General features: G+C 40.3%; 49 protein-coding genes and 1 pseudogene (2 of these 50 only partly in view). 30 read left to right on the top strand and 20 right to left on the bottom strand.

Annotated elements, in window-relative coordinates; translation table 11 throughout:
- Both H589_RS0108985 and H589_RS0108980 read left to right on the top strand, forming a co-directional pair.
- Positions 1 to 612, top strand: the 3' end of a protein-coding gene (locus H589_RS0108985; protein WP_027721712.1) for an FAD-dependent oxidoreductase. 1083 nt of this gene lie to the left of the window's left edge; the window shows 612 of its 1695 coding nt (coding positions 1084–1695); the start codon falls outside the window, past its left edge; it ends in the stop codon at positions 610 to 612.
- Positions 613 to 685: 73 nt separating this feature from the next.
- Positions 686 to 1204 (top strand): transglutaminase-like domain-containing protein, encoded by a 519-nt coding sequence (locus tag H589_RS0108980; protein WP_211225338.1) that lies wholly within the window; start codon positions 686 to 688, stop codon positions 1202 to 1204.
- 139 nt (positions 1205 to 1343) lie between these two features.
- Here H589_RS0108980 and H589_RS20395 read toward each other — a convergent pair whose 3' ends face one another.
- The 3 genes from H589_RS20395 to H589_RS19495 are packed head-to-tail and all read right to left on the bottom strand — an operon-like array spanning position 1344 to position 4783.
- Positions 1344 to 3656, bottom strand: a complete 2313-nt coding sequence (locus tag H589_RS20395) for a PocR ligand-binding domain-containing protein (RefSeq protein WP_051249685.1) — start codon at positions 3654 to 3656, stop codon at positions 1344 to 1346.
- A gap of 9 nt (positions 3657 to 3665) precedes the next feature.
- Positions 3666 to 4292, bottom strand: a complete 627-nt coding sequence (locus H589_RS0108970; protein WP_027721710.1) for a sulfite exporter TauE/SafE family protein — start codon at positions 4290 to 4292, stop codon at positions 3666 to 3668.
- Positions 4289 to 4783 (bottom strand): metal-sulfur cluster assembly factor, encoded by a 495-nt coding sequence (locus H589_RS19495; protein ID WP_035075550.1) that lies wholly within the window; start codon positions 4781 to 4783, stop codon positions 4289 to 4291. Before H589_RS19495 ends, H589_RS0108970 begins: the two co-directional genes overlap by 4 nt.
- A 450-nt stretch (positions 4784 to 5233) precedes the next feature.
- Between H589_RS19495 and H589_RS0108960 the strand changes: the two genes are divergently transcribed.
- Complete coding sequence (locus H589_RS0108960; protein ID WP_027721709.1) at positions 5234 to 5743, top strand: DUF6653 family protein; 510 nt, start codon at positions 5234 to 5236, stop codon at positions 5741 to 5743.
- A 98-nt stretch (positions 5744 to 5841) separates the two neighbouring features.
- Here H589_RS0108960 and H589_RS0108955 read toward each other — a convergent pair whose 3' ends face one another.
- From H589_RS0108955 to H589_RS0108945, 3 genes are all read right to left on the bottom strand, one after another.
- A complete protein-coding gene (locus H589_RS0108955) occupies positions 5842 to 6726 on the bottom strand; it encodes a mechanosensitive ion channel family protein (protein ID WP_027721708.1) in 885 nt (294 codons plus the stop codon).
- A gap of 277 nt (positions 6727 to 7003) precedes the next feature.
- Entirely contained in the window at positions 7004 to 9199 is a 2196-nt protein-coding gene (locus H589_RS20390; protein WP_051249684.1) for a sensor histidine kinase, read from the bottom strand.
- The gene (locus H589_RS0108945; protein ID WP_035075546.1) at positions 9196 to 10338 is read right to left on the bottom strand and encodes an ABC transporter substrate-binding protein; all 1143 of its coding nucleotides are present in this window, start codon (positions 10336 to 10338) and stop codon (positions 9196 to 9198) included. The genes H589_RS20390 and H589_RS0108945 overlap by 4 nt, the downstream gene beginning before the upstream one ends.
- 178 nt (positions 10339 to 10516) lie before the next feature.
- Between H589_RS0108945 and H589_RS0108940 the strand changes: the two genes are divergently transcribed.
- From H589_RS0108940 to H589_RS0108930, 3 genes are all read left to right on the top strand, one after another.
- Positions 10517 to 10882: a Spx/MgsR family RNA polymerase-binding regulatory protein gene (locus tag H589_RS0108940; RefSeq protein WP_027721706.1), complete on the top strand. Its 366-nt coding sequence runs from the start codon at positions 10517 to 10519 to the stop codon at positions 10880 to 10882.
- A gap of 143 nt (positions 10883 to 11025) precedes the next feature.
- Positions 11026 to 11496, top strand: a complete 471-nt coding sequence (locus tag H589_RS0108935; RefSeq protein ID WP_027721705.1) for a methylglyoxal synthase — start codon at positions 11026 to 11028, stop codon at positions 11494 to 11496.
- Positions 11497 to 11676: 180 nt separating this feature from the next.
- Complete coding sequence (locus H589_RS0108930) at positions 11677 to 11952, top strand: hypothetical protein (protein ID WP_027721704.1); 276 nt, start codon at positions 11677 to 11679, stop codon at positions 11950 to 11952.
- 168 nt (positions 11953 to 12120) lie between these two features.
- Here the strand turns inward: H589_RS0108930 and H589_RS0108925 are convergent, their stop codons facing one another.
- On the bottom strand, positions 12121 to 13542 hold the full coding sequence (locus H589_RS0108925; RefSeq protein WP_027721703.1) for a transferase: 1422 nt from the start codon (positions 13540 to 13542) through the stop codon (positions 12121 to 12123).
- Positions 13543 to 13865: 323 nt separating this feature from the next.
- On the opposite strand from H589_RS0108925, the gene H589_RS0108920 reads away from it, so the two are divergent.
- Together H589_RS0108920 and H589_RS0108915 are read left to right on the top strand one after the other, a co-directional pair.
- Positions 13866 to 15062 carry a putative sulfate/molybdate transporter gene (locus tag H589_RS0108920; RefSeq protein WP_027721702.1) on the top strand — a complete coding sequence of 399 codons (1197 nt, stop codon included), beginning with the start codon at positions 13866 to 13868 and terminating at the stop codon, positions 15060 to 15062.
- Positions 15063 to 15206: 144 nt separating this feature from the next.
- On the top strand, positions 15207 to 16055 hold the full coding sequence (locus H589_RS0108915; protein ID WP_027721701.1) for an amino acid kinase family protein: 849 nt from the start codon (positions 15207 to 15209) through the stop codon (positions 16053 to 16055).
- An 82-nt stretch (positions 16056 to 16137) separates the two neighbouring features.
- Here H589_RS0108915 and H589_RS0108910 read toward each other — a convergent pair whose 3' ends face one another.
- Positions 16138 to 16359 (bottom strand): hypothetical protein, encoded by a 222-nt coding sequence (locus H589_RS0108910; RefSeq protein ID WP_027721700.1) that lies wholly within the window; start codon positions 16357 to 16359, stop codon positions 16138 to 16140.
- 96 nt (positions 16360 to 16455) lie between these two features.
- Between H589_RS0108910 and H589_RS0108905 the strand changes: the two genes are divergently transcribed.
- Positions 16456 to 16800, top strand: a complete 345-nt coding sequence (locus H589_RS0108905) for a helix-turn-helix transcriptional regulator (RefSeq protein WP_027721699.1) — start codon at positions 16456 to 16458, stop codon at positions 16798 to 16800.
- Here the strand turns inward: H589_RS0108905 and H589_RS19485 are convergent.
- On the bottom strand, positions 16775 to 17548 hold the full coding sequence (locus H589_RS19485; RefSeq protein ID WP_035075542.1) for a hypothetical protein: 774 nt from the start codon (positions 17546 to 17548) through the stop codon (positions 16775 to 16777). The genes H589_RS0108905 and H589_RS19485 overlap by 26 nt on opposite strands.
- A 242-nt stretch (positions 17549 to 17790) precedes the next feature.
- Positions 17791 to 18555 carry a substrate-binding periplasmic protein gene (locus tag H589_RS19480; protein WP_035075533.1) on the bottom strand — a complete coding sequence of 255 codons (765 nt, stop codon included), beginning with the start codon at positions 18553 to 18555 and terminating at the stop codon, positions 17791 to 17793.
- Between the two features lie 342 nt (positions 18556 to 18897).
- Between H589_RS19480 and H589_RS0108890 the strand changes: the two genes are divergently transcribed.
- The 3 genes from H589_RS0108890 to H589_RS0108880 all read left to right on the top strand — a co-directional run bounded on the left by H589_RS0108890 (position 18898) and on the right by H589_RS0108880 (position 22077).
- Positions 18898 to 19554 carry a nitrite/sulfite reductase domain-containing protein gene (locus tag H589_RS0108890; protein WP_027721698.1) on the top strand — a complete coding sequence of 219 codons (657 nt, stop codon included), beginning with the start codon at positions 18898 to 18900 and terminating at the stop codon, positions 19552 to 19554.
- Between the two features lie 159 nt (positions 19555 to 19713).
- The gene (locus tag H589_RS0108885; RefSeq protein WP_027721697.1) at positions 19714 to 20943 is read left to right on the top strand and encodes an NAD(P)-dependent oxidoreductase; all 1230 of its coding nucleotides are present in this window, start codon (positions 19714 to 19716) and stop codon (positions 20941 to 20943) included.
- Positions 20944 to 21225: 282 nt separating this feature from the next.
- On the top strand, positions 21226 to 22077 hold the full coding sequence (locus H589_RS0108880) for a hypothetical protein (protein ID WP_027721696.1): 852 nt from the start codon (positions 21226 to 21228) through the stop codon (positions 22075 to 22077).
- Positions 22078 to 22152: 75 nt separating this feature from the next.
- On the opposite strand, the gene H589_RS19475 is transcribed toward H589_RS0108880, so the two are convergent.
- From H589_RS19475 to H589_RS0108860, 4 genes are all read right to left on the bottom strand, one after another.
- A complete protein-coding gene (locus tag H589_RS19475) occupies positions 22153 to 23697 on the bottom strand; it encodes an Lcl C-terminal domain-containing protein (protein WP_035075532.1) in 1545 nt (514 codons plus the stop codon).
- Positions 23698 to 23872: 175 nt separating this feature from the next.
- Positions 23873 to 25276, bottom strand: a complete 1404-nt coding sequence (locus tag H589_RS0108870; protein ID WP_027721695.1) for an anion permease — start codon at positions 25274 to 25276, stop codon at positions 23873 to 23875.
- 441 nt (positions 25277 to 25717) lie between these two features.
- On the bottom strand, positions 25718 to 28153 hold the full coding sequence (locus tag H589_RS20385) for a methyl-accepting chemotaxis protein (protein ID WP_051249683.1): 2436 nt from the start codon (positions 28151 to 28153) through the stop codon (positions 25718 to 25720).
- A gap of 472 nt (positions 28154 to 28625) precedes the next feature.
- Complete coding sequence (locus tag H589_RS0108860; RefSeq protein ID WP_027721694.1) at positions 28626 to 28970, bottom strand: antibiotic biosynthesis monooxygenase family protein; 345 nt, start codon at positions 28968 to 28970, stop codon at positions 28626 to 28628.
- 837 nt (positions 28971 to 29807) lie between these two features.
- Between H589_RS0108860 and H589_RS0108855 the strand changes: the two genes are divergently transcribed.
- The 9 genes and pseudogenes from H589_RS0108855 to H589_RS21245 all read left to right on the top strand — a co-directional run.
- Complete coding sequence (locus tag H589_RS0108855; RefSeq protein ID WP_027721693.1) at positions 29808 to 30284, top strand: cytochrome c3 family protein; 477 nt, start codon at positions 29808 to 29810, stop codon at positions 30282 to 30284.
- Positions 30285 to 30289: 5 nt separating this feature from the next.
- The gene (locus tag H589_RS0108850; RefSeq protein ID WP_027721692.1) at positions 30290 to 31435 is read left to right on the top strand and encodes a 4Fe-4S dicluster domain-containing protein; all 1146 of its coding nucleotides are present in this window, start codon (positions 30290 to 30292) and stop codon (positions 31433 to 31435) included.
- A 165-nt stretch (positions 31436 to 31600) separates the two neighbouring features.
- Positions 31601 to 32572: an RnfABCDGE type electron transport complex subunit D gene (locus tag H589_RS0108845; RefSeq protein ID WP_027721691.1), complete on the top strand. Its 972-nt coding sequence runs from the start codon at positions 31601 to 31603 to the stop codon at positions 32570 to 32572.
- 3 nt (positions 32573 to 32575) lie between these two features.
- Positions 32576 to 33145, top strand: coding sequence for an RnfABCDGE type electron transport complex subunit G (gene rnfG, locus H589_RS0108840; RefSeq protein ID WP_027721690.1), 570 nt, complete (start codon positions 32576 to 32578; stop codon positions 33143 to 33145).
- A gap of 9 nt (positions 33146 to 33154) precedes the next feature.
- Positions 33155 to 33841: an electron transport complex subunit RsxE gene (rsxE, locus tag H589_RS0108835; protein WP_027721689.1), complete on the top strand. Its 687-nt coding sequence runs from the start codon at positions 33155 to 33157 to the stop codon at positions 33839 to 33841.
- Positions 33842 to 33855: 14 nt separating this feature from the next.
- Positions 33856 to 34431, top strand: coding sequence for an electron transport complex protein RnfA (locus H589_RS0108830; RefSeq protein WP_027721688.1), 576 nt, complete (start codon positions 33856 to 33858; stop codon positions 34429 to 34431).
- A 26-nt stretch (positions 34432 to 34457) separates the two neighbouring features.
- The gene (locus tag H589_RS0108825) at positions 34458 to 36572 is read left to right on the top strand and encodes an FAD-dependent oxidoreductase (RefSeq protein ID WP_027721687.1); all 2115 of its coding nucleotides are present in this window, start codon (positions 34458 to 34460) and stop codon (positions 36570 to 36572) included.
- A 4-nt stretch (positions 36573 to 36576) separates the two neighbouring features.
- Positions 36577 to 37623, top strand: a complete 1047-nt coding sequence (locus H589_RS0108820; RefSeq protein ID WP_027721686.1) for an FAD:protein FMN transferase — start codon at positions 36577 to 36579, stop codon at positions 37621 to 37623.
- Positions 37624 to 39134: 1511 nt separating this feature from the next.
- Positions 39135 to 39737 (top strand): annotated as a pseudogene (locus H589_RS21245) (methyl-accepting chemotaxis protein); the annotation flags it as partial.
- 8 nt (positions 39738 to 39745) lie between these two features.
- On the opposite strand, the gene H589_RS0108810 reads toward H589_RS21245, so the two are convergent.
- Positions 39746 to 40345: a peroxiredoxin gene (locus H589_RS0108810; RefSeq protein WP_027721685.1), complete on the bottom strand. Its 600-nt coding sequence runs from the start codon at positions 40343 to 40345 to the stop codon at positions 39746 to 39748.
- 115 nt (positions 40346 to 40460) lie between these two features.
- Positions 40461 to 41012 (bottom strand): peroxiredoxin family protein, encoded by a 552-nt coding sequence (locus H589_RS0108805; protein ID WP_027721684.1) that lies wholly within the window; start codon positions 41010 to 41012, stop codon positions 40461 to 40463.
- A gap of 295 nt (positions 41013 to 41307) precedes the next feature.
- Between H589_RS0108805 and H589_RS20375 the strand changes: the two genes are divergently transcribed.
- The 4 genes from H589_RS20375 (at position 41308) to H589_RS0108785 (ending at position 47706) form a co-directional block, all read left to right on the top strand.
- Positions 41308 to 43968 carry an ATP-binding protein gene (locus H589_RS20375; RefSeq protein WP_051249681.1) on the top strand — a complete coding sequence of 887 codons (2661 nt, stop codon included), beginning with the start codon at positions 41308 to 41310 and terminating at the stop codon, positions 43966 to 43968.
- Between the two features lie 169 nt (positions 43969 to 44137).
- Entirely contained in the window at positions 44138 to 45871 is a 1734-nt protein-coding gene (locus H589_RS0108795; RefSeq protein ID WP_027721683.1) for a bacteriohemerythrin, read from the top strand.
- A gap of 118 nt (positions 45872 to 45989) precedes the next feature.
- Positions 45990 to 46367 carry a DUF805 domain-containing protein gene (locus tag H589_RS19455; RefSeq protein WP_035075527.1) on the top strand — a complete coding sequence of 126 codons (378 nt, stop codon included), beginning with the start codon at positions 45990 to 45992 and terminating at the stop codon, positions 46365 to 46367.
- A gap of 313 nt (positions 46368 to 46680) precedes the next feature.
- Complete coding sequence (locus H589_RS0108785; RefSeq protein WP_245577080.1) at positions 46681 to 47706, top strand: potassium channel family protein; 1026 nt, start codon at positions 46681 to 46683, stop codon at positions 47704 to 47706.
- Between the two features lie 52 nt (positions 47707 to 47758).
- Here H589_RS0108785 and H589_RS19450 read toward each other — a convergent pair whose 3' ends face one another.
- The 4 genes from H589_RS19450 to H589_RS0108765 are packed head-to-tail and all read right to left on the bottom strand — an operon-like array spanning position 47759 to position 52420.
- A complete protein-coding gene (locus H589_RS19450; protein ID WP_035075524.1) occupies positions 47759 to 49267 on the bottom strand; it encodes an ATP-binding protein in 1509 nt (502 codons plus the stop codon).
- Complete coding sequence (locus H589_RS20370; RefSeq protein ID WP_051249680.1) at positions 49264 to 49800, bottom strand: YfiR family protein; 537 nt, start codon at positions 49798 to 49800, stop codon at positions 49264 to 49266. The genes H589_RS19450 and H589_RS20370 overlap by 4 nt, the downstream gene beginning before the upstream one ends.
- Complete coding sequence (locus tag H589_RS0108770; protein ID WP_027721681.1) at positions 49788 to 51719, bottom strand: TonB-dependent receptor plug domain-containing protein; 1932 nt, start codon at positions 51717 to 51719, stop codon at positions 49788 to 49790. Before H589_RS0108770 ends, H589_RS20370 begins: the two co-directional genes overlap by 13 nt.
- The gene (locus H589_RS0108765) at positions 51716 to 52420 is read right to left on the bottom strand and encodes a response regulator transcription factor (RefSeq protein ID WP_027721680.1); all 705 of its coding nucleotides are present in this window, start codon (positions 52418 to 52420) and stop codon (positions 51716 to 51718) included. The genes H589_RS0108770 and H589_RS0108765 overlap by 4 nt, the downstream gene beginning before the upstream one ends.
- A gap of 252 nt (positions 52421 to 52672) precedes the next feature.
- On the opposite strand from H589_RS0108765, the gene H589_RS0108760 reads away from it, so the two are divergent.
- The 5 genes from H589_RS0108760 to flgK all read left to right on the top strand — a co-directional run.
- Positions 52673 to 53530 carry a flagellin N-terminal helical domain-containing protein gene (locus H589_RS0108760; RefSeq protein ID WP_027721679.1) on the top strand — a complete coding sequence of 286 codons (858 nt, stop codon included), beginning with the start codon at positions 52673 to 52675 and terminating at the stop codon, positions 53528 to 53530.
- A gap of 368 nt (positions 53531 to 53898) precedes the next feature.
- Entirely contained in the window at positions 53899 to 54444 is a 546-nt protein-coding gene (locus tag H589_RS0108755) for a sigma-70 family RNA polymerase sigma factor (RefSeq protein ID WP_027721678.1), read from the top strand.
- Positions 54441 to 55106, top strand: coding sequence for a flagellar hook assembly protein FlgD (locus H589_RS0108750; protein ID WP_027721677.1), 666 nt, complete (start codon positions 54441 to 54443; stop codon positions 55104 to 55106). Before H589_RS0108755 ends, H589_RS0108750 begins: the two co-directional genes overlap by 4 nt.
- A gap of 16 nt (positions 55107 to 55122) precedes the next feature.
- Positions 55123 to 56664, top strand: coding sequence for a flagellar hook protein FlgE (locus tag H589_RS0108745; RefSeq protein WP_027721676.1), 1542 nt, complete (start codon positions 55123 to 55125; stop codon positions 56662 to 56664).
- A 147-nt stretch (positions 56665 to 56811) separates the two neighbouring features.
- Positions 56812 to 57671: the 5' portion of a flagellar hook-associated protein FlgK gene (flgK, locus tag H589_RS0108740; protein WP_027721675.1), read on the top strand. It continues 1168 nt past the right edge of the window; the window shows 860 of its 2028 coding nt (coding positions 1–860); the start codon lies at positions 56812 to 56814; its stop codon lies off the right edge, out of view.

Genomic DNA, 57671 nt, shown 5'->3' with positions numbered 1-57671 from the left:
GAAGGATATAAGGTTGTTACGGCAACTAATGCCAGTCTGGATAAGCCCGGCTTTATGGGAGCTAAGCTGCTGGTTTCCAAGATGGTTGCTGATGCCAGAACAGGGCGCATACTAGGATTTCAATGTGTTGGTCCGGGCGAGGTAAATCGTCAGGTTGCCGAGGCTGCTATGGCTGTTATGAATGGAAACACTGTATACGATATCGGTGTGGCCGATCTCCCTTATGCTCCTCCTTTCTCGCTGGCTATTGATCATTTTATCACTACAGCTCATATCTTAGGTAATAAAATTGCCGGTAGAATGACTGGTATCAGCAATGCTGAAGTTAAAGAACGAATCGACTCCAGTGCTGATTCTTTTATTTTAGATGTTCGTTCTCCTGTTGAATTTAAGGAAATGCGCCTGAATGTCGGTGAGACTTTGATTCCACTCGGTACTCTCCGTAATTTCCTGGACAAACTCCCTTCGGATAAGGACGCAGAGATTGTTACTTTTTGTAAAATATCCATGCGGGGTTATGAAGCTCAGCGTGTGTTGGAAGCAAATGGATGGACTAATGTGAGAGTTATGGAAGGTGGTATTATGGCTTGGCCTTTCAAAGTGGAATTTTAATAGTTAAATCATAATGAAACAATTCTTTGAACAGTCGTACTATATAGACTGGGGGCATTCGGATATAATCCGTTTGGCAACGTCATTATCTTCAGGTGCGAATGATGAATCGATTGCAAAACAATGTTTTGAATGGGTACGTGATAATATCATGCATAGTTACGACTATAAAATGAATCCCGTGACCTGCAAAGCTTCTGATGTGCTCAGACACAGAACCGGATACTGTTATGCAAAAAGTCATTTGCTGGTTGCCCTGCTCAGATCCAATAGCATACCTGCGGGGCTTTGCTATCAAAGGATCAGTGTAGGCGAACATGGAGCTCCATTTTGTTTGCATGGCCTTACAGCTGTTCATCTTAAGAATTACGGATGGTATCGTATTGATCCTCGTGGGAATAAAGAGGGTGTCAACGCTCAATTTGTTCCTCCTGTTGAGCAATTGGCTTTTCCAACTGTTCAACAGGAGGAAGCTGATCTACCTGAAATATGGAGTGATCCTCACCCGCTAGTATCAGCGGTATTAGAAGAGTTTGATTCGTATGACGCAGTGTATGAAAATTTACCTGATATGCATCTTTTACTAAAATAATAGTTATAGTTTATGAGGTGTTATTCCAATAGGTAAAAAAATTATCTGTGAGAAGACAATAAAATAGGCAGTTAGATCAAAAGTCTAACTGCCTATTTTATGTTGTACTAAGTGGCTTGTATGTTAGCAGATTATTTTATTACCCTTTCATTTCTTGAACTAGTTCCTCTAATTCCTTAGTCAGTCCAGCCAGTTCTTTAACATTCTCAGCTGCTTCCTGCATGGATGATGCTGTTTGCAGGGAGGTTGTATTAACGTTTTCAATGACACGGGATATTTCTTCCGTGCTGCTGGCTTGTTCTTCAGAGGCTGTAGCAATGTTTTGAGCCTGAGAGTAATTTCTGTCAGAAATCTCCAGAATATTGTCCAGAACCACTCTGGCTTCATTGGCCATGGTTGTAGAATTTTCAACTTCAGTACGAGTATTATGCATATGGTCAATATTTTTCTGGGTTGCCGAGGTGATGGCAGAGACAGCTTGTGATACTTCATCTGTGGCTGTCATTGTTTTTTCAGCAAGCTTGCGAACTTCATCTGCAACTACAGCGAATCCTCGACCTGCATCTCCTGCCCTTGCAGCTTCAATAGCCGCATTAAGTGCCAGCAGATTCGTCTGGTCGGCAATGTCTGAAATCACGTTCATAATTGAGTGAATATCACCTACGCGATCACCTAATCCGTCTAATTCAGTTTCAAGGATGGCAAATTGTTTGTTAATAGACTCAATAACTTTTTCGACATTGGACATTGCCGTGTTGCCTGAAATTGCCTGCTCTCTGGCATTTTCAGCATCTGAGGCAGCAACGGAGGCGTTCTGGGCAACCTCTGCTACCGTTGCATTCATTTCTGTCATGGCCGTACTCGCTTCAGTTGCCAGATGCTGCTGTTCTTCTGAACTATGAGAAACTTCGTTGACCTGAGTACTAAGGCCGCGAGCCGCTTGAGCTACGCGAACAACAATCTTTTCCATTGTGGTTGCTGCTGCCAGCATTCCATCCTGTTTTGCTGTTTCCGCTTCATGACGGGCTATATCAGCTTCTTCCTGAGCTTTCTGGGCCATCAGAGCTCTTTCCTGAGCATCTTTTTGTTCCCGTTTCATTCCGGCGAATGTCTCACCAAGGGTATAGTGCATTTTAATTATAGCCAGATAGATTCCCTTGGCTTCCTTTTCATCTGGGAAAGAGATGTTTTCATCTCCTTTGGCTATCTTTGCAGCAATGTCAGCTATATCATTCGGGTCTCCGCCAATCTGATTGGCGATTATTTTTCTATTAAACATTATGATGAATATGCTAAGAGCAGCAATGATCAGGATTCCTAAAAGGAGCATAATTTTGATGTTCTTTAATGATGCATCCATTTTTTTTTGTTCTTGAGCCTGTCTTTGCTTTAATTGTGATACAAAGTCTGCAACTTTTGTCTGAGCATTATCCAGAATTTTTTTACCAACCCCGGAGTCAAGGCGGGCAATGATTTTAGACCACATCAGATTGACATTACCTACAGCTGACTGGCTATTGGCAATGAGCTGGAGAAAATCGGCGGCACTGTCAACCTGTTCACGGGGAAGGACCGGTACTTCATTTACAGCCTTGATCATTTCGTCGTGATCAAGACCAAGTTCGTCAGCAATTTTAATAAAGTTGTCATAATCTGGTTTGCTGGTAAGAACCTGTCCGCCTAGCCATGAGCCGATTTGTATGCCGTCAACAATGATTGGGACTCCAAAGTCAACTAAGCCGGCATGACATTCATATACGTAAGGTTTGCCGGTTTCTTTAGCTACACGCCCACCATTGATGTCGTTTTCTGCACATCTGGCAGCACCTTCTTTATTTGGCCGGATAAGACCGAAGCAAAAGCTGCTGAATTCATCAAAGCTTTGCAGATCTACCGGTGTTCCGTCTTTTTCAACAATGAGGTTGGCAATTCCAGTCATTTTTGAGAATAAACGCTGAAATTCTCTCAGCATTTCCGGTGGAAGAACTTCAGCCACTTTCACACCAGATTTACCATCGGCGGTATCAATGGTTTTAGAGCGTTCTTCGGGGGTCATATCCAGTCTTTTGCGGTCGGCGATTGATGGCTCTGCTTCTTTTGTATACCAATCATTCATATGTGTTTGGGCTTCAGAGAGTGTTGTCCCGTCAAGGCCAACTTCAGAGCTTAATGCAACAGCTTGTTCAGTAAGTGTTTTGTACTTATTTTGAAGCTTTTTGTATGGTTCAAGGTAGCCCTGTTTTCCCGTTAGCATATAATTTCGTACATCGGCCTCAATTGCATGCATGGTACTTTTTATCTCACCAGTAATCTGAATGAGTTCTATTGTAGCCGCTTGTTTTTCATTTTCATCAAGATAAGCACTCATGACTTTGAAAATATAGAGACTTCCAATAAGAACTATAAAAAGAATTGTGACGTTGCCAACTAATAGTTGTGTTTTAAATTTCATGACGCGCTCCTAATAGACAACATATTGTTTTAAAAAAAGAAATGACAGACCACGATATATAAAAAAGCAACCTGTACAAACACAGACCACCCGCGAAAGTTGTTTTAAAACTATAGGATTGATTCTGATGGCTGCCAAAGAAAATGGTAATACGTATATCGATGTAGCCAGAAAAAAGAATAAGAAAAACAAGAGTCCTTGCAATGGACTTCCCTTTTCCATAGCCACGCTAAAAGCCAGTAAGATAGGGGGGCATAGGACTAAACTATTTAAGAAACCGGCTATAAAAATAGTCTTTCTCGTACCGAAAAGCATGCTTTTACCCGGGCATGTCTTCTTGGAACAGCTGTAAAAAGCTTGAGCTATGAGCAGAGCTCCCAAAGCAATTTGTGATCCTGCCAGTAAAACATTGCTTTGAGTGAAATTTTCTTGTCCGATACGACCAGCTACACCGGCAAGCACACCCAGCATACAGTACGCAAAAAGTCTTCCCCCAAGAAATGTTAAAACCTGAAGCAGGCCTGATTGTATTCCTTTTTGAGGGGAAGAAAGGATGAGTGGAGCCAACGTTGGTGCACATGTAACCATGCAATACAGTCCGGCTGAAGCTCCAAGGGAAAGAGCCTGAACAATCATTGTTCACCCCAAAGCTGCTTGCGTCCTTCCTTACTCATACGTGATGCTTTCCACCTTGTTTTGGTGTCCACAATGATTTTGGTTTTTTTATTGGGAGATATCTTGCTTGCAGCAGTACGAATATCTTCAACAATTGTTTTTATGTATGGGCAAAACGGAGAAGTCATAATTATAGTTATTGAAATGTCATCACTTTCATTTGGACAATTGAGTTCTTTCAATAGGCCAAGATCAACTATATTGATGTTAAGTTCGGGGTCTTTAATTTCTTTTAAGGCTAACAATATCTGTTTTTCACATGTACTTCCGGTTGTAAGTGAAAATGAAGTGTTTTGATCTGTTTTTTGCATAGCACTGCTTATTGTTGAATTGTCAGCATATACAGTTGGACATATAGAAAATAGAAAAGAAATAAATATAAAGAGATAAAAAAAAGATACCGAACTTTCACGATTTAGAAATAAATGTAGTCGACGGATATATGCAGACATTTAAGCTCCGATATCAGTGTAAAAGTTGTTTCTGACTATTAGGTAAGTCTTTTAACCGTTACGTCTCGATTGACAGAATAGTAAATCTTTATATTTTTTCGGTATAAATAGCTCCAAACTATATTGTTAAGCTATTTTACCTGTGCAGAATTACATCCCGATTATTATGATGAGCAATGATTTGCTCTCAATTTTCAGCTACATTAAAATTTTAGTTTTTCATCATGTAGTGATATTATGATTCGATCATAGATATGAATCTATAATATTTAATTTTTCTCATAGCATGGGTATGTCTATTTTTGTCAAACAAATTTTTATGTTAATTATTTAAGTGATCTGTATTATAACAATAACATTGCCAGGCAGAGGGAAGAACTGAAAGCTAGCTGGACAGTCCGCTATGGTATATTCTCTTAGTCTTAAAACAGGAAAGAGGCGTGAAGATAAATGACTTTAGAACGTAAAATTGCATTTTTTTTCAAGCTAGACGACGAGAACTGGATGAAACATGCTAATCCGATTAGTGTCTGGACGCGATATTCTGTCTTACCAATTATAGTCATCAGTTTCTGGAGCAGAGTATGGATTGGTTGGTGGTGTGTGGTCCCTGGAGCTTTTTCGATACTATGGATGTTTTTTAATCCTATACTGTTTAATAAACCAAAATCCACAAAGAGCTGGGCATCAAAAGCTGTTCTTGGTGAAAGAGTTTTCTTAAATCGAGACAGGATACAGATACCGGAAAAACACAGGACTCCCTTACATGGAATATTGAATACTATTTCATCGGTTGGGATGGCTTTGACTATATGGGCAACAATTTATTATTCCATATGGGGTGTAACCCTAGGAGTTTTTTTGGCTTATATAGGCAAGAGTTGGTTTCTGGATCGAATGGTCTGGCTCTATGAAGATATGAAAAACAATAATGATGTATACAAAAGCTGGGACTATTGAGTCGCAACAGTTTTGTGGTGAGCAAAAATTTTAAATAAGGGCATCCTGTTTTTCAGGATGCCCCTTGTTATTGGAATGTGCTGAAGTTAGAGAGCCTGTTATTCCTCTGTTTTGTATAAATGTACATCCGTCTGGGGGTAAGGTATTGAAATACCTGCTTTATCGAATGAAATCTTAATCTGTTCAAGAAGAGCGCATTTAGTTGAAAAGTATTCAGAAGTTTTTACCCACGGACGTACAAGAATATCAACACTTGATGCTCCCAGTTCTCCTACCATAACAGCAGGTGCCGGATCTTTCAGCAACCGACTGTCTGCTGCAATTACTTCATGAATGATTTCCTTAGCTTTAGGAATGTCATCGTTGTATCCAATTCCTATGACCAAATCGATACGTCTCCTCGGGCGAGCCGTTGTGTTGATAATCACAGATTTTAAAATTGATGAGTTTGGAATTACTACTCTCTGATTATCAGGAGTAGAAAGATCTGTAAAAAAAGCTGAAAGCTCCTGCACTGTACCAGATGTTCCGGCTATAGTGACATAATCTCCTTTTTTGAACAGGCGAAGCAGAATAAGCATAACACCTGCTGCAAAATTGGAAAGAGTATCTTTTAGTGCCAGACCTACAGCCAAACCAGCTGCACCTAATACAGCGAGAAATGAAGTTATGTTGATTCCTGCTTGCCCAAGTGCAGCAACTACAAATGCGGCAAGAAGCACGTAGTATATAATTGCCTTAATAAATGATGTCAGAATCTCATCTACTTTGGCCTTTATCATTATTTTTTCGGTAATTACTGATAATTGTTTAGAAACAATTCTTCCAATGAAAAGGACTAGAAGTGCTACAATAATTCGTAGTCCGTTAATACTGATAAAAGCAATAGCATCATTTGCAAGATTGCTTAAGAAACCAGTATTCAAAAAGTCGAGTTGAAATCCAGAAACTGCATCAGCAACGCTTTTTTCTGCTCCATTCATGTTTAATTCCTTTCTAAGTCTGAAGTTTATAGAACTATTATTTGTATAAACGGATTCTTTTAATTCAGCAATTATTGATGAAACATAGTTTAGTTATTTTTTTAACTTAGCTTGAAAGAGTTGAGAATCAAAAAAGGTGTGAAGGTGTGCTGGTTTTCCGCATATCATTGTAGCTTTTTAAAAAAGAAGATTCTCTTATTTTTCAACACTGCTACTTCCACCTCTTCATGCTGCTGAGCAGTCCTGAGAAGTTTTAGTCTGATTATGCTTGCTCCAGTCAGCAAGATCTTTTGTCTGGCTTTATGAAAGGCAGATAAATTCTGAATCTGGTTCCGTTTTCCGGGGTTGGCTCCACAGTAAATGTGCCACCGTGGTTCTGGGTTATGATGAAGTAAGAAACGGAGAGTCCCAGTCCAGTTCCTCCATCTGATGATTTGGTGGTGAAGAACGGTTCAAAGACTCTTTTACGCTCTTCTGCCTTTATTCCCGGACCATTATCTTCGACTTCAATGCTAACCCCGTCTCGCATTCTTTGTGTTCTGATACAAATACATGGTTCTTTGCCTGAGAATCCATGTTTATACATGGCCTGGGCTGCATTTTTAAAGAGGTTGAAAAGAACTTGCTCAATTTCTGTTCTCGAGCACTTTATTTCAGGGATATCAGGTGCAAATTTTTTATTGATTTTGATATGAAGGAAATCATATTTTTTCTTGAGGTCGTAATCGTTAGCGGCAAGTTGGAGCGCTGTTTCAATTAGTTTCTCAACATTGGATGATACAATCATCTCTTTACCTGGTTTACTGAATTCCAGCATATTGGAGACAATACCTGCTGCACGGAGCCCAGAATCTTTTATTCCGGTGATGATATGGTTTATTCTTCTTATGGTCAGGTATTCTTGTAAAATTTCCAATGAACATCCTACACTTTGCGCTGCTTCAACATTAGCTTCTATTTGGGGAGAGAACCTGCGTTCAAGATTTTGAGCACCTTGCATGATACTGCCTAAGGGATTGTTTATTTCATGGGCCATTCCAGCAGCCAGTCCTCCTACCGACATCATCTTTTCAGTCTGGACCATGATTTCTTCCATACGAATGCGAGCAGTAACATCATCCATTCGTACAATCATTCCTTTTACCTCTGATCCCAGTAAAGGAAATATCGTTATATCATATAGCTCAATCGATTTGTTATTGACACTCCTGCTTTCCAGAGTTTGAGTGTTATTATGTGCTACGGCTTGCTCGATTGTTTTGGATATCTCCTCATTACTTGAGAAAAATGCATGAATATCTTGTGGAGCTATTTCAGTTGTTCCGTCTCCGAATATTTCGATAGCTTTTTTGTTATACTGGCTTACTATCATGTTTTCATCAATCCAGAGAACAGCCGAAGGCATAGAGTCTATTATACTTTGAAAAAACGTTTTAGAAATACGAAGTTCCTGTTCACGTTCACGGACTTTTAAGGACATTCCGTCAAATACTTTTCCTAACTCATGTAGTTCCAAAAAAACGTTTTCCTGAGAGTTTGGAGTAGGATAATTACCTTTAGCTACTTCAGAAAGCTTTCTAATAAAGCTCATTATAGGAGTGACAATTCTAATTTTGAATTCTTTTTTTAAGGCAAGAAGTAAAATTAGAAAAAAGCAAGTGATAAGTATACATATTATCAAGGCTAGAGCTATGACAGGCTCAAACATGTATTTTGCAGTACATGCCACAAGAAGTTTCCAGCCTGTTCCGGGTATGCTTGAAACATTTCCGAAGTAGAGTTTGCCATTAGCTTTATAGAACTCTCCCTTTTCTGAAATCTGGTTTTTTTTAAAAAGATCCAGCGAGCCTATATTGGATTGGGTGCGAACACGTTCTCTGTCTGGGTGGGCAATGAGGTTCCCGTATGAATCCGTTAAAATAATGATTCTGTTAGGTGACAAGAAGCCGTATATAAATTCTTGTAGTGCATCGAGGCTTAGTTCTGCAACGATCTTTCCTCCAGATTCAATTGGAATACTGATGTAAACGACGAGTTTTCCAGAGTGGGGAGAAATAATGGGAGAGGTAAGAATATGCTTATTTATACCTGAATTACGAAATCTTATAGGAAAATCAACGCCTTTAATTCCCTGCGGAGCAACTGAAATTATGTTTTCGTCTTTGTCTAAAAGAATAAGCCTTTCAAATCTGCTGAAACTACTATGGAGTCCTTCAAAGTATTTACTACTGCCTTCAAGGCTATTATTGTCACTCATTATCGCCACAGAGCGCAATACATCCTCTGCTCCGTCTATATAAAAGTTTACGTTTTTAGAGAGAGACTTTGAAAGTTGTATTATTTCGCGCTCCATAACCTCCATTTGATTGATCCCGATGATGGAAACAATAAGAGTCCCCATTAATAATCCCGGAACAAGAATCCATTGAATTAATTTCTTATGAAAAATTATTACAAGAGAAGTCCTGTTCATTTTCCGTCCTTGAAAACTGTTGTGAATTCACCATTTTTAACAGTTACAATGTGCCCAGCTCCTTTGACATCACCAAACTCGTCAATGGTAAACGGTCCTACAACGCTATTTTTGAAAGTCAATCCCGGTATAACTTTGGCTAATTCTTTTGTACTGCCACCATTTTTTTTGATAGCTTCCGCAAAAACCTGCACCGCTTCGTAGCCGAAAGCAGCTGCAAAGTTTGGCGACCAGCCAAACCGTTTAACGAATCTATTTTTAAAGTTTTCATACTCGGGATCATGATTATCTTCAGCAAAATGGACTGAGAAAAAAACTCCTTCTACACTTTTCCCACCCGTTTGAACCAGTTCTTTAGTATATCCCCACATGCTGCTTAAAATTGTCCAACCTGTATTACTAAGTTTAGAATGTTGCGCAAAAACAGCCAGATCGCGGGCTGCTGTAATCACAACTACAGAATCAGGATTTAATTTTTTCAGTTTATCCATAATTTCTTGCCAGTTTACCGGGCCGCTATATGAGCTGAAGTCAACTTCTCCAACAACTTTACCTCCATTTCTAGTGAAAGATTTTATGAAAGTATCTTTATATGGCCCAGTGAAAGGTTTATTCGATCTGTCCCAGAGAACAGCTACTTTTTTCTTTCCAAGTTTTTTTACAGCATACTTGGCGAGGCTTTCCGATAAATCAGTAAGGGTTGGGATGACTCTGAAAAAGTTGTCTTTAATGCCTTGTATGAGGTTGGTGGAAGTCGTAGGAGAAATAAATATAACCTCGTTTCCTTTAATCTCTGTCAGAGCTGCTGTTGATTGAACACTTGTCATATGACCGATAATTGCTGAAACACCAGCCTTGATAAGCTCTCGGTCAACTTTTATTGCGCCTTCACTGGTGTTCTCATCATCGCGAACAATTAGCTCCAGTCTTCTCCCGTCAACTCCTCCTGCTGCATTTATTTCTTCTACTGCTAGTATTGCTCCGTTTCTTCCTTGAACTCCAAGGTCAGAGTATTTTCCTTTTAAAGTGCCTGCAAAACCGAGTAGAATAGGAGCATCTGAACATGAGAACAGTAGCAAGCACAGTAATATTAAACTAAGCACCAAAATTTTGTGGTTAACATATCTAAAACTGTTCATTGTCTGCCTCCTATATAAAAAAAATTTTTATAAATAACTATATACATAAATTTGGAAAAAGAACAAAGAAAGAAAACTGATTACTCAATGTTAAACTTTAAGTTTTTGATATAATTTATTGCGGTATTGATGGTTGGCGAGGTACAGGATCATAATGATCTTATAATATGGAGATAATATGTCGTTAATTTTGGTTCATTATCCAAGTTGTAGTACTTCACGAAAAGCCAAGGCCTGGCTTGAAGTGAGGGGTGTTGATTTTGTTGTTCGCCATATGATGAAGGAAACTCCTACTGCAGTGGAACTTCTTATGTGGCAAAAGATTGCGGGCGTTGATAAAAAAAAATTTGTGAATACCAATGGTAAAAAATATAGGGAATTAGGCTTGAAGGAAACAATCGGAAGTTTATCTGACAGAGAAGTGTTCGATCTTATTTCAACAGACGGAATGCTTATTAAGCGACCTTTGCTTGTCGCTGATGATTTTGTACTTATCGGATTTAAAATTAAAGAATGGGAGGAGCAATTTAGTACATCAGCATAATTTTTTTCTGTTTCAAGTTGAATAAGGGGATTATGTTGAGTTAAAAATTTAACACATTTGCTACACTAGGCAAGTGACATTCACTCTTGGCCATGCTAGCTGCTGGGTATATCTAATCAAACTTAGAAAGAGGTTAAATCCTGATGCATACAGCAAAAAGTATCGCAGTCGTGGCCCATGATAATTGTAAAAATGAGTTGCTTGATTTTGTAGCATGTAATTTTGAGGCACTTTCCCCTCATAATCTGGTCGCGACCGGTACTACTGGCGGGCTTGTTGAAAAATTGTTTAATAAAATGGCCTCTGAGTCTTCCGGCAATCACAAGTTAAAAACAGTAAACCGACTGAAATCCGGACCACTTGGTGGTGATCAGCAACTTGGGGCCCTTATCGCTGAAGGGAAGATTGATGTTCTGATTTTTTTTTGGGACCCCATGCAACCGCAACCGCACGATGTTGACGTAAAAGCCTTGCTTCGTCTGGCAGTTCTCTATAACATCCCAACAGCCAGCAATAGATCTTCAGCAGAATTTCTTATTTCTTCACCGAACTTTAACGATGAGTACAAAATTAAGAAAGTTGATTTCACTGAGTATATAAAACGCAAGCTTTAATTATTTTTAATCAATTAATTATTATAAGTAATTGGATATATATGTTTGTTTTTCAGAGCATTCTTCGAAACTGAAGCGTGCTCTTTTTTTGGGTGTATTGTATGTTGTTTCTGATGTATGTAATCGGTTGTATATTTATAATATGTTTGTTGAATGTTTTGCTCTGTAAATGAGGTTGGTATGAGTGCCGAGTCTTTAAGGATTGTTACGTATAATAGTTTTAACATCAGATTCTATGTTGTTGGGAAAGTTGCTTATATCTGCCCTGAAGATTTACGTAATGTGATGTTGAGTGTCTCTAAGGATATTGACATTGGTGAGGATAAGGCCTGGGATAAAGTCGATGCAGGGCGCAGGATTTTTTCTTTTTTTGATTTTTTTGAGTGGTTTTCAGACCAGTTTGATGCATTTGATTATGCTGACGATGTTATCCTTCTTGACCCTCTTCCATGGTAGTTTGTGTTAAGTTTAAAGTATTTTATTTCAAGTTTTAAGTCGTAATTATCAACATTAGCTTATCCTGATGAGTTAAATCTGTTAGCGTAAATTATAACCCCCGGTAAACATCTCTGCTTACCGGGGGTTATAATTTACGCTTGATTTGCGTTTGAGATTCTTTATCTATTAGTCCTCAACAATAATTGTCGGAAACAGACCTTCCTTCTCACCAGCTAGATATGGTCTGAACAAGTTATATGAGACACTCTTTGTTCTTTGAGCATGCCCACGGCTTGACTTCTGTCCGTCATAGCGTGCTCCATTGTCTACTAAAATATGTTCAATGCGGTTTTGAAAATCATGGATGAATGTTTTTCCATTTCCTTTGAAGGTCATGTTGCCTAGGCTGATTGCCTCTTCTTTAGAAAAATCATTAAAGCTCATAGACTGGATCTTAAGGTCTTTTTGAGTTCTAACGTGGCCCCACACCAATGTATCATCTGGAATAGTTATAGGTTCATCTGCGTGAATTATAGTATGCGGCATTATTATAGACCCTGAACCTACTGAGACTTTTTTATCTGCGGTACCATACAAGAAGGAGTTGAACCCGATGAAAACTTTTTCTCCGATTATGGAGTGAACCATTTTCCCTCCATGGGCAACAACAACTAGAGCGGAACATTCAGAATTAACTATGAAGCTGTTTTCCTGCGCGTTTGAACCGGACCCAAGAAATGATTCTTCTATATAAGCCCGTTGAGCCACAAGGCAGTTATCATTGATTACGCAATCCCCTTTTACTACAGCGTATCGGCTTAAAAAAGCAGTTTCAGGAACTGGTACAGGGCTTTCAAAGGCAAGTGAGTCATACATTGGGAGAAAATCACTTCTGCGCTCTCCAACGAAATCAGCAAAAAGTCCGGTAAGCTCACCTTCCTCATCCCAAGAAACATATTCTTCCAGTGTTGCAGTAGGGTATCTGTAGTTGAATTCGTATTTCCAGTCTGCTTTAATCCAGACTCTCCCAGGATCAATACATACTGTAGAAAGGTCTCCTGCCTGGACATAAGAGTAGTTACCGACAATGCAATTATGCATAACAGATAAATCTACTGTAGAAAATGCTCCCAGATAAACTCCTTCAGTGGTTGTACCGTGTATATTGGCATAATACATGGCAACGGTATTCAGAATACGAAAGTATTCTGGAATTTCAGGATTCCGAGAATAGTTGTGGACTAGAGTCTTAATGAGGAAACTGTTGATTATCTGGATTATTTCATCTTGGTATAATTCGGTCCCTACATCGCCATATCTAGCGATAGTTCCTTCAGTTTTCAGCTCATCACCACGGATATCACTTAAATAGATAATTGAACGGTCTACATCACATTTACCCAGAAAATACGATCCACCAAGGTTGCTTTCCTGAAATTTGAAATATAGGGGATGATCTATTGATAGGGCATAATAAGCATAATATTTTGTCAGCTGATCAGGTTTGATAGTACTTTTAAGCACTTGCTCTATATCAAGTCCCATAGGTTTTAAGTTGACGTTAATGCGTGAAATGATGTGATTTATTAGTCGGTTGATTCTTTTCATATCTGGGCTCCATGCGCAGTTCTTGTCCATGTAAATTATCTAGACAATAAGCTAAAGATGCAATTGATTAGAAATCTTTTTGTTTCTAAGACTATTTCACAATGTTTTCAGTATAAATATCTTTTTAGTGTTGAGAAATCTATTAATATTAGTATGCTATTTTATAGATCTTTTAATATGCTTTTATTGTAACTTTTTGTATCATGAGTACTTACTGGTGATACACATAATTATGTATCAACTGCTCTACATAACATTCAAATATGTACGGTGTTATGAATATTGTTTCTGCAGTCAAATAGATTACTTTTGGGAGCTTTCAAGTGCGTATAAGCTTTAACAGAATGGAATGGGCAGGATCGGTAGGAGATTTAGGGGCACTGCTGCCTCTGGCTTTTGCTTTGATTATGATAAACGGTTTGTCTGCCACTGGAGTTTTCTTAACCGTCGGGCTCTTTTATTTACTAGGTGGTATGTATTATAGAGTTCCTATTGCCGTACAACCTATGAAAGTCATCTCAGCTTATGCCATTGCTCAGGCACTAGGGCCTGCTATAATTACTGCTTCCGGCATGATTATTTCGGTTGTACTTTTATTTTTAGGTCTTAGCGGGGTTGTAAACAGGGCCGCTGCAGTAATTCCATTGCCTGTGATTCGAGGGGTTCAGGTTTCTACCGGTATATTGCTGGTACTCAAAGGTGTTTCGCTGGTGCTTGGTAACAGTAGTTTTCAGGTTCTCAGAAAAAGTGTTGAGCCTTTTTTGTTTATACAGAGTATAGGACCAATTCCATTAAGTCTTTTGTTAGGTGTGCTTTTTGGCGGAGTAACGTTGTCTTTAATAAACAGCAAACGTTTCCCGGCAGGGCTTATTGTTGTGTGTAGCGGGGCTGTTCTGGGCTTTTTTCTAGGTGGGTGGCAGGGGCTTTTAGAACTTGATTTAGGTTTGCATTTTCCTCAAATATTTCCTTTCGGTTTTCCAACAGGCACAGATTTTTCCTTTGCTTTGCTTGCCCTTGTTTTGCCGCAGGTTCCGATGACTATCGGGAATGCTGTTATTGCCAATAGAAATTTAAGTTTTGAGTATTTTGGCAATGAAGGGCGCCGTGTAACAGACCGGGCTCTGTGTATAAGTATGGGGATGGCAAATGCTTTTGCTTCTTTAGTGGGTGGTATGCCTGTTTGCCATGGTGCTGGTGGACTAGCGGCCCATTATCGTTTTGGGGCCCGCACAAATGGAGCCAACTTGATTATCGGCGGTATGTTTGTGCTGCTTGCAGTCGGTCTGGGCGCTGATTCTATTAAAATTTTGCAGCTAATTCCCATGGGGGTGCTAGGTGTTTTACTGATTTTTTCAGGTGCGCAACTGATTTTAACTTATCGTGACATGTTAGGCCTGCCTAAGATCTCTATTATGATAGTCATGATTGGTATCACTCTACTTACAAATCTGGCATGGGCGTTTGGTGCAGGAATAGTTCTTAGTTACCTTTTGCGCAGATTTAATTTACTAGAAAGTTAAGATTCCATTCAGCAAGGTATTATTAATGTGTTTTATTAATAGTTGTGTTCTGTTATTTGTAATAAGTATAAATTTAAATTACTACTAAACTATTAGTATTATGCTGGTGTTTCTTAAAAAGACGGATAACCTGGAGGGACGATTATGGGTAAGTTGATTAAAGAAGATGGAGAAAAAGGTCGTTTACACATAGAAACCAGATTGTTGGGTGAATCTCTGGTTGGCAAAGATTGTTTGCTTGCAACAGAAGCTAAAGAATATTTCCATATGCAGCCGGATGTTAATGTTTTAAAAATAGGTGGTCAATCTATCATGGACAGGGGAGCCAAAGCTCTTCTGCCAATTCTTGATGAGCTTGTTAAAGCCAAGGAAGAGCATAAAATCCTGCTTATGACCGGTGGTGGTACTCGTGCTCGTCATGTCTATAATATCGGTGTTGATCTAGGTATGCCTACAGGAGTTCTTTCAAAACTGGGTGATAAAGTGTCATGGCAGAATGCAGAAATGCTTTCTGTTCTGCTTGCCAAGCATGGTGGAGTAAAGATCGGTCATGGTGATCATCTTGAGCAGCTAAACATGTATTGCCAGCTTGGATATCTTCCGATTACTACAGGCATCCCTCCATATGGTTTTTTTGAACATCCGGCAGAAGTCGGTTCAATACCTCCGCACCGTACAGATTCAGGAGCATTTCTGCTGGCGGAAAATATTGGTGCAAAGTCTGTTCTATATCTTAAGGATGAAAAAGGCTTATATGAAGATGATCCTAAGAAGGCTAAAGATCGTGAAACTCTAAAATTTTATGATAAAATTCATGTCGACGAATTAATTGAAATGGATCTCGATGATTTGATTGTCGAACGTGCTGTTCTAAAATTTCTTAAGAATGCCAAGACACTCAAGCAGTTTCAAATTATTGATGTTCTGCGTCATCCTGAAGAAGTACATGCTGCATTACGTGGTGAGCATGTGGGGACAATTGTATATAAATAGTTGATTATTCAAGAATATTGTTAACGGGCTGTGAGGTTTACCTCACAGCCCGTTTTACGTGCTTTGAATGGGGTATAGTCTTTTACGCTTCGACGGATTCGTCACGCTTACCTTCTTTACCACGTCCGTCGCGGGGGAGGTATACGATTTCTGCCCCAGTATGCTCTGCAATTTGGTCAAGCTCACACTTACGGATTCTTTTTACTTTAATAGTAAGTGCTCCTCCATCAATTGCCACAATGCGAAATCTTGGCTTCTTATCTCCTTCAGCAGCCTTGACGCGTTCTCTTACAAAAACTTTCATAATGACCTCCTTTGGATTTTGTTGTGTCTTTATGGACATTGGTCTATACTGTATATATATCCTTTAAGAACATATAGTCAAGGAGGACTTTGAGAAATGTCTAAAAATATAGGTGGTGCTAAGCCACAAAGATACGTGCAGCCATCACTGTTGATGGCCTTAACGAATGGATCTTCTTACGGATATCAGTTGATTCAACTTATTGGTGAGTATGGATTTTTGCGCGGCGATGTACCGCCTGGAATGATCTATAGACACCTTCGTCAGATGGATGAGGAAGGCTTGGTTGATTCAAAGTGGGACGCTCAGGGGGATGGTCCTGCTAAGAGAGTCTATTCCATCACCCCGGAAGGTCGAGAGATTCTGGAAGCTTGGATCATACATATGGAAGGTCAGCGTGATGCGCTGGACAAGTTTATCCAGCGTTATAGGGAGCAGTAGCAGTCCGGACTGATGGTTCTTGATTAATACTATGTCCTTTTTTGCGTTTACCGTGAGCCGGTTCCCATATTCCCTGGTTGATATGTTTTACTTGTAGCACAGGACCTCCAGCCCAGAGAGAGGGCCGAATCCATACTGCATTTTGAACAAGATCACCGGGAAGGGGAACAAGGGGATCTCGGTTAGTAGAAACAACTTGAATTCCAGCACTATTAAGATCTTGAACATATAATGGAGTGGGAAGACTTCTGAGTTTTCCATATTCAATAAAACGTCCGCACCAGCCGAATTTAGTTAAACCTATTGCTGCTGTTGCGCCGATAATTCCATCATTTGTGCCGCCAAGTCCAAATAGCTCAACTGATCTGGCTGCATGCATAGCTGATTTTTGGGTAACCTGCTTCCCCGTAACTAGCTTGGCAAATTCGATAATCTCAGTGCTTACATCTTCTTCTTTGGCTATACATAATCCGGGGTCACTTCCTGGAGCACTGTATTTTGCAAGGTGCTCAATAGCTTTATCTCTGAGGTGTTTGAGAGATGTGTCTTGTGATATTTCTATTATAGCGCATGCCGAACTGTTATTGGAGGTAAAAGGAATAGTGGTTAGTTTCGGGAGTTGGTGGCGTAACACACCAATCATTTCGCAATCGTTATCTAAGCCATATACGAATTCCCGTACAAGTCTTCCGGTTCCGATAGGGGCATCTTTGTCATCAGTATCATCAAATCCTAAGTATACACGCATAATCTCCTCCTGCTCTTAAAAAATGAATTTCACTGTGGCTTGCATAAGTCAACCTTTTTGCAATCTATCAAAGTCAGTCTATCGCGCAAAATACAGTCAGATTAACTAGTTGATGATAAATAAATTGTTTCCGGTAAAAAAAAGTGGGGCTGAAGTCATGAAGAATTAATCTGCTAAAGTGGTGTGGCATTCTTATTGTTGAAACAGAATGATAAGTGGAAAGAAAAATCAAGCGTGGGCAGCTAATTTGTCTTGTGGGTGAATTCATTAATAATTCTATCTACTTCACCAGATTCTACCATTTTTTTAAGTGCAGCTGATAGTTCCGGTATACGATTAGCCAGAGGAGATTTTTTGGATACAGCGAAATATACAGGTATTGGCTCGGAGTATATGTATTCTGATTTCGTGATTTTATCTTCCAAACCGTCGTGGGCAATAAGGTAGTCTGTCACTGTTGTTGTTCCAATAAAGGTGTCAATGCGGCCGAATGTGAGCTTCTTAATATTAGTATGAGTATTGGTCACGATCTCTTTTTTTAAGTTCTTGTCAGCATCAAATTTTGGAAAATATTTGGATCCAAGAACAGTTCCAATGGTTTTGTTAGCAAGGTCATAGTAAGTTCGTATTTTCGTTGATTCTCCTTTGCGTGTATAGAAAGCTTTTGTACTGTTTGTTTTGTATGGTGGATCAAGAAAAATCATATATTTTTCACGGTCAGAACTTTTCAAGAGGCCATTCATTATATCTGCTGTTCCTTTTTCCATCATCAATTGGCATCTTTTCCATGGCCGAGATACAAAAGTAGGTGTCACGCTTGCCTTTTCCAGCAAACGTTTTGTTAAGGCAATATTGATTCCAGAAATATTGTTATTCGTATCAATTATTTTCCATGGTGGAAAATGATTTACAGGAACAATTATTTGTTCGGCATAAGCTGTATAACTTATAAAAACTGTTAGTATAAAAAAGAGTAGAATAAATTTTAGTTTATTATGTAAGGTCATTTTTATTTAACACCATAAATATATTTACTAATTTACTGATATATTTAAATAATAGGGAACTGTTTTTTCATATTTATTTTTTAGAGATTATATACAAATAGTAATCAATTCTTCTTTTGCTAAGTGAACTCAAAATTTACGCAAAGAGCAACAGTAAAAGTAAATTTATTGCAAATTTTTATCTCATGTCTAAGTATAATGTTTATAATTTGAGTTTGCGGTGGTTTCGTTGTGTTATAAGTGTAAGGCTGAACGGTAATCTGTCTTGGATGTTGATAATTGCTTAACATTACACTCTCATGTATTCGATTTTTTATTGCTTAAACTAAGAAGGAGTTATTTATGAATAATATTGTTGCTGAACCTATTATGGTTATGCCTGTAGAGCGCAAGGACGGTACCTACGCTTTGCGACTGTGCCTTAATCAGGGACAGCTTACTGCCGGAATGATGAAAACTGTTATGGAGACAATGGTTAAGTTTAATTTAACTTCTTTGCGTGCCACTACAGGACAGCGTATGAATCTTGAGGGTATTCCCAAGGATAAGCTTGGTGAAGTAATTGAAAGTATTGGAACAGCTGTTGAGAAGGCTCCTCCCGGTGTTTCTGTCTGTACAGGGGCAGGGATTTGTAAGTACGGAGTGCAAGAGAGTCGCTCCATGGGGGATAAGGTTCTTGCTGCGGTAAAGCAGAACGGGCCGTATCCTTTTAAAGTGAAGAGTGGTGTTTCCGGTTGTAAAATCAGCTGTGGACTTAGCTTTGTTCGTGATATCGGACTTGTTGGGACGCCTAAAGGCTGGGATGTTCATTTTGGCGGTGCCGCAACAAAAAATGCCGGACTTGGCGTGCAGATCGGAACTAAAGTAAGCGAAGAAGAAGCTCTGGATCTGGTCGGTAAGGCTCTCAGGTTTTATAAAGAAAACGGTCGTAAACGTGAACGCACCAGCGGCATGCTCAGACGACTTGGTGCAGACGCTGTTCTAGAAGCTTTGAAATAGTAAAACATATATTCATCAAATCAGATAAATCAGGGGTGGACCTTACTGTTCACCCCTGTTATTTGCACATCTCCACTTACTTCTTAATCCAATCTTCTTTTAAATAAATCAACTTTTGAACTGAGCCAAGGTTCAAAAAGTCAACCACACATTATCATTATGGGAAGACACATTCTTGAAGAAGCTGCACGCTGTCTGCAATGTAAAAAACCGCTTTGCAGCAAAGGTTGCCCGCTCGGAACTCCGATTAATAAAATGATTGAGCTTTTGCTGGATGGGGAAATGCAACAGGCTGGAGCTTTGCTGTTTGAAAATAATCCGCTCTCAGTTGTTTGTTCGCTAATCTGCCCTCATGAAAATTTTTGTGAAGGCCATTGTATCCTCGGCCGCAAAAGTTCTCCTGTTCAGGTCAGCGATATTGAAAATTATATTTCTCGCTATTACCTTGCACAGTTTCATCCGGAAAGGGAAGAATCTGAAAGTAACGGATCTAAAATCGCTATAGTAGGCTCAGGTCCTGCGGGTATCACAGTTGCTTTTATTCTCGCATTAAAAGGGTATAACGTAACAATCTTTGAATCCGAGGAGAAGATCGGTGGAGTACTGCAATATGGTATCCCAGAATTCCGTCTACCCAAAGATATTCTTGAAAGGTTACGCAGTGTCTTATTACAACTGGGGGTAAAAATTCGCCCCAATATGCTGATTGGACCTGTTGTAACTTTAGATGACTTGCTGCGGGACAATTATAAAGCAATCTTTATTGGTACAGGAGTCTGGAATCCAAAACCGTTGCGTCTAAAAGGTGAGACTCTCGGACATGTTCACTATGCTATCAATTATTTAAAGAATCCTGATGTCTATGAATTGGGAAAGAAAGTAGTTGTTATCGGAGCTGGAAATGTTGCCATGGATGTAGCACGTACAGTTTTGCGCAAAGGAGCTGACGAGGTGACAGTCCTTTACCGTAGAGGTGAAGAGGATATGAGTGCCACTAAGTATGAATATGAATATGCCAGACTTGATGGAGTGAGATTTGAATTCTACTGGTCTCCGCTTGAAATCTCAGATGAGGGACTTGTCTGCATAAGAACAGCCAAAGAGACTGATACTAACGGTAATACCAAGCTTGTAACAGTTGAAGGTTCAGATAGATTGATAGAGGCCGATTCCATTTTTATAGCTGCCAGTCAGGCTCCGCGTAATAATCTGTCAGGTATTGAGATTGGGAAAACTGGTCTGGTAATAACTGACGAAGATGGGCGTACCACCCGTGATGGTATTTTTGCATCTGGAGATGTCGTGACCGGAGCAAAAACAGTTGCTGAAGCAGTAAGACTTTCCAAGCGTTCTGCACAGGCGATTATTGATTATGTAGAAGGGAATTAAGTCCAATTCTATTGAGAATGTTACTGTATAAGGAAATATGACTTTATATTTTATTTTTAAAAAATATTCTTTTCGGTGATTAGCACTGGAAAAATTTTCTTTTATAATGTTGGCCCTGCGAACTGGTGTTCGCAGGGCATTTTTGATTTCTTTTCTACATATATTCTAGTTTAAATTTAACCGTGTCAGGTTCTTTCTGTAGATTGAAATTAAAATTTTTTATTGATAAATTGATCAATATTATCATTTTAAAAAACGAAAATTTATATTCAGCGAGGTACTATGAACCGAATTACATCTCAAATTCTCTCATGGATGGCTGATATAAAGAACAATGCAATCGAGCCTGAATCTGAGCTTCCAGCTTTTGGTACACCACTGATTGGTTTTTCATCTGCAGCAGATTCTTTATTTGATTTTCTTAAAGTTGATATTGGGGCTGATTTCTATTGGACACCTTTGGATGCTTTTAAAGTTGCATTTCCTGAAGCAGATGTACGTGCTGATGAATTGAGTGTTATTGCATGGGTGCTCCCACAGACTGAGCACACTCGTGCATCGCATCGCAGGGCTATGGATATGCCTAGTATTGAATGGAGTCGGGCCCGTTATTACGGTGAAAAGGTGAACGAAAATTTACGTAGGCATGTTGTTAAATATTTTGCAGATGCTGGATTATATGCTTGCGCACCGGTACTTCTTCCGCAATGGAGTCGAGCAGTGTCAGATAAATATGGTTATGCTTCCCGTTGGTCTGAGCGGCATGCTGCGTATGTGAGCGGTCTAGGTACGTTCGGTTTATCCGATGGTTTGATTACTTCTGTGGGAAAGGCAATCCGTGTTGGGTCAGTAATAGTGCATAAAAAATATGATCCTACTTCTCGCGCATATACTGAGTATAATGAATGGTGTCTGTTTTATGCTAAGGGCAAATGCCGAGGGTGTATGCAACGCTGTCCAGCGGGAGCAATTACCGAATCAGGGCACGATAAGGTTAAATGTAAGGATTACATCCGCAATATCACTTCTGCTCACGTAGAAGAAGAGCAGCTTGGGGTTCGGGTAAACAGCTGCGGTCTTTGTCAGACCAAGGTTCCGTGTGAAAGCAGGAATCCTGTGTCCAAAGTTAAATAGTATCAAAATAAATTGAAAAGGTGCCGGAGATGAGTTTTTGTCTACCGGCATCTTTTTTAGATAAACAGTCTTTTCTTATTGTGGATTTGTAAATCCCATGTTGCCTCTGCGATGTCCTTTTGGCACGCAAAAAAAATGTTCCCCGCGCTTCATGCATATGCCACTTAGTGTTCCGCGCGGAGTTTCGACAGTGCAGTCTTCTCCGCTGGAAAGACCTTCACACGCCGTATAAGCTTCCGGAGGCGGGCCTTGTAGGTTCCCTTGTCCTTGTCCTTTTCCTCTTCCGTTTTGCATCATATTTTGGTCTATGAAAGTATTTTGCTGCTGATTATATGATGGGCGGTTTTGGTTTTGGTGCATTCGGTAACCTTGCATTTCATTTCTGTTGCCTGCACGCGCTCCTGATCCTCCAGGCATTGCTCCTTGCCATGTTTTAATTTTATTGTATGACGGAGTATGTGGTGTGACATTACCTCCTGAAACACAGCGTGCATAATTGTAGATACGTATATCATCTCCCTGCGGTCCACGACCCTGTGGAAAGCTGTCAGGATCTCCTGACTTAGGATCACTTCGCTGTGCTCCTGCACCATGGACATCCATCCATCTTTTATTATTACTGCGTGGCGGAGCGAAGTAGCCCATGGCACGTCCAAAAGCTACATAAGCTGCATGAGATGGAGTTGGACCGTCCATATGGGTTGTGGAGGTATAGTAGTATGATTCTTTGTCGGTCACTGAAAAAACAGGATCAATTGCTGCTGAACCAGTTGTTGCCGGGCTGCGTGAGTAGTCTACGATTGATTGCAGTTCTTTTGCATTAGGCAGTCTCCAGTTATTGCGCCCACCGAGAGTAAGGTATTCACAATAAGTCAGAGATTCTTCCCAGTTAAGTTTCTTGCCGCTATCATTTTTCTGCCAGATTAGGGATGTTGCAGTGTCTTCGATAGTTCCATCCTTATGGTCAACAAAACTGTTTTTGCCATAGTCTGGATTGCCGCGAACATAGCGGATATATTTTTTGCCTTGTGATCTGCGATAGTTTTTCCCGTAACCTTTGATTCGTCCATCGGCAAAATTAACTCCAAAAGCAGTTGGGTTATCATTCATTGTTTTACTTACGTATACAGTAGAGGACCAGTCCTGGCAGTCGATAATGCGTCGACCAGATTTTGTGTCACCATATGCGAAGGTAAAATACTTAGTATCAATAAATGGGGTGGAAGATAATTTTGAACCTTGCACCCAGCCATTAAAGTCAATGAGTGAGTATAGCTCTTTGATTGTCGGAGCTCTCCAGTCTTCATATCCACCGATCCTGCATTTCTTTGCTCCATCAATGGCTGATTGCCAGGAAAGTTGCGGTCCACGTGCTTTTACCCACATAAGTCCAGTCACTTTGTCGGTGATGGTTCCATCTCCGTTATCGATATATTTGGGTTGGTTTCCTTGGTATTGTGCATCCTGACCAAAGTAGTCATCGCCCTTATCTGGACATTTTATTTGTTTACGATTGTCAAAGCACGCTTTTTGTCCCGTATCAACAATCTGATAATTTCCTGCCCATACAAAGCTGGCCGTCAGCATCACCATGATCATTGATATTAAAAACTTTTTCATAGCTAAATTCTCCACGCTTCTGCTCATGTTACCATATGTATAATCTATTATTGTATCAATCTTTGGGGCTATATTAAATGTATTTGAATAAAAAAATAATATTGTGGAGTATGAAGGATGAAAAGAGGAGCAGCATGTATCAACAACTCCTCTTTTCTATAATTTAAATAAACAGTTAGATATATATTATCGTCGCAACAATCATTGCTGCAAGGTATATACTTCCAAAAATTGCACCGAGAGCCCACCACCTGGCTTGACTGATAAATCCTGACCCGTACCATATAGGAGCCGGGCCAGTTGCGTACGGGGTAATAATTCCCATAACGCCAAGAGAGGCGGCGAGCATGAGGGCCAGTCTAGGCATCATTTCAGCAGGAACCAGTGGAATTGCAATGGCAAGAAACAGAGGCATGAGCGCTGTTGTATGAGCCGTAGTGCTGGCAAAAAAGTAATGAAGAACAAAGAATAGCAATACAAGCATGATGGCCACGGTTAGTGGAGGCATGCCTTGCAGGTAAACAGAGACAAGATCACCTATCCATTTAAGCACACCGGTCTTTTTGAGTCCGCTTGCCATGGCTACCAAAGTGGCAAACCAGACCAGAACATTCCATGCACCCTTATTCGTTATTACATCCTCCCACGATATTATATTCGTAAGTATCATAAGTGATAGAACAAAAATTGCAGCTACAGTACTGTCTACACCGAATTCCTTTCCAAAAATCCAGAAAACAAGGGCCATAATTGCATAACCGAGCATCATCAGTTCTTTCTTTGAAACTTTACCCATTTTTTCAAGTTCTGCTTTTGCCCATGCCGGAGCTTCAGGAGAATGTTTCTGTGTTGGTGGATAAACAATGTAAGCCAGCCACGGGGAAAGCAGAAAGAGAGGAAGCATGACAGGAATCATGGCTTTAGCCCACTGTCCCCATTGGATAGTGATACCTGTACTCTGATTGATCAGGTCAACAGCAAGAAGATTTGGTGCAAGTGCTGTTAAAAACATGGAGCTGGTCACACAAGTAGCGGAAAAAGCAACCCATGTCAGATATGAACCAATTTTGCGTGGGTTTTTGTCAGAATATGAATCAAACATGGGGGGGATGTTACTGGCAATTGGATAAATAGTTCCTGCACTGCGAGCTGTGTTGGACGGCATGAAAGGAGAGATTATTGCATCTGAAAAAGCAATAGCATAACCAAGTCCAAGTGTATTCTTTCCAAGATATCTAATCAGAATAAGGCTTATTCTGCGTCCCAGCCCTGTTTTTTGATATCCAAGCGCAAACATGAACGCTGCAAATATAAGCCATATGACTCCATTTGAGAAGCCGGATAAGGCCCAGCTGCGACTGGCTTTTGCACTTGGGTCAACCAGTCCTAGGATAGCAATAACTGCCACTCCAAGTAAGCCTACAAGTGCGGCGGGAACAGGTTCTACAATAAGCCCGATCACAACTCCTACAAAAATGCAGAGAAAGTACCATGCATCTGGTTGAAGACCTTGTGGTGTCGGAATTAAAGCCATAGCTAGCGCAACGATGACAGGCGAAAATTTCAGCAGTTTGTCCACATTCTCTCCATTGTAAAATCAGTTGATCACAGTTCTCTATTCCCTAGCCGAAAGCCTTAAAGTTCGTGTGTTCATATATAAAAAAAAATGAATAATGCAATTATGTATTATATCTTGCATAAGTCGACGTAGCAGTCAATTAAAAGGTCTAAAAAGCGATGTTTATGTTTTAGTATGTGAATATCAAGTATGTATTGTTAAGATAATAATTTTTTTACTATGCGGGTTTATAAATTATAATGTCTATTTAAATAGTTATAGGTATTTTGATTGACAGATTGATTATTAAAGTAGTGTCTTTTGAGTGTGCTATATATAGTAATGATATTATGAATCTTTTTTAATATGAAATATACATATAAATTATCGTTAAAACAAAAAAATCCCGGCAACTTCTGCTAAGAAGTACCGGGATTTTTTTGTTTAAAATAAATGGTGTAATTAGTTGTTACGCAATTCTCGGATAAGTTTACTGAGATCATTGGACATTACTGAAAGTTCCTGAATTGCTTTGGCGGATTGTTGAATACCTTCAGTAGTTTCTCTGGCAACGAGATTTATTTCACTGATGGCTCCGTTTATTTCTTCAGATGCACTGGATTGTTCTTCTGAAGCTGTAGCTATGCTTTCCACTTGATTTGCACTGGTTTCAACCATTTTTACAATTGATTCAAGTGATTCACCAGACTGTCTTGCGAGGTCGGTGGTATCCTGCACTGCGCCGACAGCGTTTTCAACTTCCTGCATATTCATACGCACTGAAGTTTGAATATTCTTTATGCTCTCGCCAACTTCTTGAGTGGCTGTCATAGTTTTTTCTGCAAGTTTGCGGACTTCATCAGCAACAACAGCGAATCCCCGTCCAGCTTCTCCTGCCCGTGCTGCTTCAATTGCTGCATTTAATGCCAGTAGGTTTGTCTGGTCAGCAATGTCAGAAATTACATCCATGACAGTACTTATTGACTCCGTTTTTTGACCCAGTGACTGCATGTTTTCGCGAAGATCCTCTGCAATAGAGTGGATTTCAGTGATAGATTTTACTGATTTTGTAACGCGGGCTGCTCCTTCTTCAGCTTGACTCTTGGCTTCGAGGCTATTGGAAGAAGCACTGGAAGCATTTTGTGCAACCTCCATAATGGTACTGTTCATCTGGTCCATGGCTGTAGCTGTTTCTACTATGCGTTCTCTCTGTATTTCTGAGCCTTTGCTGATCTGCTCTATTTGCGCAGCCATTTCTTCACTTGCAGATGATAACTGCTCAGAAATAAGTTGTGTTCGCTGTGCAACATCCTGCATACGTTTTTGCGCAGAACGAACACCTGTCTGGTCGATGATTACTTCCATTGCTCCCACTACTTTACCGTCTTTACTAATGGGAATACCAATATAGTCGATGTTTAGCTCTGAATCAGGTAGGCGTACACTTGTTGTCCCATTTTCGATTTGAGATGACTTCATTGATTTATAGCAAGCGCAATTAGGCGTTTCACAATCAGGGGTATTAATCATTTTTGAGCATTTATTTCCTTGTACATCTTTAAAACTTTTTCCCAATAATTTTGTCCCTGCTTTGTTTATAAAAAGGATAGCCATGTTGGTATCTATCGTTATGATTGGCATGGGAACTTCATTGATAAAAGATTTGAGAACTCCTGTAGCAAGGTTCGTGCGGTCAATAAGTTCTGCAAAACTTCCTTTAAAATCTTTACGGTCAGCCTTACTGTCAATCTTGCCTATTTCGATATCATCAATAGCAGTCTCGATTTCAGAAATAACCTCTCGCAAGGTGTTTCCTACAAGGGCGACATCATCACATATGCGGCCTACTTCATCCCTTTGGTCTACGTCAATTTTACTATCCAAATTGCCGTTGGCCAGATCTTTTACAAAGATGCTTGCCTTTTTGAGTGGCACAGTGATGCTTCGGGATATAAAGAATGAAAGCAGCATTCCAACAATAAAAATTATGATTGAACTTGTAGTCATCGTTGTTATTGCTGAGGAGATGGAGGTATGCATATGTTTGCCAAGCCCTTCCTGCTCATTCACTACTGACGTTTTGAATTTATCTATCAGTTTGGCAATTATTGGGCCGCTAGCTGCCATCTCTTGCTGTATTTTCGCCATGGCAACAGTTTGTTTAACAAACATCCTCGTACTGGAAATATACTTTTCGATGTTTTCACCCATTTCATTGATTAAACCAAGATCAGAGGGAGCATAGAGAATATTTTGGATATCGCGCAGGTCCTTTTTAAAAGAACTGAACTCTTTTAGGCTGTTGTTAGCATCTTTTTCATCCTTAGTGTTGTATATAAAATAAGCATTGTGCAGTCTGGCTTTGTAAAGTGTTGCCAAACTTTTCTCGACCATTGCAGTCATAAAACTGTCTTCACGCTGGTTCGCACTTTCGAGAAGAGTCTTTAACCCTTGAACAATAAGTTCCCCATTTTTTTGGGCTAAGGCTAACGAATCATCCTCAATATTTTTATGTTTGATATAGTTATTGAAATTATTGTTGTAGACGGAGAGATTTTTTTTGATTTCAATAATAAAGGAAGCTCTTACTGTGTTTGTTATTTTTTCATGTGCCTGTTCAACAAAGTTCAGTAGTTTTTTAAAATTTTGAGTGTATTCATCCTGTGATTTCTGGGTTGCAGCGTTCATATAGTTGATGGCACTAATTCTTGTCAGTAAAAGATGCTCCTGAATTTCTGCGGCTAGATTTGTTTCAATGGCAAGCTCCCGGTAATTTATAAAATCGTCTTTACTTTCACCGAGTTTAAATACTCCTTGGCTGGCTGTTAAGGCTAGAAATATAAGTATAATAGCAAAAGCCCCTGCTATTTTAGTTGTTACACTAAATTTTTTTAGCATGTTCAAATTCTCCCCATTTTGAAATGATGCATGATTTTTTAATAACAAGTGTTGACTAGTTGATATTGGTAGTGGATATCAGAAAGGTTTATACTGTCAACGGATCAAATTGGTATAGTTATAGCTGCAAGTAATCACTGTCTTGGATAATAGCTTGTTATATTTGATTAAAATATTAAAAAATCAAAATTGTTAATTAAAATTAAAATTTAAAAAATTTGATAATATATAATAAATAATTATAAAAAGTAATTATAAATTTCTTATAAACTCACAAAAGAATGGATTCATATCAGTTTTATTTTCGCAGATGTTCTATATATTAGCTTAAGAATTAGTTAAGGCTGTTGAAGTAATCATAGTGAAAGAGCGAAATAGACGAATGTTTCTTCGGTAATGACTTTACAGATCAGAAAATAATTAAGATGAGGGCTTGTGTTGTATATTTCAGGTCAAGTAGTTAACTCGGCTTTTAGGAGAGAGCAGCAACTGAATCAGCAGGTGTTTGTTTTCTTGATTCTTCAGTATAGTCTCTGACTACTTCGGCAACTCTTATTCTGTAAGATTCAAAAAGTTTATCTTTGCCTGCTTGCTGCGCATTGCGGTGTTCAAGCAGGTTACGCCATTTTTCAATAGCAGATTCATTCTCCCAAAAAGATAGACTGAGCATTTTACGCTCATCAGCAAGGCTTTGAAAGCGTTCAATAGAAATAAAACCTTCCCTGCTTTCAAGAAATGATCTGATCTGACCGGCTATTTTTATATATTCTGCTTTCCCCTCTGCTTTTGGTGTTACTTCAAATATTACCGCAAACATAAATCTTATCCTCCTAGTTTAGTATGGTTATTCCAAAGTGTAATAAGTATTACTCAATCTTCAATCAGATACCAGTTATCTTAGGTTATGTGACAATAATGGTTGTGTATATCTAAAATAATTATTCTCATTTTCTAATAAAAATCCTTCGGTGTCTTAAAAAAAAGATTACGAAATTTACCTTAGAAAAGTGCGTAACTGTTGCGTTCAATAGCAGTTGTAATAAATTTGTCTGATTTTTAGGAGTCTTTTTTTTCGGATTATGTGCAAAAAAGCACAAGTCTAAACTAAGTTATTTTATAACTTTTTTTAATTTTATTACTAATCATTGCGGTTAAACACTCATTTTTCCAGTATTTTCAGTAATGTAAAAATTTGAAACTTTATCAAAATGTTCCTTTTTTCACATGCTGGTACAGAATTTGCTCACCTCAAGCTGAATGAGCAATCAACTATGGTGATATTACCTAAGATGTTGATTGCATTTGAAATGTTGCAATGCATCAATCATTCCCAGTTTTGTTAGTCTTGGTTGCTATGATTTTATGATCGCATCAAAATAGCATGCTGACTGATTGACCAATCACAACAACATCTGTAGCTGCTCATGTCAAAGACCTCCCCCAAAGGTCGTTTATAAGTCATGAGAGTCAAGATGGGAACCGGCTTAGGTTTAATTACAGACATTATGACCGGCGGTAGAGGATCAGGGTTCCATGAACTTCTAAGTTTTTCTGGAGGATGAAACTGCAACTGAAACAAGGCGTTAGTTTCTATCGGTAGTTTCCGGCCTTAGTGCCTTAATCGTGAATCATTCTAAATCCAAGGATTGATCCGTTGAAGAACAGATATATCCCAATAACTTTTATTGTTGCTGTCTTGGCTATTGCGGCGGCCGCCGGATTTATTTTTCCGCCTGCTGTGCAGAAAAGTCCGGCGCGCGTTGTCATGGATAACAGTGGCGGAAGGGTTATTTTCACCCATTCAACTCATGCTGAAGAGTATGGATACGAGTGTGCCGACTGTCATCATGATGATATCGGACAGGATAGACCTATACCATGTGGGTCCTGTCATCCTGCGGCGTTTGATGAAAAGTTCAAGGTTGAACATCAGAAAAATTTTCCAAACAAGGAAGCTTGTCTGCGTTGTCATGACGATGTTCCTACAGGACCTCTGGCTGAAGAGGACAGACCTGACACCGAGAACATCCCTTTAAGAGCTGACGCTTTTCACAAACAGTGCATGAGCTGTCACGAAAGTGACGGGGGCCCTTATGGTGAAGACTCCTGCAATGAATGTCATGCGAGGTAGGTTAGATGCTTAAGATTCATTATTCATTGGAATCCGATGCCCAGAAGACTATTAACGAGATTGCCGCTCCGGCTGAACTTAACATTCAGGTGCGAAATCTTGTTCTGAAGGCTAAGAAAGGACAGAAAGTATCACGCGGGGAAATGATTGCAGAGCACCCCTCAAAGTTTGGGGGAGCATACCATGCAGCTGCTTCCGGTAAAGCCACCAAAGTTAATTATCATCACCTGACTATCAGTTGCGACGGAGCTGAAGCTTTTGTTGAGCCTGTAAATGTTAAGTCTATGGGACCTGGTAAGGAATTACAACGTGTTTTGCAGGACCTTGGTATTGACGTTGCCCCTCTGTCTTCCCACAGCGAAAATCTTGTTATCAACGGTCTTAATCCCGAACCAGGTATAGCCGTGGCAGAACTTCTTCTTGAAAAAGAGAAAGAGACTCTCGAAGCAGGATTGCGCCTTGCCGAGTCTTTTATCACTCCAGTGCACACTATGCTGGCGGTTGCCACTGGGACTTCATATACCCTCAGCGGAACTGAGACAGTTTCCGTTAAACCCAAATATCCAAGATCACTTGATGCTATTGTGGTTAAGAAGGTCACTGGAAAAGAATTTCCAGCTGATACCAAAATAATGAGTGTGATGGATTTGTATAATCTCGGACTGGTTGCCCAAAGCGGATTGCCTGTTACCGACACTATTATGACAATTAACGGTATGAACTATCGTGTTCCGCTTGGAACTCCTATCAGGCATTTGCTTAATGAGCTCGATCTTTCCGTTAATTCCGGTGACAAGGTCGTTCTTGGAGGTCCTTTCCGTGGAGAGGCTGTATACAGCCTGGATGAAGGCGTTAAGAAAAGTGATCATGGACTGTTTATTATTAAAGAAGGGACATTCCCATCCATTGAAGATGCAACCTGCATTAACTGTGGTGAATGTGTACTCAGCTGTCCTGCCCGTATCCTGCCTAACCTTATAAGTCGTTATGCTGAATACGAAATGTTTGAAAAAGCTGAGAAGCAGGATCTGCATAGCTGTTTCGAATGTGGACTCTGTTCCTTTAACTGTACTGTTCGACGTCCTATTCTTCAATATATCCGTTTTGCCAAGGACCAGCTCCTAGCCAGCGGTCAGGCTGAGAAGTCTTAGAGTTGATGCGCTTAGCGCATTGTCAGGTGATTTCGCCTCCGACAGGCAGAAGGGCTGAGTCCTCTGCATATCCTGTTTAGGTGTGGGCAGATTGATTACAGAGTTTCAATCTAACCATAATTGTGTCGGAATGCGGTTAAACATACAAGTTTCAAGGGTTAAAATATGACTCCTCCAGTAATTAAAGCAATGTCTGACATTGCAGTCAGACTCACGGTTTCGCCTGCTCCTCACTGGCGCAGCAAGCGTACTGTGGAGAAGATGATGCAGTATCATCTTCTGGCTCTGGTTCCCGCAGTTATTATGGCTTTCATGATGTACGGCCTGCCTGCACTGGCTACAGTCGGTATTGCCGGTTCGGTGGCTGTTCTAACTGAAGCTATCTGCCTCAAGATGCAGGAACGTGACATCAATGTAGATAACCTTACAGCTCTTTATGAGGGCATTCTTTTTGCTTTCCTGCTGCCAGCAACCTGTCCTTGGTGGATGGTTGCCTGCGGTGCTGCATTGACCATTGTTCTCGGTCGTACTGTTTTCGGAGGATTCGGCAGCAATCCTATATGTGCACCTTTGGTTGCCTGGGCTTTCTGCCGTGTTTCATGGCCTGCTGCCATGGATATTGACATAAATCTTGCTAATTTCATGATCAATTCTCCTGTGGACCAGCTCAAACATTTTGGCCTCGAAAGCCTTGACCAGTTCAATTACATGGACCTTTTCCTGGGTAAACAGCTCGGTGGATTGGGCGCTTCACAGATTATCGCCGTTCTGGCTGGTGGGATCTTTCTCGTTGCCACCGGATGGGTGCGTGCATTTATTCCAGCAGCATTCCTTATTGGTGTGGTCGTGACTTCATCTATTTTTTGGATGATTGATCCTGAAGTTTATGCCAATCCGCTATTTCATCTGTTGACCGGATCTGTAATGTTCGGAGCCTTTTTTCTGGCTACAGACACGGCTTCAAGTCCTGTCGGCTGGTTGCCGCAAATCCTTTTCGGACTCATTGCCGGAACCATGGTGATTGTTATCAGGGTTTACGGTGTTTATCCTGACGGTGCTCCTTTTGCTATAATGATCGCAAATCTGCTGACACCTCTTCTGGACCGGGTTCGTCCTAAACCTTTCGGAGGCAGATAAACCATGCGTGGAATACTTCATATGATCGTGGTCCTGTCCTTAATCTGTGCTACCTCCGGGGCGGTGCTGGTTAACCTGAAACAGGCTACCAAAAATCAGATTGAACAACAGGTTCTGACCTATGTACAGGGGCCCGCGCTTCTGTCCGTTCTTGAAAATAGAGATAACGATCCTATTGCCGAGCGAGTAACTATCAAAGACGTTACCGTTTTCCCGGCGATTAAAGACGGCAAACTTGTCGGCGTTGCTCTTGAGTCATTTGCTCCCGGTTATTCCGGTAATATCGGGGTTATGGTCGGTTTTGATGTAAACAAGGATGAACTCCTTGGAATTGGCATCACTACTCAGACTGAAACACCGGGACTTGGAACACGCGTTACAGAACCTTCTTTCACCAACAGATTCAAAGCTCACGGTCTTGAATCTATGCAAATCACATCCAAGGGTGGCGACGTTGATTCCATTGCAGGAGCAACTTATTCATCAGTTGGTACTGTGGATGCTGTGCGGAAGGCCATTAAAGTTTATCAGTCCATCAAGCCCGAGATCAGTTCGATCTGGAAGATGTCTTAAGGAGAAACCATGAGCCGTTTAGTAAAAGAATTTGCAAAAGGACTCTGGGACGAACTTCCTCCATTCAGGGTTCTTCTCGGTCTGTGTCCTACTCTGGCAGTAACTTCCACTGCGGAAAATGGTTTTGGTATGGGAATGGCGGTTGTTTTTGTTCTGACCATGTCCAACCTTATCATTTCCAGCATCAGAAAAATTATTCCTGCTAAAGTTCGTATTGCCTGTTTTATTGTCATCACAGCGTCATTGGTTGTTGCTGTTGAGTTGCTTATGCAGGCTTATACTTATCCGCTATACCAGCGTCTTGGTATTTTTGTTCCGCTGATTGTTGTTAACTGTCTTATTCTTGGCCGTGCCGAGGCATTTGCCTCTAAGAACGGCGTGGCTCTGTCTATTGCTGATGCACTGGGCATGGGCATAGGTTTCACTCTGTCTTTAACATTTCTAGGGGCTATCAGAGAAGTGTTGGGAAATGGAACTATTTTCGGAACACATATTATGTGGTCTTCCTTCGAGCCTGCTACTTTGATGGTTAAAGCTCCCGGTGCTTTTGTTGCTCTGGGTGTAATTCTGGCGGGTATGAATGCATTCAACAGGTATATGAGTCGCCGTAAAGGTGAGACTCCTCCTGAAGTGATGAATTCCACCTGCGCTTCTTGCGGAGCCTGCGGCGGAATCGATAACCTCAAGGGTAAATAGGGGAGGATCTTAAAATGGAATTCTTTATGCTGTTTATCTCTGCAATATTCATTAACAACATTGTTCTGGTTCAGAACCTTGGAGCCTGTCCTTTTATGGGAACCTCCAAATCTACAGATGTTGCGATGGGTATGGGCGGAGCGGTTATATTTGTTATTTTGATGGCAACTGCCCTTACTTGGCCTCTGCAACAGTACGTACTCAATCCTCTTGGTCTTGAGTATCTGCAGACCATCGTTTTTATTCTGGTTATTGCTTCACTTGTTCAATTCGTTGAAATGTTTCTTAAAAAGGCAATACCACCCCTTTACCAATCACTGGGTCTGTTTTTACCACTGATCACTACCAACTGTGCAGTGCTCGGTGTGGCAATCATGGTCCAGCGCAACGAATACTCATTCATCAAGTCCATGATGTTCGGTCTTGCTTCCGGCATCGGCTTCCTGATTGCTCTAGTCATAATTTCATCCATCCGTGAAAGACTGGATATCGCTCCGGTTCCCCGTGTTTTCAGAGGCGTTCCTATCGCACTGATCATGGCAGGTGTCATGTCACTGGCGTTCTACGCTTTTAAGGGCATGGCCGCTTAACCGGACAGTCAAGGAGATAAAATAAAATGGTTACTTCTTCTATTCTTGTTCTGTTTTTACTTGGTCTTATAGCTGCTTCTATCCTTGCAGCTGCATCAAAAGTTCTGCATGTCGAGGAAGATCCCCGCATTGCAGAAGTGGAAGGTTGCTTCCCTGGAGCAAACTGCGGTGGTTGCGGTTATCCAGGGTGTTCAGCTGCTGCCGGTGCAATTGTAAAAGGTGATGCTGCTCCTGAAGTCTGTGTTGCAGGTGGAGCTGAAATTGCTGAGAATATTGCTGCTATTATGGGACTTGAAGCTTCTTTCAAAGAACCCAAAGTGGCTGCCAATATTTGTACAGGCGGTTCACGTGCGAACCTCTTATTCGGCTATGAAGGCGTTGAAGACTGCCGCGCTGAAGCTCTTCTTTACGGCGGTGAAAAAACCTGTGGACTCGGCTGCATCGGCTTGGGGTCATGTGTTAAGGTTTGTGGCTTTGATGCGATCCGCCTCAATGATGACGGCATTCCTGTTGTTGATATGAATGCCTGCCGTTCTTGCGGTAAATGTGCTGAAGTATGTCCTACCGGAGCCATTCGCATTAGCGGTATGACCATGGACCTGTTGCACCTTAATCAAATTGACGATTGTCTTGCTCCCTGCATGCAGAAATGTCCTGCACAGATAGATGTTCGTACATATATTAATCAGATGAAACGTGGTGACATGCGCGGCGCACTTCTGACCATGAAGGAACGCAATCCACTTCCTTTAGCCGTTGGACGTCTTTGCCCGGCACCTTGTGAGACCATCTGCCGCCGTAACATCGCTGATGATGGCGTAGCTATTCATACTTTGCACCGTTTTGTCGCAGACTGGGAAATGAATTCCGGTTCACGTTTAAAACTGGATTGCAACCCTGCAACAGGGCATAAAGTTGCAATTATTGGTGGTGGACCGGCTGGTTTATCATGCGCTTACTTTCTGCGTCGCATCGGTCACGAACCGGTTATTTTTGAAAAGCGTGAGCAGATCGGTGGTATGATGAAAGGTATTATCCCTGAATACCGTCTGCCTGCAAAAGTTGTCGATTGGGAAATTCAGTCTATTCTCGACCTTGGAGTTGATGTTCGCACCGGAATTGAATTTGGTAAGGATGTTACTATCAAGTCTCTCGAAGAAGAAGGTTTTGAAGCTATCTTTATTGCAACCGGAGCATGGAAAGTTCCTGCTTTGAAAGTTGAGAATGCAGATGCTGAAGGCGTTATGGACGCAGTGTCATTCCTTGAGAAAGTTGGCAAATCTATAACTGATCTTAAGGGTAAAAACGTTGTTGTTGTCGGTGATACCAACACTGCTATGGACGTTGTTCGCAGCGCAGCCCGTCTCGGTTGCGGCGTAACCTCACTTGTGGACTGCATCCAGCGTAAGATGTCTGCCAATAAAAATGAAGTTAAGCGTGCAACAGAACTTGGTTGTGACCTTAAATTGCTGACCAGACCAACTCGTATCCTTGCTGAGGATGGTAAAGTAACTGGTATAGAATATTGTGAAGTTCAGTACGATGATCCTAAAAAAGCTCTCGGAGTTCCCAAACCAGTTGAAGGAACTGAACAGACGCTTACAGCTGATCTGATTGTAGTGGCTACCGATCGTATCATTGATACAACTGCGTTTGTTGATGAAGAGGGGAACTCCCTGTTTGCCATGAACAAGAAGACCGGCGGCATTAATGCAGACAAATTATCATTGCAGACCAGCCAGCCAAACGTCTTTGTTGGTGGCGAAGTATATACTGGCCGCAGTATCATTATTCAGGCCGTAGCTGACGGACGTAGAGCTGCTCGAGGAATTCACCACTTCATTACTGAAGGAGTGGTTCCGGAACCAGAGAATCCCCAGCTTCGTGTTATTCCTGAATCTATTCTGAAGAATATGGATGTGACGTACACAATTCCTAGAATTAAGGTTCCTGAGATAAGCGTTGAAGAGCGCAGGTCTACCTTTAAAGAAGAGGTTAAAGGTTCTATTGTTTATGAAGCAGCCCGCAAGGAAGGCAGCCGCTGTCTGCGTTGTGGACTGACCTGTTATGATGCAGAAGCCGGAGCAGAATATGCTCAGGATGCCGACGTTCATAAGTTCAGTGAGCTGGGCAAGGAATAGATCCGTGGAAACACCCTCTACCAGACGTTCTTTCGTTAAAGCAGTTAGTGCAATGGGAGTCGGGGCGGCATTTGCTGCCACCCCGGTTTCCGCTGCTATGCGTATAGCTGAAGCACTGCGTCTGGGTGACCGACGTTACAAAGTCAGCGAAACCCGCTTTCTTATGGGAACATATGTGGCCATTACTGTGCTGCATGAATCTAAAGATGCTGCTGAGCAGGGAATTGCTGAATCGTTTTGCGAAATGGAACGCCTTGCAGCTCTTTTTGATCGCCACAGGAAAGGAACACCCGTTTCTGTACTGAATGAAGCAGGTCGACTCACTGATGTTCCTCCCGAGCTGTTTGAAGTTATGGATAAAGCACTTACTTTTTATCGCCGTTCAAATGGTGCATTTGATCTAACTGTGTTGCCTGTTGTCGAGATCCTTAGGCGTAATTCTGATTCGCGAAACTCAATCAGTATGACCGGAAGCGATATTGATGACGCTTTAGCACTGGTCGATTCTGAAGCTCTTAATGTTACAGAACGCGAAATAAGTTTTGGCAGAAAAGGGATGGCTGTAACACTGGATGGTATTGGCAAAGGTTTTATAGTAGATCGCGCTTCTGATCTCATGGCTGCAAAAGGTCTTTCAAATCATTTGATCAATGCCGGCGGAGATATTCGCGCCCGTGGTGAGCGATCAGTCGGGCAGCCGTGGATTGTTGCTATTGAAAATCCATATAAGGAAGGCGATTATCAGGCCGTTCTCCAGCTTAAAAATGCTTCGATTGCCACTTCTGGCGGGTATGAGGTGTATTTTGATGCTGAGCATAGTCATCAACCTGTCATCAATCCGCAAGAAATTTCACCTGTTAATGGCATAAGTGTTTCCGTTACAGCTCCAACCGTAATGGAAGCCGACGCTCTTTCAACTTCTGCATTTGTTATGGATTTAAAAAGTGCAATACGTTTTGTAAACGGTCAGGAGAAGTGCGAATGCCTAATGGTCACAACAGGCGGAGATAAACAAATTTCCCGTAACTGGGAAAAAACAGTTCATTTTTAAAATAGAAATTTGATAATGCTCTGTTTTTTAGCCGCAAGAGTTTTTAGTCTCCTACAACCAAGAGACTCTTGCTCCTGCTAGACCGGGATTCCTGTATTTCCGGTTTAGGGCATCAGCGGGAAAAGCTGAAAAAACAGAATCTGCATATAGGGAAACCAACCTCACTCCCCATGAAAGCTAAGCGGGTCGGAAGCTCACTCTTCTGACCCGCTTACATTTTTAGTTCTCTGATTCTACTCTAATATATTTTAAATAAATATTTGATGAATTATCACCGTATTTATTTTCAATGTATATATTATACATTGAAAATAATCACTACTATGGTAGAGTTCATCAAATCTCTAAATCTTTTGCATTGATTTTATTTTTAAGTTGTTTTTTGCTGACTTCTAGAGATTATCGGACACAATAGAGTAGGAGGCGTAGTGATTAAACTTAAGACCATGCAATCTAGGGTTATAGCACTTGTGGCTGTCCTTTTTGTTACAATTACAAGTGTACATTCTTTCTTGGAATATAGAAGTAAATTAGATTTTATTGTTCAGGGTGGAAAAACTTTGGCCGAGTTACAGTACAAGTCTGTCAAAGAACTTATAGACGAGCATGGCATGTCAGTTACCAGCGAGAAGCTTAAGACTTTACAAAAGAAATACGGCTTTAATATTTCTGTGGTTGTCCCGGATGGGAAAGGTTTTAAGTATCTGGCTAAGACTCACAAACTTACAATTCCCAAAAAAATCTATCCATGGCTGCATAAAGTAATGAAGGCAGAGAAGCCTCTTTTCCGCAGATTGAACAAAAATAATAAAGAACTTATCACCTATTATGCTCAAGTCCGTAATAAGTCAGGAAAATCTATAGGAATTGTAGCAATTCCCAGGAATATTACGTCTGATATGGATCGTCTTTATCGTGAGGCTTTGTATACAGTCATTATGGTCTTATGCTCAATGTGTGTTCTTTTTATTGTCCTTAAAATTTTCCTTGGGAGAATGCTAAATAAACCTTTAAACGATATTTTGTCTTTCTTTAAGCAGGCTGGACAAGGAGAATACAATAAAAGATTAGGACGCTATCCTGTAGAGATAGGGCTGTTGGCTACAGGTATTAATAGTCTTATGGACACGGTTGAAGCTGTTTTGGATAAGAATGAGGAAGAACAGAAAAATACAATTGAACAGGCTGAATATGCAAAGCTGGCTGTTCTTGAAACTGAAGAACAGAATAAACAAGTACGCTCACTTGTAGAGAGAATGAGCATAATGGCTCAGAGTATTGCTGATATTTCCGACCAGTTGGCAGAAGCTGATAGAAAGCTAACTGCAGAACTGGTTCTTTCAAGAGACGGATTGAATGAACAGAAAATACAGTCCAGTTCTCTAGCACATTCAATGGAAAGGATGAAAGATAGCTCGAGTAAAATGGCCGGGACTGCAACAGGAGCAGCTGAACAGGCTGAGACAGCAAAAACAAAAGCTGAAAGTGGAGCTGTAATTGTTGCAGAGGTTGTTAACTCTACAGCTGATCTGAAGGGTAAGGCTGAAGAATTAAAAGATAATATGACTGAATTACAGGAACTTGCTGGGAATATAAGCAAAATAGTTATCGTTATAGGTGATATTGCTGATCAGACTAATTTACTTGCTCTGAATGCTGCTATAGAAGCCGCCAGAGCAGGAGAATCCGGGCGAGGTTTTGCTGTTGTCGCAGATGAGGTTCGTAAGCTTGCAGAAAAAACAGTGCAGGCAACCAATGAAGTTGAAGATGCGGTAAATAAGATTCAGGATGGAACAGGTAGGAGTTTTAAAAATACTGAACAGGCAGTTCTTTCCATCTCAGCCAATGCAGAACTTAGCAGCAGATCTGGAGATGTTTTACACGAAATAGTCGATATTTCAGTAAGAACTGCTGATCAGGTTAAAACGATTGCGAGTGTTTCTGAACAGTTATCTTTTGAAAGTATGGAACTCTCTGATGCTACACTAAACATCAGTAATATTGCTGAAAGGAATACTGAATCTATGAGCATCTGTTCAGAAGTTGTTGAAGGTATAAATGATCTGACAGATGAATTACGAAAATTGATAAACGAAATGCGCTCTATCGATTAATAATTATTCTATTTACTATTAACTTTTTCTAATGCTTTGATAATAGTACCGAGTTCAGGTCTTTTGTTTATATCATGAATGTCGACATATCGGATTATTCCCTGCTTATCGATTATGAAAATGGCCCGTTCTGTTATCCCTTCAGGGCGAAGGATTCCATACTTTAGAGCAGCTTCTCCATGAGGCCAGAAGTCAGACAGAACGGGAAACCATACTCCTCCATCATCCATCTGGCTAGTCCAGGCGTATAGTGAAGGAATGTTATCTGTCGTGATCCCCAGCAGTATTGCATCATTCTTCTCAAAGAGTTTACGTGCAAGGTTGTAACCGGGCCACTGACCTGAGCATATGGGAGTAAAAGCTGCCGGAACAAAAGATATGACAACATTTTTTTTACCTTTGAAAGAAGAAAGTCTGATCTTTTTGCCTGTGACTGAAGGAAGAATAAAATCAGGAGCTACGTTTCCCACACTTACTTTGAGCGAACTGTCTACAGGTTTAAGTAGTCCCGGATTAAAAACCTGCTCTGCTGAAACATCAGCATATGCATTCATAACACAGAGAATTGAAAATATACTGACTAATACTAGAATATTGGATTTACGCATAATTGCTCCTTTCTTATGAATGTTTTCGTGTATTGGATTTAAAAATATCTGTGATAAATTATTGGTTGAAGGTCTTTTATAACATCTCAAATTTTATCATAATTATTTGATTTTGTTATCTTCCAGTAATATTGGTTATTTTTTTTAAGAAATCATTACAGTTTTTCATGCGTCCTGGATGTGAGTATACTGTTTTGAGATTAGAATCTTTCATCTTCACCAGAAAGAAATGTGGTGTTCCTGTTCCTCCCAAATTTGAATTTATATTAAGGTCAGCATCAGAGAACAGTGGCAGATCAATTTTAAATTTTTCTTTGAAGAAGTTTATTTCAAATTCTGAATTACCTGCGCCAATACCGATGATTTTAATTTTTTTTGAGTTATCTATTTTTAATAATTTGTCATGAAGTTTATTCACGTAAGGTGCTTCTTTCTGGCAATGCGGGCAATACATACTGAAAACTTCAACTACTATATAGTCAGCATCAATGTCAGCAATTTTCCATGGGCCGGCACCTTGTAGCCCCAGATATTCTATTTGATTATCTTTTAGCTCTCCTTTGAGCTCTACATTCGGGAATTTATCACCTTTCTGCAGTGGTGAAGCAGAAGCAACTGAGACCATGAGAATTATGATAAATACCAACGTGACTAAATATTTAAACATTATAAAATCCTTTTTTAAAGTTTCCTTCAGTAAATACTTATATAATAGAAGAGTCCAATCCGAGTTTGTTAAACCAGATTTGACACAGGGATAAAAAATTATCTTTTTAACGAGACTGCACATTATTTTAAAATAATTTTAAAGTTTATGTAACTGCTATAAAATTTATTGTTAGATATTGTACGTTCTCTTTGTAAATGATATAAATTGGTTATAATTACATCCATATTTTGAAAAATAATTGCATTTTTGTCATGACTTATATCTGGTTTAATTAAATCAAGGGTTAGGTTAAATGAGTTTTAAAATTTTTCATGGTTCAATCAGAAAAAAACTCATAATTTTAGTTTTACTCGCAACTCTTCCAACATTTATTCTCTATTTCTATACAGAAATATCTAACCGAGAGGATAAAGTTTTAAGGGCTAAAAATACTATCTCACGACTGGTTAACGGCTTCAGCCTTATTCAGCAAAGAGTCACAGAATCAACCCATACTTTACTTAAAACTGTTGCTGCTATGCCTGCAGTAAGGAAACTTAATGAAGCTAAAGCACATGTTATTCTTTCAACGCTGCTTAAAGCCAACCCTATTTATACAAATGCTATTTTGGTTGATTTAAATGGTGATGTTGTCAGTGCTGGAAAAGGTGGGGAAGAGGCTAAAAGATTAAATTTTGCTGACCGGAAGCAATTTAAAGAAGCATGTTCTACCGGGGAATTTTCTGCCGGTGAGTTTGTTATTGGTAAACAGTCGCAAAAATCAATCTTTCCATTTGCTATGCCTGTCATGGGCGATGATGGTAAACCTGTCGGGGTCGTTCTTATCGGTGTCCGACTTAGTTACTACTGTAAACTTTTTAGAGATGCTGATTTATATTCCAGAGCTTTTTTCGGAGTATCTGATTTTAAAGGAATTAGAATTTTCAGATACCCGATGTCTGAAGATGTGACTGTCGGATTGCCCATCAAGTCTGAGGTGTTTAGAAGAGCTGAGCACAAAGGTAATCCCGGAGTTTTTGAAACTAAAGACTCTTCTGATGTAAACAGAATTATTGCATACACACCTCTAAGAATCAGTTCAGAAAGTCCTCCTTATATGTATATGTTCATAGGAGTCGATTCTTCAGAAGTTATGGAAAAAGCTAACTTGGTTCTTTTACGTGGGATTTTCATAACATTAGTTGCTCTCAGCCTTTCTTTGTTGATTGCCTGGTTTGTAGGAGGGAGTGCTGTTGCGGAAAGTATAGAAAAATTAGCTGCAGCAACTAGAAGACTTGGTCAGGGAGATGATACGCTGGTCAGTGGTGTTGACTATTCTGATGGTGAAGTCGGGTATTTAGCACAAACTCTTGATGGGATGAGCTCCCTTATACATAAGCGTGAAGTGGAAAGAAATGAAGCGTTGAAGCAGCTTTCTGAGAGTGAAGAGCAGCATCGTATTTTATTTGAGAATAATCCTGTTGGAATCTGCCTGGTTAATCCTGAAACCAACATTATTGAATTTGCAAATCCAGCCTTTATGAGTTTGCTGGAGCTTGAAGATAAGCAGCTGGGCAGTCTTTCTCTTTTTGAATTGAAGTATAGCCTTGATGCTAAAATAGATGCGGGTGACTTTAAAAAAAATATACTGGGTAATGGGTGGAATGCATATTCAGTCCCATGTGTTACACGTAGTGGGCAGATGATTGTAGTTGATATTGTGTCTGCAAATATTAAAATAAAGGGCAAAGATTTTCTAGCTGGTTTTTTTACAGATATTACAGCACGGAAGCATTCTGAAAATAAATTACTCGAGGCAAAAGAGGTTGCTGAACAGGCGAACGCTGCAAAAAATGATTTTTTAGCAAACATCAGTCACGAAGTACGTACCCCGTTAAATGGTGTGTTAGGTATGCTCCAGCTGCTCCAGACCACCAATCTTAATAAAGAACAAAATGAATATGTTGATATCGGATTGCGCTCATCTCAAAGCCTGATGCGTGTCTTAGAAGATTTGCTTGATTTTTCAAAAATAGAAGCAGGTAAATTAGATATTTATGAAAAACCTTTTGAAGTCTCTGAGTTGTTGAAACAGTGTATAGATCTGTTAAAAGTTCAGGCCGATGAAAAAGGAATTGAACTCAGCGGGCAAATTAGTACCGAAACACAAGATATTTATCTGGGAGATGTCGGGCGGCTTCGACAAATATTATTCAACTTGATTGGGAATGCTATCAAGTTTACCGATTCAGGATCTATCAATATTGACATATATTCTCTTCCGCATCGTGATACTTCCAAAGAGAGGTTGTTTTTTGTTGTTAAGGATACTGGTGTAGGTATTCCTGATGATAAGATTGCTGATATCTTTGAATCTTTTACTCAGGTTGATGGTTCCCGCACCCGTAAATATCAGGGGGTCGGCTTGGGTCTATCTATCGTAAAACGTTTAGTTTTACTGATGAATGGAAGTATGAATATAGAAAGTGAACCGGGTATAGGAACTACGGTACTTATCTGCGTACAAGTAGGGAGAAATGTTTCACAGGTGGTTGTTGAATTTGAGGAGGGAGAGTCTTCTGCAAAACCTAGAAATCTTAATTTGCTGCTGGTAGAAGATGAAAGGGTTAATAGGATAATGGCAAAAAAAATATTAGAAAAAATGGGACATAGGGTTACGTGCGCTGAAAATGGTCAGCAATGCCTTAACATGATAACTAAAGATTCTTACGATGCTGTACTTATGGATATTCAGATGCCTGTATTGACAGGTATTGAAGCTTCCCGCATTATTCGTACCTCGCCAGAATATGCAGATGTCTCATCTACTCCGATCGTTGCACTTACTGCACACGCCACCAAAAGCGATATGGATGCAGCATTTGATGTCGGAATGAATGAGTATATAACCAAACCTTTTGATAAATCTGTTTTAGAGGATGTCCTGCAACGGATGATTGGTTTACACGCATGATTTAGTGCTTAGCATATATAAAGCATGTTCTGCTATTGTATAACCTCTTGTTTGAAATCAATGTCATCGCCGGATATGGCGATAGTATTAGAAGATAATTTTCAGGTGGATATTACTATGACGAAATTAATTTTAAATTACCGTATTTATAACAAATGGGAATAATAAGATGAATATTTCAAATCGCCTTAAAACTTCAGTTATTTTACTTGGGATTATCCCTTTGATTTCAACTTTTCTCATGTGGGATTTTACGCCGGAGTCGTCTAGGACTGGGACTCTTACAGTAATTTTGATTTGTTGCATTTTTCTGAGTCTTGCGGTTGCAGCTTTTGTTTTCTTCAGCATACGGCGTGATTTTACAACACCACTGAAAAAGCTCAGACGTTATGCCATAAGTATCCAGGAAGGAAAGAAAATGGCCGATTGCGGTGGTGAGTTCAAATATGAGCTTCTAGATCTTAAAAACGCTATGTGTTCTATGGTTGAGAGCCTTGAGGAATCTCATATAAACGCTAAAAAGCTGAGTGAGGAAGCTCATTCAAAAGCTGAAGAAAGTGTTGAGGCTCTTAGGAGGAGTCGAGAAAAGGAAGAAGAAACAGCTAATCTTCTTCAGTCCATGCGTAAAGTTGCTGATAAGGCAAAGGCCTCTTCAGTACATATTTTTTCCGATATCAATGAACTTACTGAACGGATAGAGTCTGTCAGTGAAGGTGTTGGTGTTCAGCGTGACCGTATGACCGAGACTGCTACTGCTATGGAAGAAATGAACTCAACCGTTTTTGAAGTTGCCAGAAATGCATCTCTTGCATCTGGTAATGCTGCTCAATCAAAGGATAATGCTGCTACCGGCGCAGAAGGAGTCACCTCTGCTGTCAGTGCGATTAAAAAAGTTGAGAATGAAGTCCTTTCGCTCAAAGAAACTATGAGCCAGCTTGGTGAAAGAGCTGAGAATATCGGACAAGTCATTAACGTCATCAATGATATCGCAGATCAGACAAATTTGCTCGCTCTGAATGCTGCAATCGAAGCTGCCCGCGCTGGTGAGGCTGGACGAGGGTTTGCGGTAGTTGCTGATGAAGTGCGCAAGCTTGCTGAAAAAACAGTGGTGGCAACTAAAGAGGTTAGAGAAGCTATTACTGATATTCAGGATCATGCTAAAACCAATATGGATTCAGTTGACCGTGCAGCAGCCGACATTGTTGTCGGTACAGAGATTGCGGTTGAGTCCGGCGAACATATGCAGCTGATAGTGACGATTATTGATTCAACTTCAGAGCAAGTTGATTCAATTGCCACGGCTTCAGAAGAGCAGTCTGCCACCAGTGAAGAAATTAATAGCGCTATTTCTGACGTAACGCGAGTGGCGCAGGACACAGCTGAGGGGATGGATCAAGCACGAAACGTTCTTATTGAAGTTTCCGGCCTGGTACAGGAGCTTGACTCTCTTATCCAGGGACTTGCTACAGGAGAACTTGAAGCTGCTTCTGGCAGTGAATTAGTTACTTGGAGTGATTCAGCTTATTCTGTCGGAGTAAAGGCTATTGATGTACAGCATAAAAAGTTGGTCGGGATGATCAATGGTTTGCATAAAGCAATGCGCAACCGGGCTTCCGGCAGAGTTATGGAAGAACTGGTTGCAGAACTTAAGAATTACACAGTAGATCATTTCAGGACTGAAGAGTTGCTTTTTGATAAGTTTGGTTATCAATATTCAGCTGAACATAAAGTTCTTCATAAAAAATTTGTAGATCAAGTTATGGAATTTGATTCCGAACTGCGTAGCGGAAAGGCCAAGGTTACAATGGAAGTTATGCATTTCCTGAAAGATTGGCTTATTAAGCATATTCAGGGTGAAGATAGGCGTTATACTTCATTTTTGAATAGTCATGGCGTAAAATAATATACAATTAGTTGTAGTTAATATGACAAAAGGCCGGAATCCTATCTCCGGCCTTTTGTTCTTTAATGAATTTATGGAAAAATTATAATCAGTTTGTCTTTAAGACTAAGAGTTAAATATGAAAAAATATATTGAAATGCTGAAAAAATTTAATGATTTTTATGGAACGGAAAGTCGTGAGGAATTTGCGCATTTTGCGTTGATTCATACTGCTATTATTTGCGTACTTACATTTCTATGCTATGCCACCGATCATGCTTTTGCCGTTAAGGTGTTGCATACGATTACCGGACTTTTTATAGTCGGTACAATACTTTCCAGTATAGCTGTCTTTGTCCGCCGTCTAAATGCTTTAGGCAGAAACCCAAAACTTATTTTTGCTGCCTTGATTCCTGTTTTAGGTCTTTTGTATCTGATTTTTGTTTGTTTTAAAAATGATGGTGCAGAGCATTCCCCCGTTTCCATATTAGCTGTTAAAAGGCAACAGTCTTTATAACAAGGTGTTTATATCTTGGTTGAAAGTTTGGAATCCTTGACTTATTAGTCAGGGATTCTTTTTTTAAAGTATAAATTTATATGTAGTCCCACAATTGTTGTGAAATATTAAAATAATCTTTTCAAACTATTTTTGAGTATTAAATAAATATTAGAGAAGCTTCATAAAAGACACATACTTTGAGCTGATCCTGAAGAGCAGTATTTCGCTCCGTCGTTAAGCTGGTGGTATTCTTTTTTGATGACAGCTGGCCGAGTAATTGATGATAATAATCTAACAATGGCATGACATGAAGAAGAGCAGTCTTTTTTTATTGGCAGGAATAGTTGGTTATTCGATTGTTATTCTGCTTATTTATTACTGTGAGTCTACCTGTGAGAGTTCTAATATTAAAACTCTCTTTGATGCGTTCTGGTATTCACTGGTGACCCTCACCACTGTAGGGTACGGTGATCTTTATCCCAAATCTATTGCCGGTAAAATTATATCCATGACTATGGTTCTTGGCAGTATTGGGATATTGGGTTTTATTGTCGGTAAACTTAGCGAACATATTAACGCTCTGGCAGAGAGGCACAAAATGGGTTTTGATGGGACTAATTTCAGCAATCATGTAATCATTGTCGGCTGGAACGAATTTTCGGAAGATGTTGTAACTCAGCTTGTCCATTCAGGAAAGAAAGTCTGTATAGCTACAGATAATAAAGAGCATATCGATTTTATATACGAGAGTTTCAGTCGCAATCAGGTCTTTGTTATCTACACAGATATGAACTGCCGGGAATGCCTTAAAAAAGCTAATGCGGAAAAAGCCGTAGCATTAATGCCCAACCTTGGGGATGATACTAAAAATCTGGTTTTTGTTATTAATGCCAAAAAATATTATCCACACCTGTCATTTGTGGTCACTATCGATAACTCTGAATTGAAGGAAACGTTTACCAGTGCAGGCGTAAGTTTTACTATCTGCCGTAATGATATATCATCTAAAATAGTAGCCAGTTATATTTTTGAACCGAGTGTCGCCAGATTTAATGAAGATATTCTGGCCTCAGCAACAGAAAATGGCGATTATGATATCCAGCAGTACTATATCCAGAGCAGCAATAGGTTTGCAGAATCGAGTTATGGTGATATTTTCAATGAACTTAAAGAACAGTTCAATGTACTTGCTATTGGAGTTAGTCGCGGTGAAGGACAAAGCCAGAATGTGATTAAAATGCCTGAGTCTTCTTTCAAAGTACTTGCAGGAGATTACCTGATTGTACTTACTTCGGGACGGTCAGTCGAATCTCTTGGGCAGATATTCGGGTGTTCTGAGGGATTATTTTATTCTTAATTTTTACATAGCTGATAACATTTAGCTGATGCTGAACACCGATATGTGGTAATCAGGTTGCGGAGTCCTCCGGTTGGAAGGTCGTAATTACCTCTGTTCCAGAATTTTCAGAGGTTCGCATCTGGATGTTTGCCTGATGTGTTTTTGCAATCAACAAGGCCGAGTATGTGCCGAGCCCGCTCCCGTCCTCTTTTCCTTGAGTGACATACTTATTAAAGAATTTCTCACGAATATTTTCCGGTACAGCCTTACTGTTTTTTACTGATACATTGATAGGTGGACCGTTTTGGATTGCAATAGTAACTTTGTCACCTTCAGTTGAAGCTTCTACTGCGTTTTTGATCAGGTTCCGGAACATAGTGCGCAGCAGCATCCCTTCTCCTGTAAGGTGAATTTCTTCCATTCCTTCGATTTCTTCGCCATCCAGCATTATGGAAAGCTTTACATCGGTCTGGTTTAGCAACAGGGCCATTTCTTCTTCAAGGGATGTCATTAGGTCAATCAGATCTACCTTCATGGTTTTCAACCGATAAATTCCCTGTTCCATTTTAAACATATCCAGATGAAATTGAATCATATCCAACATGCGGTAACCGGCTGATGCGATCCGCTTTATATATTTGCGTTGTTCAGTGGTAAGAGGATCACCGGTAAGGAGCATTTCGGGATAACCTATGACCAGATTGAGAGAAGACTTTAAATCATGTCTGTTAATACGTTCAACCTCGTCCCGGATCATCTCTGCAGTACGTCTTTCATGGATTTGCTTTACCAACAGTTTATTTTTTTTCTCAAGTTCAGACTGTTTAGCGCGCAACTGTTTTGTGCGTTGGGATACAATATTTTCAAGCATTTCTCGATGGTTGTTAAGCCATACATCACGTGTCTCTATCTTGGAGAGCATAGAGTTGAATTCGGTTACAAGGTAACCGATTTCATCATCACTGCGATAGGAAACTCGTTGAGAATAATCTTTACTTCTGGAGATATCTCGAACGGCAGCAGTAAGCTGACCTATGGGCTGGGTTAATTTTTTGCGGACATAGTTCGTTGCAATTATGCATACTGTCAAAACTGTGAGCAGAATAAACAGCGATGAAATAATATTTTGGTAAAACCAGTCCAACTGATCTGAAAAACGTCCGTCCAGCAATAAATATCCAAGAATTTCATTACCTGATTTTATTGGCTGTACAATTTGGAATTTATTAAATTCAATAAGTAAGTCGAGATCTTTTGCGGGTAGGGATTCAACTTTCTTACCAAAGGACGCAAATACTTTTCCATCAATTGTGAAAACTGTTGCTCCAACGGCATTGCCAATTAACGATAGGGAATTCAAAACTTCTATTGCCGCATCCCGGTCTGAGAAGTCGAGGGCAGGAGTGATGGACGTTGCCAGTACCTTAACAAGTCCTGTTGCTTTTTGAATGGTTGCCTGACGATAAGAGTGAAAGAATGAAGCTACATTAAGTGTCATCGAAATTATGAGTGCAGCAATGGTTGTTCCTAGTATCGCAACACTTATTTTACGGCCGATACTATTGCTGTATATGGTCATTGAGGATTTTCTCCACAGTAAACGTCAGATAGCTTGAGAAGCTTGGAACTGATTGTAAGCCCAGCTTTACGGGCAGCACATACATTTACTTGCAATTTAAAGCGGGATCCGTTTTCAACCAGATTAATCATACCTCCCATGCTTAGAAAATAAGGGCTGCGTCCTATAGTTAGAATTGGTTTACCTTTAACTTTTTCCAATACAGCTGCCATAATCCGTGGATTTACATCTCCAATAAAAAGTACTTCGCAATTAGCAGCAGGCCAGCGTACTAGTTTGAATCCATCGCTTTTTTTAAAAAAAGCAGCCATTTCATGCGGCATAATTGCAGCAACCGTTACAGGTCTGATTGCGGAAATTTTATTCATATCCGGTGTCAGAACATACTTGGTTATTTTTTTAATAAACAGAGCTTGAAGCTGTGGCTGAGTGGCTACTATGCGGGCTTGTGCCGTTTCAATCGGTATAGAATATAGCACAAAGAATGAGGCAAGCATAACTGCCATTATTTTATGGATTTTTAGAAATCCCACGTTAACCTCAGAGTGTATGAGGGTTCTGCGGGGACAAAATCTCCATCGTTGACACCCCCTAGTAAGCTATCACCGATCAGTTCAATTGATAGGTCATTACGTGGTGTCCATGCCAGTCTCGCATCAAGTCCGAATCCTGTGGATAGGTCTTTCCCGTCCATAGTGTTCAGATATGATGAAAATAAATCAAACTCCCATTCTTTTGAAATATTGAACAGGGCTTGAAGTTTAACACTGTATATAGGACTGTTTATTGGAGGAGAAAAACCAGGGATATTAATACCAGTTCTTGAAAAATCTTGATTTGAAAGATCAAGTGATGGTCTTAGAGTTAAGAAAGACAGTGGAGACCAGTCAAGTGCTATTTCGGTCCCGTACGTTAATCCGCTAAGATTACTTGCTGGAGTGGCCGTATTATTATCATTGTCGAGTTCAAAAGTTGCGAGTTTATCATAATTATTGAAGTAAAGTGACCAATCCAGTTTAAGTGTTTTACTGAAAAGTTTACGATAACCGGCTTCAATAGAGCTTAACTGTTCCGGTTCAAGATTACTGGAAATATTAACATCGTATGTGGTGTCTCTCACTTTGATTTTGTAATTGCCTTCACGAATCCAGTTACCCGGTTGTCTGGTTGCCTGAGAGAGAGCCAACCAGTATTCTTCATCACCCTCAGTGTAAAGTAATCGAGCTGTTGGTTGCGGTGAAAGGTCATTGGAACCGGAGTAATCAAGTTTTAGACCCAGTGTCAGAAAAAGTTTTTCGTCTATAATAGTTATTTTATCTTTGGCAAAGCCGCTGAAATCAAGTCTGTAGATGTTATCATTTATAACTGAAACTTTTTTTCCTTGACTGAATGAATCCCAGAAATAACGTCCACCCAAGCCAAAAGTAAGGAGATGTACACCCATTTTCTCAGCAGAGTATATGAACTCAGCATCAACTGCATTTGACTCTACATCCATATCCTCCAGAGTAATTGCGTCTCTGGTATAGGATGTGCGAAATTGCATGCCGGAATTTACTCCGGTTTTCCGGTCCCAGAGAAGTTGAGTATATCCGCTGTACTCTTTTTTCTCATTGTCAGATGAGAAATGGTTTCCGGGGGGAGATTTTTCGTCAATTGTCGATGTTGATAATTGTCCCTGAAGTGAGAATTGATCAGTGTATGTGTTGAGCCAGTCTGTTCTGAATCCGGCAGATCCTGTAACCCAGTTTGTTGACCCTTTTTCTGTTCGACCTCTTATTTTATAGGATTTTCCACCTTCATATCCACCCTTAGCATATACGGCGAGCGTACCCTTACTGGTAACTTTTTCGCCATGACGTATAAATTGACTTGCCCCGTCAGTTCCGGCTGTAGTTACGCTTTGGGTTCCCTGCATTTCTGCAGCGGATTTTGTTATTATATTTATTACTCCATTAAAAGACTCAGAACCCCACAGGCTAGTCCACGGTCCCCGGATAATCTCGATTCGTTTAACTGTTTCAATTGCCAGATCTTTGGTAGACCATATTACGCCGTCAAAATAAGGGGAGGTTATCGGGCGGTTGTCTACCAGTATTAATTGTTTGGAGTTAAAAACTCCTGAAAAACCGCGAATTCCGATAGACCATTTAGCTGTGTCTGTTCTGGTGACCATTACACCGGGAACTGTTCTTAACGCTTCGGGGATATTTTTAGCTCCGCTGCTTTTGATGTCTTCAGCGGTAAGAATAGTATATGACCCTGGAATATGTTCGAGAGATTGTTTGCGTTCAGAAGGAGAGACCATTTCAACTTGTAAAAGGTCTTCAAGGTCTAATGAGTCCAGTTCTGAGGTGACATCCGTGTCTCCTGCAAAACATGGTAAAATACTGGTTGCAATGACCAGTAGTGAGAATAAGAGAGCAATAACAGCTAAACGTAAACGGATCATGCTTCGGTTTTATTTCTTGCTGTCATCATGTATCCACGTCCTCTGATCGTTTTGATAGCAACTGAATCACCTATTTTCCGGCGTAGGTTGCTCATGTGAACATTAAGAACATAGTCATCAAAATCAACAGTACGTCCTAAAGCTATTTCCATAAGCTCATCACGTTCAACAAGTTTTCCGCAATTAACAGCTAAATGTTCAATAATACTGAATTCAGCTGCAGTGAAGTGAGTTTCTAATCCTTGGACTATTATTGACTGGGAATCAAGATTGACCTCAATTCCGCCAACTTTGAGTTTTCCTTTTGAACTGGGAGTATGGATGATGGACGATTTGCTCATAGAGCAGCGTCTGAGCGAAGCTCTCATACGTGCCAGCAGTTCACGAAGCGGGAACGGCTTGCAAATATAGTCATCTGCCCCCATTTCAAGACCTACAACTCTATCCACCTCATCTCCTTTACCTGTCAGCATGATGACTGGAATGGTAGAATCCTGCCTGATTTTTCCCAGTACATTAAGTCCGCTGATATCGGGCAACACAATGTCCAGAAGTACAAGCTCAAAATCTCCATGTTCTATCACTTTCAGGCCATCTTTTGCTGTGCATGCGTGATGCAGTGTGTAACCTTCGCCGTCCAGATAGGTGGACAACAGTTCTCCCATTTCAGGGTCGTCATCTATAAGAAGTATCTTATTCATAATGTTCTCCTGTGTAGGACCATAATTGTTTAGAAGGAATAAGCAAAAAAGTTTTGTGTAAAAAAATGTTAATAACATTAAGAAACATTAAGATTCAATATTGAACTGTATAGATGTATGACAGCAAGCCTTCTATGAATAATTTTCCGATATAAACGTTCTTTAACTCCGCTGCGTATAAATAAGTACAAGCAGGTGAATCGGTCACCTGACTTATAGTGCAAGGATGTACGATACAACACGGAGGTTTTTATGAGTTTGGTAATTAACAACAACACAATGGCTAATTCCGCTGCCCGTCACCTTAATGATTCATATAAGGCTCTTGGGAAGTCAACGGAGAAGATGTCGTCAGGTCTGCGTATCAACTCTTCATCTGATGATGCCGCTGGTTTGGCGGTACGCGAGTTAATGCGTTCTGATGTTTCTACACTTGGTCAGGGCGTACGAAATGCTAACGATGGTATTTCAATGATTCAGACAGCTGACGGCGCTCTTTCCGTTGTGGATGAGAAGCTTATCCGCATGAAGGAACTGGCAGAACAGGCCTCAACCGGATCATATACTTCTGACCAGCGAGCTCTGATCGATCAGGAATATCAGGCTATGGCATCGGAAATAACACGAATTGCCAGTGCAACTGACTTTAATGGTATTTACCTTCTGAATGGTAATCTTGATGGTGATGAGGCCATGACGATCCACTTCGGAACAGGAAATGATTCCGCAGAGGATAAGTATACTGTTGAAATCGGAAATTGTACCGCTTCTGCTCTCGGGGTAGGTAATCAGAGTGCACTAGATGCCGGTTATACTGTTTCAACTCAGGAAGCCGCACAGGCAGCTCTTGGAGCTCTCGACGCTGCGATTACCTCTAAGGATAAGATTAGAGCAAACCTTGGAGCTACTGAAAACAGGCTTGACGCAACAATCTCAAACCTTGAGATTCAGGCTGAAAACCTTGCTGCTGCAGAGTCTCAGATATCTGATGTAGATGTTGCTACTGAAATGACTAACTATTCAAAGCAGCAGATTATAACTCAGGCAGCTGTTTCCATGCTTTCACAGGCAAACTCTCTGCCGCAGATGGCTTTGTCTCTGATCGGTTAAAATCTTAGCATCCACTTTTAGTTTGTCTGAGGGCCCGGTTTACCGGGTCCTTTTTTTTACCCTTAAACAGGGCAGTCGGCTTTGCCTCTGTTTGCATGATCTTGGTTTTTGTATTGTACGAGTTCTACCCTGTCAAAATATCCGGCAAAAATTTCCTTCTTCTTTTTTACCTCATGTCAATTGATTGAATTCTATTAAAACACGCCTGTTTATTATTAAGAATAGTTAATTCAGGGACTTTTAAATTAATTGTCCTTTACTTTTTTTATAAAACATAAATGTTGGCTATCTTATTCTATATGTAATTCAGTTCTATTTTAATGTTGTGAGGAATGTAAGTTGCTTCATTCTAGCTATTAGGAGGAAGTATGAATACTTATATTAAAGAGAATTTTGAATATAATGACTTTAATAATGTAGATGTATTTTTTAAAGAAAATACTAAACTTATAAAGTGTATTGTTAATAAGTTTTTAAGATCAAAATATAATTCTATTTCATCATATGATATAGATGAAGTTTTTCAAGAAATAGCTTTTAAAATTGTTAAGAATAAATATATTGAAAAATACTCCTCTGAAAAAAGTTCTCTTAACACGTGGATATACATCATAAGTAGGTCTGTATCTATAGATTACATGCGTAAAAGGCATTGTATATATATTAATGTAGAAGATTTAGATGACTATGCTGCGGAAGATATAGAAAAAGTAAAATTAACAATTCCTGACGGTCTTCTCTCTAAAAGACAAAGTGAAGTACTTCAAATGATATTTTGGGGTGACTTAAAAGCCGTTGAGGTTGCACAACATCTTGGCATTACTGCTCGTACAGTACGCTGCATTAAACACCAGGCTCTTTTAAAGCTTCGCCGTCATTTCGGTGCGGCCAGAGTAAGGAGGATTGTATCATGACTGTTGAAGGCGTCTCTTATACCGGATCAGAAACAACTGTCACTAAAAATGCCAGCGATAATACTTCGATCGATCAGGTTGATTTTCTGACACTTCTTACAACTCAGCTGGAATATCAGGACCCTACTAATCCTGTTGATAACTCTGAAATGATCAACCAGATGACCAACTACGCCATGCTTGATGAGGATGTTGCGCAGAATACAAATCTTGAGACCATCATCAATCAGCTTGATGCTCTGTCATCTCTCAGTACTTCCACTTTGATAGGTCAGGAAGTTTTGGCAGATGGCGGTGTTATCACTGTTAAGGATGGAACTGCTTCGGGAGTAACCGTTGACCTTAAGGATGATGCAGCTGCCTTGGGATTGAATATTTATGACTCAAGCGGAGCTTTGGTTGACACTGTCTATTTTTCTGACGTTGAGGCCGGACAATATAATATTTCAGGTGAAGAGCTCACAGCGCAAGGTAAGCTTAATGTTGATGGTACTTACACAGCTCTGGCTTTTGCTGTCGATGAAAATGACGCAGCTGTAGCGGCCTATATTAAATCTGTTGGAACAATCACAGCTGTGGATTCTTCTGATTCCGGCACTACAAATTTGACTCTGGATGACGGTCGGGAAGTCTCTATGGCTGACGTGACTTTCATTTCATAAATTTAAGGAGCAAAAAATGAGTATTACAAGTTCATTGTACACGGGAATTTCCGGTCTTCATGTAAATTCGCAGGCTACATCAGTTGTTTCTAACAATCTTGCAAACTCTTCAACGGTTGGCTTTAAAAGTAAGGATGCTGTCTTTGAAGATCTTTTTTATTCAGCGATAACTACTGGCGGTGGCTCTTCTCAGGTCGGTAACGGCGCAGGAGTGGCGACTATCAACACTGATTATACGCAGGGGTCATATGATGATTCAAGTATCTCTACAAATGTAGCCATGAACGGCGACGGTTATTATGTCGTTGTGGATCCAGATACGAATACAACTTATTATACCAGATCAGGTAATTTTGATTTTGATAAGAACGGATTTCTGGTCGATACGTATGGCAATCAGGTTCAGGGATGGGCAATAGAAGATGGCACTGCATCAGGTTCTCTTACCACAATTCAATTGGATCAGTCCCAGTCTCCACCGAAGGCTACCTCTGAGATTGCTTTGACCATGAACCTTGACTCGCAAAGTGTAGATGAGGCTAAAACGACCAATCCTTATACCTCTCTTTTTGAGTTGTATGATGGAACTGAGCAGCCGCCGCTGGATGATTCCCAATACAGTTATTCCACTACAATGACTGTATATGATGAGAATGGTTCTGCTCATGATATGACTTTTTACATGGACCCCGTTGATGTTGATGCAGATGGCAGTATTGTCTGGGAATATGTAGCTGCATTTGAAGCTGAAGATGATCTGCGTTCCGGTTCAGACGGCGTGTCACTTAATACAACTAGTGGTGCCGGTTTAGCTATGGTCGGAACTCTGGTTTTCAATTCTGAAGGTCAGATGACTTCTGTAACTGCTTTTACTCTGTCTAATGCAGCAGCTTCAACTGATACTAAGGATGCCAGTAACTGGGGACTCTCGGATTTAAGCCCAGAAGGCTCACCGGAAGTGAATCTTAATTTTACCGGTAGCTCGGAAGGTCAGGATGTTTCTATAAGTTTCGGAATGTCCAGCGATAATGCTACCTGGACAACTACCAGTGGTATCTCAACTCTTGGCGATATAGCAGCCACTACCAGCTATTCCGACTTGCCTAAGTTCAGTGATTACACCCTGAATCTGGGGGCAACCACCAGCTACAGCGATAGTTCATCAGCTACATATGGCATAACTCAGGACGGATACGCTACTGGTTCTCTTGTTTCAGTCGATGTGGACGAAAAAGGTGTTCTTATCGGTAACTACTCCAACAGTCAGTCTATTGAGCTTTATCAGATGGCTTTAGCCGACTTTACAAATGAAAGCGGTCTGGCGGCTGAAGGTAGTTCTTTATACAGAGCGACCACTGAATCCGGTGAGGCAATAATCGGAACAGCTGGTTCTGCGGGATTTGGGAAAGTCGTTTCGCATGCTCTTGAAGCATCTAACGTAGATATCGCTTCTCAAATGACTGAGCTCATTATTATCCAATCATCATATCAGGCTAACAGTAAAGTTGTAACCACAGCAGACTCACTGTTGCAAACAGCAGTCGGATTGAAACGTTAATTATAGCAGCTATGTCTATATATTAATGAATATAGGCAGTTAAAGTCTATTAGTCGACTACGTAGTAATAAAATGGGATCTCAAATATTTCATAAGATTTGAGATCCCGGAGGGGCCCCAAAGCTCTGAAGGGACGCTGGAGATATCATGCTTAGTAATGCATTAGCCATAGGGCAGAGAGCTGTAGCAAATGCTCAGGTTTCAATAAATACGACCAGTAACAATATTGCCAATGCGGAGACTCCCGGATACCAGCGGGCTGATGCAGTATATTCCAGCAACGATAATATTACAGCGTATGGTAACAGTATTGGTACAGGCGCAGATATTGTTGGAATTCAGGCAAATTGGGACAGCTTCATTGAGAAGCAGTATCTTTCGGCTTCCGCAGATCTTGCATCCAGCAATGCTTTGAATAAGTTTTTATCACAGATGGATTCTCTCTTTAATCAGAGTGATGGTATCGGACTTGCCGCAGCACAGGATGAATTCTTGAGCGCATGGAATGACCTCGCCACATATCCTGACTCACTTGCAGAAAGGCAGGATCTATTAGGTGAGGCTCAATCTCTGATTTACTCCTTAAATTCTACCTCCTCTGAACTTAAAGGTATGTCTGATAGCGTTGAATCAGAGATTATCGATCAAGTAAATTCAGCTAATGAGCTTATTGATTCTATCGGGTTGCTGAATAAACAGATTGCAGCTTCACCGGAAAATTACGAACTGATTTCCAACAGAGATCAGGCTATTCGGGAACTTGATGAACTTGTTGGTGTTGAGGTGCTGACTTCAAGCGATGGGCAGACTAAAATTTATACCGAATCAGGTCAGCCTTTGGTTGAGGGATCAGAAACACACAAGCTTGCATACAGTGGTGCAAAGTCATCTGAATCTTTACAGCCTACTTCAAACTATGACGGTGAACTGAAATTCTCAGGAACTTCCAGTGAAGAGTTGATGCTTGAGTTCGAAACTTCCGGTCCAGACGGAGCCGCTCAGTTTAA

Origin of the sequence: Maridesulfovibrio zosterae DSM 11974 (assembly GCF_000425265.1) — a bacterium.
Lineage (GTDB): Bacteria > Desulfobacterota > Desulfovibrionia > Desulfovibrionales > Desulfovibrionaceae > Maridesulfovibrio > Maridesulfovibrio zosterae.
Note: the sequence above shows the minus strand (reverse complement) of the source record. Positions and strands in the feature narration are given on the sequence as shown.

What these genes read in the sequence shown, in the direction of transcription:
- H589_RS0108970 (WP_027721710.1), bottom strand. Translation starts at nt 4,292, where the DNA reads ATGATTGTTCAGGCTCTTTCCCTTGGAGCTTCAGCCGGACTGTATTGC.
- H589_RS0108935 (WP_027721705.1), top strand. Translation starts at nt 11,026, where the DNA reads ATGCATACAGCAAAAAGTATCGCAGTCGTGGCCCATGATAATTGTAAA.
- H589_RS20390 (WP_051249684.1), bottom strand. Translation starts at nt 9,199, where the DNA reads ATGAACAGGACTTCTCTTGTAATAATTTTTCATAAGAAATTAATTCAA.
- H589_RS0108755 (WP_027721678.1), top strand. Translation starts at nt 53,899, where the DNA reads ATGAATACTTATATTAAAGAGAATTTTGAATATAATGACTTTAATAAT.
- H589_RS0108850 (WP_027721692.1), top strand. Translation starts at nt 30,290, where the DNA reads ATGCTTAAGATTCATTATTCATTGGAATCCGATGCCCAGAAGACTATT.
- H589_RS0108845 (WP_027721691.1), top strand. Translation starts at nt 31,601, where the DNA reads ATGACTCCTCCAGTAATTAAAGCAATGTCTGACATTGCAGTCAGACTC.
- H589_RS0108885 (WP_027721697.1), top strand. Translation starts at nt 19,714, where the DNA reads ATGGGAAGACACATTCTTGAAGAAGCTGCACGCTGTCTGCAATGTAAA.
- H589_RS0108925 (WP_027721703.1), bottom strand. Translation starts at nt 13,542, where the DNA reads ATGAAAAGAATCAACCGACTAATAAATCACATCATTTCACGCATTAAC.
- H589_RS0108890 (WP_027721698.1), top strand. Translation starts at nt 18,898, where the DNA reads ATGAATAATATTGTTGCTGAACCTATTATGGTTATGCCTGTAGAGCGC.
- H589_RS19485 (WP_035075542.1), bottom strand. Translation starts at nt 17,548, where the DNA reads ATGCGTGTATACTTAGGATTTGATGATACTGATGACAAAGATGCCCCT.
- H589_RS19455 (WP_035075527.1), top strand. Translation starts at nt 45,990, where the DNA reads ATGAAAAAATATATTGAAATGCTGAAAAAATTTAATGATTTTTATGGA.
- H589_RS0108945 (WP_035075546.1), bottom strand. Translation starts at nt 10,338, where the DNA reads ATGAACAGTTTTAGATATGTTAACCACAAAATTTTGGTGCTTAGTTTA.
- rnfG (WP_027721690.1), top strand. Translation starts at nt 32,576, where the DNA reads ATGCGTGGAATACTTCATATGATCGTGGTCCTGTCCTTAATCTGTGCT.
- H589_RS0108765 (WP_027721680.1), bottom strand. Translation starts at nt 52,420, where the DNA reads ATGAATAAGATACTTCTTATAGATGACGACCCTGAAATGGGAGAACTG.
- H589_RS0108745 (WP_027721676.1), top strand. Translation starts at nt 55,123, where the DNA reads ATGAGTATTACAAGTTCATTGTACACGGGAATTTCCGGTCTTCATGTA.
- H589_RS20375 (WP_051249681.1), top strand. Translation starts at nt 41,308, where the DNA reads ATGAGTTTTAAAATTTTTCATGGTTCAATCAGAAAAAAACTCATAATT.
- H589_RS0108915 (WP_027721701.1), top strand. Translation starts at nt 15,207, where the DNA reads ATGGGTAAGTTGATTAAAGAAGATGGAGAAAAAGGTCGTTTACACATA.
- H589_RS0108760 (WP_027721679.1), top strand. Translation starts at nt 52,673, where the DNA reads ATGAGTTTGGTAATTAACAACAACACAATGGCTAATTCCGCTGCCCGT.
- H589_RS20395 (WP_051249685.1), bottom strand. Translation starts at nt 3,656, where the DNA reads ATGAAATTTAAAACACAACTATTAGTTGGCAACGTCACAATTCTTTTT.
- H589_RS0108825 (WP_027721687.1), top strand. Translation starts at nt 34,458, where the DNA reads ATGGTTACTTCTTCTATTCTTGTTCTGTTTTTACTTGGTCTTATAGCT.
- H589_RS0108910 (WP_027721700.1), bottom strand. Translation starts at nt 16,359, where the DNA reads ATGAAAGTTTTTGTAAGAGAACGCGTCAAGGCTGCTGAAGGAGATAAG.
- H589_RS0108830 (WP_027721688.1), top strand. Translation starts at nt 33,856, where the DNA reads ATGGAATTCTTTATGCTGTTTATCTCTGCAATATTCATTAACAACATT.
- H589_RS0108930 (WP_027721704.1), top strand. Translation starts at nt 11,677, where the DNA reads ATGAGTGCCGAGTCTTTAAGGATTGTTACGTATAATAGTTTTAACATC.
- H589_RS20385 (WP_051249683.1), bottom strand. Translation starts at nt 28,153, where the DNA reads ATGCTAAAAAAATTTAGTGTAACAACTAAAATAGCAGGGGCTTTTGCT.
- H589_RS0108805 (WP_027721684.1), bottom strand. Translation starts at nt 41,012, where the DNA reads ATGTTTAAATATTTAGTCACGTTGGTATTTATCATAATTCTCATGGTC.
- H589_RS0108750 (WP_027721677.1), top strand. Translation starts at nt 54,441, where the DNA reads ATGACTGTTGAAGGCGTCTCTTATACCGGATCAGAAACAACTGTCACT.
- H589_RS19475 (WP_035075532.1), bottom strand. Translation starts at nt 23,697, where the DNA reads ATGAAAAAGTTTTTAATATCAATGATCATGGTGATGCTGACGGCCAGC.
- H589_RS19480 (WP_035075533.1), bottom strand. Translation starts at nt 18,555, where the DNA reads ATGACCTTACATAATAAACTAAAATTTATTCTACTCTTTTTTATACTA.
- H589_RS0108880 (WP_027721696.1), top strand. Translation starts at nt 21,226, where the DNA reads ATGAACCGAATTACATCTCAAATTCTCTCATGGATGGCTGATATAAAG.
- H589_RS19450 (WP_035075524.1), bottom strand. Translation starts at nt 49,267, where the DNA reads ATGACCATATACAGCAATAGTATCGGCCGTAAAATAAGTGTTGCGATA.
- H589_RS19495 (WP_035075550.1), bottom strand. Translation starts at nt 4,783, where the DNA reads ATGTCTGCATATATCCGTCGACTACATTTATTTCTAAATCGTGAAAGT.
- H589_RS0108960 (WP_027721709.1), top strand. Translation starts at nt 5,234, where the DNA reads ATGACTTTAGAACGTAAAATTGCATTTTTTTTCAAGCTAGACGACGAG.
- H589_RS0108810 (WP_027721685.1), bottom strand. Translation starts at nt 40,345, where the DNA reads ATGCGTAAATCCAATATTCTAGTATTAGTCAGTATATTTTCAATTCTC.
- H589_RS0108860 (WP_027721694.1), bottom strand. Translation starts at nt 28,970, where the DNA reads ATGTTTGCGGTAATATTTGAAGTAACACCAAAAGCAGAGGGGAAAGCA.
- H589_RS0108795 (WP_027721683.1), top strand. Translation starts at nt 44,138, where the DNA reads ATGAATATTTCAAATCGCCTTAAAACTTCAGTTATTTTACTTGGGATT.
- H589_RS0108940 (WP_027721706.1), top strand. Translation starts at nt 10,517, where the DNA reads ATGTCGTTAATTTTGGTTCATTATCCAAGTTGTAGTACTTCACGAAAA.
- H589_RS0108770 (WP_027721681.1), bottom strand. Translation starts at nt 51,719, where the DNA reads ATGATCCGTTTACGTTTAGCTGTTATTGCTCTCTTATTCTCACTACTG.
- H589_RS0108955 (WP_027721708.1), bottom strand. Translation starts at nt 6,726, where the DNA reads ATGAATGGAGCAGAAAAAAGCGTTGCTGATGCAGTTTCTGGATTTCAA.
- H589_RS0108905 (WP_027721699.1), top strand. Translation starts at nt 16,456, where the DNA reads ATGTCTAAAAATATAGGTGGTGCTAAGCCACAAAGATACGTGCAGCCA.
- rsxE (WP_027721689.1), top strand. Translation starts at nt 33,155, where the DNA reads ATGAGCCGTTTAGTAAAAGAATTTGCAAAAGGACTCTGGGACGAACTT.